At 70.7% G+C, this 57,671-nt stretch carries 45 protein-coding genes, 1 tRNA gene and 1 pseudogene (1 of these 47 running past the window's edge); 26 read left to right on the forward strand and 21 right to left on the reverse strand.

Features of this window, described 5'->3' with window-relative positions; translation table 11 throughout:
* The first annotated feature begins 178 nt into the window (after window positions 1-178).
* Window positions 179-841: a DegT/DnrJ/EryC1/StrS family aminotransferase gene (locus ABZ471_RS31145; protein WP_359071113.1), complete on the forward strand. Its 663-nt coding sequence runs from the start codon at window positions 179-181 to the stop codon at window positions 839-841.
* An 85-nt stretch (window positions 842-926) separates the two neighbouring features.
* Window positions 927-999, forward strand: a tRNA-Thr gene (locus tag ABZ471_RS31150).
* 64 nt (window positions 1,000-1,063) lie between these two features.
* On the opposite strand, the gene ABZ471_RS31155 is transcribed toward ABZ471_RS31150, so the two are convergent.
* On the reverse strand, window positions 1,064-3,820 hold the full coding sequence (locus ABZ471_RS31155; protein WP_359071047.1) for a SpoIIE family protein phosphatase: 2,757 nt from the start codon (window positions 3,818-3,820) through the stop codon (window positions 1,064-1,066).
* Window positions 3,821-4,231: 411 nt separating this feature from the next.
* Here ABZ471_RS31155 and ABZ471_RS31160 point away from each other — a divergent pair, with 411 nt between their 5' ends.
* The 10 genes from ABZ471_RS31160 to ABZ471_RS31205 all read left to right on the forward strand — a co-directional run bounded on the left by ABZ471_RS31160 (window position 4,232) and on the right by ABZ471_RS31205 (window position 19,082).
* The gene (locus tag ABZ471_RS31160) at window positions 4,232-9,679 is read left to right on the forward strand and encodes a HAMP domain-containing protein (protein ID WP_359071048.1); all 5,448 of its coding nucleotides are present in this window, start codon (window positions 4,232-4,234) and stop codon (window positions 9,677-9,679) included.
* A gap of 273 nt (window positions 9,680-9,952) precedes the next feature.
* On the forward strand, window positions 9,953-10,636 hold the full coding sequence (locus ABZ471_RS31165) for a response regulator (RefSeq protein WP_359071050.1): 684 nt from the start codon (window positions 9,953-9,955) through the stop codon (window positions 10,634-10,636).
* Window positions 10,637-10,760: 124 nt separating this feature from the next.
* Window positions 10,761-13,520 (forward strand): DNA translocase FtsK, encoded by a 2,760-nt coding sequence (locus ABZ471_RS31170; RefSeq protein WP_359071051.1) that lies wholly within the window; start codon window positions 10,761-10,763, stop codon window positions 13,518-13,520.
* A gap of 287 nt (window positions 13,521-13,807) precedes the next feature.
* Complete coding sequence (locus tag ABZ471_RS31175; RefSeq protein ID WP_359071053.1) at window positions 13,808-14,650, forward strand: RodZ domain-containing protein; 843 nt, start codon at window positions 13,808-13,810, stop codon at window positions 14,648-14,650.
* Between the two features lie 93 nt (window positions 14,651-14,743).
* Window positions 14,744-16,216, forward strand: a complete 1,473-nt coding sequence (gene rimO, locus ABZ471_RS31180; protein WP_359071054.1) for a 30S ribosomal protein S12 methylthiotransferase RimO — start codon at window positions 14,744-14,746, stop codon at window positions 16,214-16,216.
* Window positions 16,213-16,995: a CDP-diacylglycerol--glycerol-3-phosphate 3-phosphatidyltransferase gene (gene pgsA / locus ABZ471_RS31185; RefSeq protein WP_359071055.1), complete on the forward strand. Its 783-nt coding sequence runs from the start codon at window positions 16,213-16,215 to the stop codon at window positions 16,993-16,995. The genes rimO and pgsA overlap by 4 nt, the downstream gene beginning before the upstream one ends.
* A complete protein-coding gene (locus ABZ471_RS31190; RefSeq protein ID WP_359071057.1) occupies window positions 16,992-17,537 on the forward strand; it encodes a CinA family protein in 546 nt (181 codons plus the stop codon). Before pgsA ends, ABZ471_RS31190 begins: the two co-directional genes overlap by 4 nt.
* A 109-nt stretch (window positions 17,538-17,646) precedes the next feature.
* Window positions 17,647-18,021, forward strand: coding sequence for a helix-turn-helix transcriptional regulator (locus ABZ471_RS31195; RefSeq protein ID WP_359071059.1), 375 nt, complete (start codon window positions 17,647-17,649; stop codon window positions 18,019-18,021).
* Between the two features lie 216 nt (window positions 18,022-18,237).
* Window positions 18,238-18,708, forward strand: coding sequence for a DNA starvation/stationary phase protection protein (locus tag ABZ471_RS31200; RefSeq protein ID WP_359071060.1), 471 nt, complete (start codon window positions 18,238-18,240; stop codon window positions 18,706-18,708).
* Between the two features lie 95 nt (window positions 18,709-18,803).
* Window positions 18,804-19,082 (forward strand): hypothetical protein, encoded by a 279-nt coding sequence (locus tag ABZ471_RS31205; protein ID WP_359071061.1) that lies wholly within the window; start codon window positions 18,804-18,806, stop codon window positions 19,080-19,082.
* On the opposite strand, the gene ABZ471_RS31210 is transcribed toward ABZ471_RS31205, so the two are convergent.
* The 3 genes from ABZ471_RS31210 to ABZ471_RS31220 are packed head-to-tail and all read right to left on the reverse strand — an operon-like array spanning window position 19,030 to window position 25,744.
* Window positions 19,030-19,794, reverse strand: a complete 765-nt coding sequence (locus tag ABZ471_RS31210) for an SDR family NAD(P)-dependent oxidoreductase (RefSeq protein WP_359071062.1) — start codon at window positions 19,792-19,794, stop codon at window positions 19,030-19,032. The genes ABZ471_RS31205 and ABZ471_RS31210 overlap by 53 nt on opposite strands.
* Before the next feature lie 36 nt (window positions 19,795-19,830).
* The gene (locus ABZ471_RS31215) at window positions 19,831-20,685 is read right to left on the reverse strand and encodes a DNA-formamidopyrimidine glycosylase family protein (RefSeq protein WP_359071064.1); all 855 of its coding nucleotides are present in this window, start codon (window positions 20,683-20,685) and stop codon (window positions 19,831-19,833) included.
* A gap of 58 nt (window positions 20,686-20,743) precedes the next feature.
* Window positions 20,744-25,744: an ATP-dependent helicase gene (locus tag ABZ471_RS31220; RefSeq protein WP_359071065.1), complete on the reverse strand. Its 5,001-nt coding sequence runs from the start codon at window positions 25,742-25,744 to the stop codon at window positions 20,744-20,746.
* A gap of 102 nt (window positions 25,745-25,846) precedes the next feature.
* On the opposite strand from ABZ471_RS31220, the pseudogene ABZ471_RS31225 reads away from it, so the two are divergent.
* The 3 genes and pseudogenes from ABZ471_RS31225 to ABZ471_RS31235 all read left to right on the forward strand — a co-directional run.
* A pseudogene (locus ABZ471_RS31225) lies at window positions 25,847-26,677 on the forward strand (AraC family transcriptional regulator); the annotation flags it as partial.
* A gap of 32 nt (window positions 26,678-26,709) precedes the next feature.
* Complete coding sequence (locus ABZ471_RS31230; protein ID WP_359071067.1) at window positions 26,710-27,546, forward strand: AzlC family ABC transporter permease; 837 nt, start codon at window positions 26,710-26,712, stop codon at window positions 27,544-27,546.
* A complete protein-coding gene (locus ABZ471_RS31235) occupies window positions 27,543-27,851 on the forward strand; it encodes an AzlD domain-containing protein (RefSeq protein WP_359071068.1) in 309 nt (102 codons plus the stop codon). Before ABZ471_RS31230 ends, ABZ471_RS31235 begins: the two co-directional genes overlap by 4 nt.
* Window positions 27,852-27,863: 12 nt before the next feature.
* Here the strand turns inward: ABZ471_RS31235 and ABZ471_RS31240 are convergent, their stop codons facing one another.
* Complete coding sequence (locus ABZ471_RS31240; protein WP_359071070.1) at window positions 27,864-28,808, reverse strand: hypothetical protein; 945 nt, start codon at window positions 28,806-28,808, stop codon at window positions 27,864-27,866.
* A gap of 80 nt (window positions 28,809-28,888) precedes the next feature.
* Here ABZ471_RS31240 and ABZ471_RS31245 point away from each other — a divergent pair, with 80 nt between their 5' ends.
* Together ABZ471_RS31245 and ABZ471_RS31250 are read left to right on the forward strand one after the other, a co-directional pair.
* Window positions 28,889-29,083: a DUF3046 domain-containing protein gene (locus tag ABZ471_RS31245; protein ID WP_359071072.1), complete on the forward strand. Its 195-nt coding sequence runs from the start codon at window positions 28,889-28,891 to the stop codon at window positions 29,081-29,083.
* A 60-nt stretch (window positions 29,084-29,143) separates the two neighbouring features.
* Window positions 29,144-30,415: an AI-2E family transporter gene (locus ABZ471_RS31250; RefSeq protein ID WP_359071073.1), complete on the forward strand. Its 1,272-nt coding sequence runs from the start codon at window positions 29,144-29,146 to the stop codon at window positions 30,413-30,415.
* 93 nt (window positions 30,416-30,508) lie between these two features.
* Here the strand turns inward: ABZ471_RS31250 and ABZ471_RS31255 are convergent, their stop codons facing one another.
* Window positions 30,509-31,252: a hypothetical protein gene (locus ABZ471_RS31255; RefSeq protein WP_359071074.1), complete on the reverse strand. Its 744-nt coding sequence runs from the start codon at window positions 31,250-31,252 to the stop codon at window positions 30,509-30,511.
* Between the two features lie 301 nt (window positions 31,253-31,553).
* Between ABZ471_RS31255 and recA the strand changes: the two genes are divergently transcribed.
* The 3 genes from recA to ABZ471_RS31270 all read left to right on the forward strand — a co-directional run bounded on the left by recA (window position 31,554) and on the right by ABZ471_RS31270 (window position 36,220).
* Complete coding sequence (recA, locus tag ABZ471_RS31260) at window positions 31,554-32,681, forward strand: recombinase RecA (protein ID WP_359071076.1); 1,128 nt, start codon at window positions 31,554-31,556, stop codon at window positions 32,679-32,681.
* A gap of 4 nt (window positions 32,682-32,685) precedes the next feature.
* On the forward strand, window positions 32,686-33,516 hold the full coding sequence (gene recX, locus ABZ471_RS31265) for a recombination regulator RecX (protein WP_359071078.1): 831 nt from the start codon (window positions 32,686-32,688) through the stop codon (window positions 33,514-33,516).
* Between the two features lie 175 nt (window positions 33,517-33,691).
* A complete protein-coding gene (locus ABZ471_RS31270; RefSeq protein ID WP_359071080.1) occupies window positions 33,692-36,220 on the forward strand; it encodes an FtsX-like permease family protein in 2,529 nt (842 codons plus the stop codon).
* 145 nt (window positions 36,221-36,365) lie between these two features.
* On the opposite strand, the gene ABZ471_RS31275 is transcribed toward ABZ471_RS31270, so the two are convergent.
* From ABZ471_RS31275 to ABZ471_RS31295, 5 genes are all read right to left on the reverse strand, one after another.
* A complete protein-coding gene (locus ABZ471_RS31275) occupies window positions 36,366-36,779 on the reverse strand; it encodes a rhodanese-like domain-containing protein (protein WP_359071082.1) in 414 nt (137 codons plus the stop codon).
* Complete coding sequence (locus tag ABZ471_RS31280; RefSeq protein ID WP_359071084.1) at window positions 36,776-37,321, reverse strand: cysteine dioxygenase; 546 nt, start codon at window positions 37,319-37,321, stop codon at window positions 36,776-36,778. The genes ABZ471_RS31275 and ABZ471_RS31280 overlap by 4 nt, the downstream gene beginning before the upstream one ends.
* A 76-nt stretch (window positions 37,322-37,397) precedes the next feature.
* Window positions 37,398-37,484, reverse strand: a complete 87-nt coding sequence (locus ABZ471_RS31285; RefSeq protein WP_313960178.1) for a putative leader peptide — start codon at window positions 37,482-37,484, stop codon at window positions 37,398-37,400.
* A 77-nt stretch (window positions 37,485-37,561) separates the two neighbouring features.
* Window positions 37,562-39,163 (reverse strand): FAD-dependent monooxygenase, encoded by a 1,602-nt coding sequence (locus ABZ471_RS31290; RefSeq protein WP_359071086.1) that lies wholly within the window; start codon window positions 39,161-39,163, stop codon window positions 37,562-37,564.
* Window positions 39,164-39,412: 249 nt separating this feature from the next.
* Window positions 39,413-40,075: a response regulator transcription factor gene (locus ABZ471_RS31295; protein ID WP_359071088.1), complete on the reverse strand. Its 663-nt coding sequence runs from the start codon at window positions 40,073-40,075 to the stop codon at window positions 39,413-39,415.
* 898 nt (window positions 40,076-40,973) lie between these two features.
* Between ABZ471_RS31295 and ABZ471_RS31300 the strand changes: the two genes are divergently transcribed.
* Window positions 40,974-41,390: a hypothetical protein gene (locus ABZ471_RS31300; RefSeq protein WP_359071089.1), complete on the forward strand. Its 417-nt coding sequence runs from the start codon at window positions 40,974-40,976 to the stop codon at window positions 41,388-41,390.
* A 68-nt stretch (window positions 41,391-41,458) separates the two neighbouring features.
* On the opposite strand, the gene ABZ471_RS31305 is transcribed toward ABZ471_RS31300, so the two are convergent.
* The 4 genes from ABZ471_RS31305 to ABZ471_RS31320 form a co-directional block, all read right to left on the reverse strand.
* On the reverse strand, window positions 41,459-42,403 hold the full coding sequence (locus ABZ471_RS31305; protein WP_359071090.1) for an amino acid ABC transporter permease: 945 nt from the start codon (window positions 42,401-42,403) through the stop codon (window positions 41,459-41,461).
* On the reverse strand, window positions 42,400-43,047 hold the full coding sequence (locus ABZ471_RS31310) for an amino acid ABC transporter permease (RefSeq protein WP_359071092.1): 648 nt from the start codon (window positions 43,045-43,047) through the stop codon (window positions 42,400-42,402). The genes ABZ471_RS31305 and ABZ471_RS31310 overlap by 4 nt, the downstream gene beginning before the upstream one ends.
* Window positions 43,048-43,199: 152 nt before the next feature.
* The gene (locus ABZ471_RS31315) at window positions 43,200-44,117 is read right to left on the reverse strand and encodes a glutamate ABC transporter substrate-binding protein (protein WP_359071093.1); all 918 of its coding nucleotides are present in this window, start codon (window positions 44,115-44,117) and stop codon (window positions 43,200-43,202) included.
* Window positions 44,118-44,201: 84 nt separating this feature from the next.
* Window positions 44,202-44,978 (reverse strand): amino acid ABC transporter ATP-binding protein, encoded by a 777-nt coding sequence (locus ABZ471_RS31320; RefSeq protein WP_359071095.1) that lies wholly within the window; start codon window positions 44,976-44,978, stop codon window positions 44,202-44,204.
* A gap of 295 nt (window positions 44,979-45,273) precedes the next feature.
* Here ABZ471_RS31320 and ABZ471_RS31325 point away from each other — a divergent pair, with 295 nt between their 5' ends.
* Together ABZ471_RS31325 and ABZ471_RS31330 are read left to right on the forward strand one after the other, a co-directional pair.
* Window positions 45,274-45,960, forward strand: coding sequence for a response regulator transcription factor (locus ABZ471_RS31325; RefSeq protein WP_359071115.1), 687 nt, complete (start codon window positions 45,274-45,276; stop codon window positions 45,958-45,960).
* A 9-nt stretch (window positions 45,961-45,969) separates the two neighbouring features.
* Window positions 45,970-47,412 (forward strand): HAMP domain-containing sensor histidine kinase, encoded by a 1,443-nt coding sequence (locus ABZ471_RS31330; RefSeq protein ID WP_359071097.1) that lies wholly within the window; start codon window positions 45,970-45,972, stop codon window positions 47,410-47,412.
* On the opposite strand, the gene ABZ471_RS31335 is transcribed toward ABZ471_RS31330, so the two are convergent.
* Window positions 47,402-48,400 carry a TAXI family TRAP transporter solute-binding subunit gene (locus ABZ471_RS31335; protein WP_359071098.1) on the reverse strand — a complete coding sequence of 333 codons (999 nt, stop codon included), beginning with the start codon at window positions 48,398-48,400 and terminating at the stop codon, window positions 47,402-47,404. The two genes, ABZ471_RS31330 and ABZ471_RS31335, sit on opposite strands and share 11 nt — an antisense overlap.
* Window positions 48,401-48,507: 107 nt before the next feature.
* On the opposite strand from ABZ471_RS31335, the gene ABZ471_RS31340 reads away from it, so the two are divergent.
* Window positions 48,508-48,915 (forward strand): MazG nucleotide pyrophosphohydrolase domain-containing protein, encoded by a 408-nt coding sequence (locus ABZ471_RS31340; protein ID WP_359071100.1) that lies wholly within the window; start codon window positions 48,508-48,510, stop codon window positions 48,913-48,915.
* Window positions 48,916-48,969: 54 nt separating this feature from the next.
* On the opposite strand, the gene ABZ471_RS31345 is transcribed toward ABZ471_RS31340, so the two are convergent.
* The 4 genes from ABZ471_RS31345 to ABZ471_RS31360 form a co-directional block, all read right to left on the reverse strand.
* A complete protein-coding gene (locus ABZ471_RS31345) occupies window positions 48,970-50,388 on the reverse strand; it encodes a hypothetical protein (RefSeq protein ID WP_359071117.1) in 1,419 nt (472 codons plus the stop codon).
* A gap of 289 nt (window positions 50,389-50,677) precedes the next feature.
* The gene (locus ABZ471_RS31350) at window positions 50,678-51,118 is read right to left on the reverse strand and encodes a MarR family transcriptional regulator (protein WP_359071102.1); all 441 of its coding nucleotides are present in this window, start codon (window positions 51,116-51,118) and stop codon (window positions 50,678-50,680) included.
* Window positions 51,119-51,166: 48 nt separating this feature from the next.
* The gene (locus ABZ471_RS31355) at window positions 51,167-51,526 is read right to left on the reverse strand and encodes a DUF6204 family protein (RefSeq protein WP_359071104.1); all 360 of its coding nucleotides are present in this window, start codon (window positions 51,524-51,526) and stop codon (window positions 51,167-51,169) included.
* 57 nt (window positions 51,527-51,583) lie between these two features.
* The gene (locus ABZ471_RS31360; protein WP_359071105.1) at window positions 51,584-53,056 is read right to left on the reverse strand and encodes an NAD(P)/FAD-dependent oxidoreductase; all 1,473 of its coding nucleotides are present in this window, start codon (window positions 53,054-53,056) and stop codon (window positions 51,584-51,586) included.
* Between the two features lie 225 nt (window positions 53,057-53,281).
* Between ABZ471_RS31360 and ABZ471_RS31365 the strand changes: the two genes are divergently transcribed.
* Entirely contained in the window at window positions 53,282-54,028 is a 747-nt protein-coding gene (locus ABZ471_RS31365) for a protein phosphatase 2C domain-containing protein (RefSeq protein WP_359071107.1), read from the forward strand.
* 366 nt (window positions 54,029-54,394) lie between these two features.
* Here ABZ471_RS31365 and lpdA read toward each other — a convergent pair whose 3' ends face one another.
* Entirely contained in the window at window positions 54,395-55,795 is a 1,401-nt protein-coding gene (gene lpdA / locus ABZ471_RS31370) for a dihydrolipoyl dehydrogenase (RefSeq protein WP_359071108.1), read from the reverse strand.
* Between the two features lie 878 nt (window positions 55,796-56,673).
* Between lpdA and ABZ471_RS31375 the strand changes: the two genes are divergently transcribed.
* Window positions 56,674-57,671 carry the 5' portion of an acyl-CoA dehydrogenase gene (locus ABZ471_RS31375; RefSeq protein ID WP_359071110.1) on the forward strand. Its footprint extends 823 nt past the window's final position, so only the first 998 of its 1,821 coding nucleotides appear in the window; it begins with the start codon at window positions 56,674-56,676; the stop codon falls past the right edge of the window.

The raw sequence follows: 57,671 nt of genomic DNA on the forward strand, positions 1-57,671 counted from the left end.
GGATCGACCCCGCGCCGATGGTACTGCAGGGGGGACCCTGTGGGAGAGTAGGACGCCGCCGAACAAAATTTGAAAAGGTCGGACCCTGAACTTCGGTTCAGGGTCCGACCTTTTTTTGGTTTGCTTAACGTGTCGTTCACGTTGCGCGCCCAGCATCCAGCACATGGGTACTGCTGCAATGCTCAGGGCTGCCGGTGTCGGAGTCGGTGACGAGGTCGTCGTACCGGCCTTCGGTAACGTCGAAGTGGCCGAGGCCGTGACCCTTGCGGGTGCGCTCCCGGTGTTCGCCGACATAGATCCGGTCACCTACTGCCTCGACGCGTCCGCTGTGGAAGCGGCCATAACTCCCCATACAGCTGCCGTCGTTGTCGTCCACCGCTTCGGGCGGCGCGCCGACATCACCCGGTTGCACGAGGTCGGGCAGCGGCACGGGCTGCTCGTGCTCGAACAGGGCGAGTCCGAGGCGCCGTACGACGAGATGGCGCAGCGCAGGGAACGGGCCGCCTATCTCGACGCCAAGTTGAAGGGCGTGAGCACTCCGGACGGCGGCGACGGGCACACCTACCAGCAGTACGTCGTGCGGGTGCCCGGCAATGGCCGGCCGGACCGTGACGCCTTCGCGCTGGCCCTGCGGGCCAAGGGAGTTGAGTGCCGCGTCCCCGTGAAGACGCCTGTGCACCGGCTGCCCGAATTCCGGCGCACCGTCGCGCTGCCCGAGACCGAGCGAGCCGCCGACGAGACGCTGGCGCTGCCCGTGGACGCCTTGCTGACCAAGCGGGAGATGCAGCGGATCGTGTCGGCCTGCAATGCCCTCGGTGGGCTGCTGCAGCCCGCCTTCTGATCACGCGCCGAACGAATTTGGGAACCCGGGCCTGTTCAGGGTACGATCTTCTTGTTGCCGCGAGGGAAACCTCGAAAGCGACAAGGCCCCTATAGCTCAGTCGGTAGAGCGTCTCCATGGTAAGGAGAAGGTCAACGGTTCGATTCCGTTTGGGGGCTCCGAAAAAAGGCCTCGCCCATCAGGGCGGGGCCTTCTTCGTGTGCCCGGGCGGGCCCGGGAGCCTCAGTCGTTCTGAAGTCCCGGGACCCGCATCGCCAGAATCGCCATGTCGTCGGACGGGGCGTCCGACGCGAAGCGCTCGACCGCCCGCATGATGCGTGCCGCGACCGCGCCCGCCGTGAGGCCCGTGCACGTGGTCAGGACGTCGGTGAGACCGTCGTCGCCGAGCATGCGGGTGCCCTCGCGGCGTTCGGTGACGCCGTCCGTGACGCAGAGGAGGACGTCTCCGGGGTCGAGGGTGACCGTCTCCTCGTACAGTTCGAGGTCCTCGATGACGCCGAGCAGCGGCTGGGGTTCGGCCGCCGTCACCACCGTGCCGTCCTGGCGCAGGCGCAGCGGCAGCGGGTGGCCGGCGCAGACGACCTTCAGCTCGGCGCTGCCGTCCGGCTGCGGCCGCAACTCGCCGTACAGCAGGGTCAGGAAGCGGCTGCGGTCGCCCTCGTCGAGGATTGCGGAGTTCAGGCGCTCAAGGACCGCCGGGCCGGAGAGTCCCTCGCGGGCCAGCAGGCGCAGCGCGTGCCGGGCCAGGCCCGTCACCGCTGCCGCGTTCGGGCCCGTACCGCAGACGTCGCCGATGGCGAATCCGTAGGCGCCGTTGCCGATCGGGAAGAGGTCGTAGAAGTCGCCGCCGACCTCGTTGCCCTCGCCGGCCGCGCGGTAGATGACCTCGACCTCGACGCCGTCGATGTTCGGCAGGCCCGGTGGGAGGAGGCTGCGCTGGAGGGACTGGCTGATGGCCGTGCGTTCCGAGTACAGGCGGGCGTTGTCCAGGGCGAGCGCGGCCCGGCGGCTCAGGTCCTCGGCCAGTTCGAGGATCTCCTGCCGGAAGTGCTCGTCCGTGGGCTTGCCGAGGGTCAGCATGCCGATCACGCGGTTGCGGGCGACCAGGGGCAGCACCACTGTCTCGCCGCCGACCGCGGAGGCCGTCGCGAGCGTCGTGCCGATGCCCGGGGAGACCTGGTTGGTGGGGCCGCCGGCCAGGCCGAGACTGCGCATCGAGGAGCGCAGGGCCGCCTGGTGCGCGACCTCGCCGGGGGCGGTCCAGACGCGGGCACCGGGCGTCGGTACCGGATCGGGCGGAGGCATCTTCGAGAGCAACGACTTGATGCCGTCGATGAGTTCCTCGTCCTCGTGCAGGACGTACGACAGGTACGGCTCGGAGGCCTGGTCGGCGATGGTGTAGACGGCGCACCAGGTGGCCAGTGTCGGGACGGTCATCTGGGCCATCAGGGCCAGCGTCTGGTCGCGGTCCAGGGTGCCGGCGAGGAGGTCGGAGGCCTCGACCAGGAAGCTCAGGGAGCCACGGCGCAGCCGCTCCAGCTCGCCAAGGCGGGCCGACTCCACGGCCAGCGCGATGCGGTCGGCGGCGAACTGCAGGCGCAGGGCCTCCTCGTTGGAGTACCGGCCTGGTGCCTCGGCCGCCACACCGAGGGAGCCGGTGAGGCGGCCCTCGACCTTCAGTGGGACCGTGACGACCGAACGCATGCCGGTGCCGGACAGCAGCGGTACGGCCCCGGGTACGGCGGTGAGGTCGTCGTGGACGGCCGGCATGCGCGCGGAGCCGTAGCGGCCGGGACCCGCCTCGACGGGGACGCGGGCGAAGCGCTGGCGGGCGGAGGGCAGGCCGGTGGAGGCGCGTACCTCCAGCTCCGTCTCGTCGTCGGTCGCGAGGAGGAGGAACGCGGAGTCGCCGTCGAGCATGTCGCGGGCCCGTTCCACCGTGCGCTGGAGCAGGCCGTCCAGGTCGTCGGGGGCGGGGGAGCCGATGAACACCTCGAAGGGGTCGGTGTTCTGGCCGTCGGAGCCTGCCGTCTGGTCGGAGGCGGGAACGCGCATCGGCGTCTGCAGGACGGCACGTTCGTGGTCCCGTACCAGGAGGCAGACCGTGGAGGGTTCGCCGCCGGTGTCGCGGACCCTGAGGTGGGAGGCGTACACCGGGGCCACCCGGCCGTCGGCGCCGCGGACGCCGTAACTGCCCTCCCAGCGCGACAATTGAAGGGCCTCGGCGATACCGGTGCCGGTGCCGGGGGTGTGCGGCCAGGCGGCGAGGTCCGTGAGGGGTTTGCCGATGGCCTCGTTCGACGGGTAGCCGAACAGTTCCTCCGCGTCCTCGTTCCAGGCGCTGATGGATCCCTTCCGGTCGATCTGGAGGACGGCGACGCGCACCCGGCCGTCGGCCAGCGGGAGGAGGTCGGCGGGCAGGGAGGGGCCGGCGGCGCGCGTGCCCACCGGGCGCTCGGGCGGGTCGATGTGGAACCAGACGTTCTTGTGCGTGGGTGTGTAGTCCACGCCCCAGCGGGCGGCCAGGGCCGCGCACAGCTGGAGGCCGCGGCCGCCCTCGCGGTCGGGGCTGCCCATGGCGGCCGGGGAGCCCTGGAGCGGGACCTCGCGCTCCGGGTAGCGGTCCGCGACCTCGATGCGCACGCCGTCCTCGGTGCGCAGGCACAGCACGTCCGCGTGCGTCCCGGCGTGCACGACCGCGTTGGTCACCAGCTCGCTGGTGAGAACCACCGCGTCGTCGACGATGTCGGCGAAGCCCCAGCCCTGGAGGGTGTCGCGGACGAAGGACCGGGCGGTCGCGACCGATCGCCCGACGGGCTCGAAGCTGGCGGCCGCGCGCGCGGTGATCACAGAACTCCTCGGCCGGTTGTCGACGGGCAGGGCTGCATGGCCGACCGGCTCGCGCCGCTGCTGCGGCATGCGCTCACCCGTCGGCCGTGGCTCCGGGGGATGTCCCCCGGGGATCAGTCCGGTGGTCATGGTCTGCGGCCGCCCCTCCGATGCCCGCTCGTTCTCGTGCCACCGCCCAGGCCGGTCGGACCGGTGCGGCTGGACAGCCGGATGCAAGGTTACTTACCTTCGCGGTCCGAGCGGATGCCGGTCGCCGGTGTTTACGCCCCAGGGGTGTGCGGACGATGTGCGAAGCTGCCGAACTGTTATGGCCTGGTTCGGCCGGGGTGAAACACTGGGCAAGCTTCTGATGAAGGTCCGGTCATGCTGCGTGTGTTTTGCGGAGGGCGGGCAGCAGCCCCTGGTGTGGCCGGATCTCGTCTGGCACAAATACCGAGCAGTAACGAGTACGCGGAAGTAACCGGTAAGCCGGAGGATCGGCGGGCCGGGCCGACGCGGCCAAGCACGGCAGTAACGGTCTACCCCTTCGGGAGGGACACAGTGGAGTCTGGCGCAGCGACGCGGGGCACGAAGGCGCGCGCGAAAGGCGGACCGTCTGTGGGCAGGAACGGCGGTACCACCGAAGTGGACACGGCTGCCCTGAACCGGCTGCTGGTGGCCCTCGTGTCGATGCGCGACGGCAACTTCCGCAAGCGGCTCACGGTGTCCGGGGACGGCGTGATGTCGGAGATCGCGGCGGTCTTCAATGAGGTGGCCGACCGGAACCTGCATCTCACCGGTGAGCTGTCCCGGGTGCGGCGCATGGTGGGGCGTGAGGGAAAACTCACGGAGCGGCTGGAGACGGGCGCCTGCGAGGGCTCCTGGGCGACCGCCATCGACCACTCCAACGCGCTGGTCGACGATCTTGTCTGGCCCGTCTCGGAGGTCAGCCGGGTGCTGACGGCGGTCGCCGAGGGCGATCTCTCGCCGCGCATGGACCTGCGCACCCAGGCACCCGACGGGACCGGGCATCCGCTGCGGGGCGAGTTCCTGAAAGTCGGCCGTACCGTCAACAATCTGGTCGACCAGCTCTCGACGTTCACCGACGAGGTCACGCGCGTGGCCAGTGAGGTCGGCACCGAGGGCAAGCTCGGCGGCCAGGCCCGCGTGCGCGGTATGTCCGGTTCGTGGAAGGATCTGACGGAATCCGTCAACACGATGGCGAACCGGCTGACCGCGCAGGTGCGCGACATCGCCCTGGTGACGACGGCGGTTGCCCGGGGTGATCTGTCCCGCAAGGTCACCGTCCATGTCGCCGGCGAGATGCTGGAGCTGAAGAACACCGTCAACACGATGGTGGAGCAGCTGTCCTCCTTCTCCTCCGAGGTGACCCGGGTGGCCCGTGAGGTGGGCACCGAGGGCATCCTGGGCGGCCAGGCGCAGGTGCCCGGGGTGGCCGGCGTGTGGAAGGAGCTGACCGACTCCGTCAACACGATGGCGGGCAACCTGACCGCACAGGTGCGCGGGATCTCCCAGGTGACGACCGCGGTCGCCAACGGTGACCTGTCGCAGAAGGTGACGGTTCCGGCGCGTGGCGAGGTCGCGCAGCTGGCCGAGACGATCAACCAGATGACCGAGACGCTACGGATCTTCGCGGACGAGGTCACACGCGTGGCCAACGAGGTCGGCGGGGAGGGGCGGCTCGGTGGTCAGGCCAACGTGCCGGGCGCGGCCGGTACCTGGAAGGACCTGACGGACTCCGTCAACACGGTGTTCCGGAACCTGACCACGCAGGTGCGGGACATCGCGGCGGTGACGACCGCCGTGGCCAGCGGTGATCTGTCGCAGAAGGTCACCGTCGACGTGGCCGGCGAGATGCTGGAGCTGAAGAACACCGTCAACGGCATGGTCGACCAGCTGTCGGCGTTCGGCGCCGAGGTCACGCGGGTGGCGCGCGAGATCGGTGTCGAGGGTGAACTCGGTGGTCAGGCGCAGGTGCCGGGCGCCGCGGGCACCTGGAAGGATCTGACGGACTCCGTCAACACCGCGTTCCGCAACCTGACCGGCCAGGTGCGCAACATCGCCCAGGTGACGACGGCGGTGGCCAACGGTGACCTCTCGCAGAAGGTCACCGTGGACGTCTCCGGCGAGATGCTCCAGCTGAAGAACACCGTGAACACGATGGTGGACCAGCTGTCGAGCTTCGCCGACCAGGTCACGCGGATGGCCCGGGACGTGGGTACGGAGGGCCGCCTGGGCGGTCAGGCCCGGGTGGACGGTGTCTCGGGCACCTGGAAGGAGTTGACGGACTCCGTCAACTTCATGGCCGGCAACCTCACTTCGCAGGTGCGCAACATCGCCCAGGTGACGACGGCGGTGGCCAACGGTGACCTCTCCCAGAAGATCGACGTCGACGCGCGCGGCGAGATCCTGGAGCTGAAGAACACCATCAACACGATGGTCGACCAGCTCTCCGCCTTCGCCGACCAGGTGACCCGGGTCGCGCGGGACGTGGGTACCGAGGGCCGGCTCGGTGGTCAGGCGCAGGTGCCGGGCGTGGCCGGTGTGTGGCGGGACCTCACCGACTCCGTGAACGGCATGGCCGGCAACCTGACCGCCCAGGTGCGCAACATCGCCCAGGTGGCCACCGCCGTGGCCCGCGGTGACCTCTCCCAGAAGATCACCGTGGACGCGCGCGGGGAGATCCTGGAGCTGAAGAACACCCTGAACACGATGGTCGACCAGCTGTCGTCGTTCGCCCAGGAGGTCACGCGCGTGGCCCGTGAGGTGGGCACGGAGGGCATGCTCGGCGGCCAGGCCGAGGTCCAGGGCGTCTCCGGCACCTGGAAGGACCTCACGCAGTCCGTGAACTTCATGGCGAACAACCTGACCATCCAGGTGCGCAACATCGCCGAGGTCACCACCGCGGTCGCCAAGGGCGACCTGTCCAAGAAGATCACCGTTGACGCGAAGGGCGAGATCCTCGAGCTGGTCACGACGGTCAACACGATGGTCGACCAGCTGTCCAGCTTCGCCGAGCAGGTGACCCGGGTGGCCCGTGAGGTGGGCACCGAGGGCATCCTGGGCGGCCAGGCGCACGTACCGGGTGTCACGGGCATCTGGAAGGACCTCAGCAACAACGTCAACCTGATGGCCAACAACCTGACCATGCAGGTGCGGAACATCTCCCAGGTGGCCGCGGCCGTCGCCAACGGCGACCTGACGCGTCAGGTGACCATCGAGGCGAGCGGCGAGGTCGCGCAGCTCGCCGACACCATCAACACCATGGTGAAGACGCTGAGTTCGTTCGCCGACCAGGTCACCAAGGTGGCCCGTGAGGTGGGCACGGACGGCATCCTGGGCGGCCAGGCGCACGTACCGGGTGTGGCGGGTACGTGGAAGGACCTCACCGAGTCCGTGAACCAGATGGCGTCCAACCTGACCGGTCAGGTGCGCAACATCGCCATGGTGACCACGGCCATCGCCAAGGGTGACCTGACGAAGAAGATCGACATCGACGCCCGCGGCGAGATCCTCGAACTCAAGACGACGATCAACACGATGGTGGACCAGCTGTCCAGCTTCGCCGAGGAGGTCACCCGGGTCGCCCGTGAGGTGGGCACCGAGGGACAGCTCGGCGGACAGGCACGCGTGCGTGACGTCGACGGCACCTGGCGGGACCTGACCGAGTCGGTGAACGAGATGGCCGGGAACCTGACCCGGCAGGTGCGTGCCATCGCGCGCGTGGCGACCGCGGTGACCCGTGGCGACCTGAATCTGAAGATCGACGTGGACGCGTCCGGCGAGATCCAGGAGCTGCAGGACTACATCAACAAGATGATCGCCAACCTGCGTGACACCACGATCGCCAACGAGGAGCAGGACTGGCTGAAGGGCAACCTCGCCCGTATCTCCGCGCTGATGCAGGGCCGCCGGGACCTGGAGGACGTCGCCTCGCTGATCATGAGTGAGCTGACGCCGGTGGTGTCCGCGCAGCACGGCGCGTTCTTCGTGGCGATGCCCCTCATGGAGGGCCAGGAGCTCAGCGGCGACGCGGAGGACAAGTACGAGCTGCGCATGCTCGGCTCGTACGGCTACTCGATGGGCTCCATGCCGACGTCGTTCCGGCCCGGAGAGGCGTTGATCGGCACGGCGGCCCAGGAGAGGCGCACGATCCTGGTGGAGAACGCGCCGAGCGGCTATCTGAAGATCTCCTCCGGGCTCGGGGAGGCCCCGCCCGCGCAGGTGATCGTGCTGCCGGTCCTCTTCGAGGGCAAGGTGCTGGGTGTGATCGAGCTGGCGTCGTTCACGCCGTTCACGCAGATCCAGAAGGACTTCCTCAACCAGATCGCCGAGATGATCGCGACCAGCGTCAACACCATCTCGGTGAACACCAAGACCGAGCTGCTGCTGAAGCAGTCGCAGGAGCTGACCGAGCAGCTCCGGGAGCGGTCGGCCGAGTTGGAGAACCGGCAGAAGGCGCTGCAGGCCTCCAACGCCGAACTGGAGGAGAAGGCCGAGCTGCTGGCCCGGCAGAACCGGGACATCGAGGTGAAGAACACCGAGATCGAGGAGGCCCGGCAGGTCCTGGAGGAGCGCGCCGAGCAGCTCGCGGTGTCGATGCGCTACAAGAGCGAGTTCCTCGCCAACATGTCCCACGAGTTGCGCACACCGCTCAACTCGCTGCTCATCCTGGCCAAGCTGCTCGCCGACAACGCGGAGGGCAATCTCTCCCCGAAGCAGGTCGAGTTCGCCGAGACCATCCACGGTGCGGGTTCCGACCTGCTCCAGCTGATCAACGACATCCTCGACCTGTCGAAGGTCGAGGCGGGCAAGATGGACGTCTCCCCGACGCGCATCGCACTCGTCCAGCTCGTGGACTACGTGGAGGCCACCTTCCGGCCGCTGACCGCGGAGAAGGGCCTGGACCTGTCGGTGCGGGTCTCGCCGGAGCTGCCCGCGACCCTGCACACCGACGAGCAGCGGCTGCTCCAGGTCCTGCGCAACCTGCTGTCCAACGCGGTGAAGTTCACCGATTCCGGTTCGGTGGAGCTGGTGATCCGGCCGGCCGGCATGGGGGTGCCGCAGTCGATCCGGGAGCAGTTGCTGGAGTCCGGTTCGCTGACCGACCCGGACGCCCCGCTGATCGCGTTCTCGGTGACGGACACCGGCATCGGCATCGCGGCCGGCAAGATGCGGGTGATCTTCGAGGCGTTCAAGCAGGCGGACGGCACGACGAGCCGAAAGTACGGCGGCACCGGCCTCGGCCTGTCGATCTCGCGGGAGATCGCGCAGCTGCTCGGCGGTGAGATCCACGCGCAGAGCGAACCGGGCCGCGGCTCGACGTTCACGCTGTACCTGCCGGTGCACCCGAGCGAACTCCCGCCGCAGGGCTACCAGCCGTCCGTGCCCGCGTTGGAGGCCGGCGAGCTGCTCGCCTCCGAGGCCGGGCGGTCCTCGGAGCTGTCCGCCGTGGAGATCGAGACGCCGGCCGAGGTGAAGTCGTACCAGGAGACGCAGAACGGTGCCGCGGCGCTCTTCAGGCGCCGGCGCCGGAGCTTTCCGCAGGCCGAGGAGTGGACGATGCTCGCGGAGCAGGAGGGCGCGCCGGAGCCGGCCCGCGTGGTGCGGTTCGCCGGTGAGAAGGTGCTGATCGTCGACGACGACATCCGCAACGTGTTCGCGCTCACCAGCGTCCTGGAGCAGCACGGGCTGTCGGTGCTGTACGCGGAGAACGGCCGTGAGGGCATCGAGGTGCTGGAGCAGCACGACGACGTGGCGGTCGTGCTGATGGACATCATGATGCCTGAGATGGACGGGTATGCGACGACGACGGCGATCCGCAGGATGCCGCAGTTCGCCGGGCTGCCGATCATCGCGCTGACCGCGAAGGCGATGAAGGGCGACCGGGAGAAGGCGATCGAGTCGGGTGCCTCCGACTACGTGACGAAGCCGGTCGATCCCGACCATCTGCTGGCCGTCATGCGGCAGTGGATGCGCGCGGAGTGACCGCGTGACCGGCGCGGATGTGAACGTGGCGGGAACCCCGGGTGTGCACGGGGAGTTGTCCGTCCGAAGGGGCCGGCGATGTGTGGGAATCCCGGATTCCGGGAACCTTCCGCACTCCCACGGCGTTTCTTTTGCGTGCACAGTGACATCGCGGTGACAGGGTGTGTCGACGGGCGGGGTGCGGCTACGATGACCGGCACAAGGACGGGCGGCGAAAGGGAGTCGTCCCCTGGGGCGGCGCCCGGTGTACCGCCGGGGCGAGGAGGGCGGGCCATGGTGCAGAAGGCCAAGATCCTCCTGGTCGATGACCGGCCGGAGAATCTGCTGGCGCTGGAGGCCATCCTCTCTGCGCTCGATCAGACGCTGGTGCGGGCATCGTCCGGGGAGGAAGCGCTCAAGGCACTGCTCACGGACGATTTCGCGGTCATCCTGCTGGATGTCCAGATGCCGGGCATGGACGGATTCGAGACCGCCGCGCACATCAAGCGGCGTGAGCGGACCCGGGACATCCCGATCATCTTCCTCACCGCGATCAACCACGGCCCCCACCACACCTTCCGGGGCTATGCGGCGGGCGCGGTCGACTACATCTCCAAGCCGTTCGACCCGTGGGTGCTGCGCGCGAAGGTGTCCGTCTTCGTCGAGCTGTACATGAAGAACTGCCAGCTGCGGGAGCAGGCGGCGCTGCTGCGGCTCCAGTTGGAGGGCGGCGGCAAGGCCGGCGCGGTCACGGGTAAGGAGTCCGCGGGGCTGCTGGCCGAGCTGTCCGCGCGTCTCGCGGCCGTCGAGGAGCAGGCCGAGGCGCTGTCCAAGCAGCTGGACGACGAGTCCGCGGACGCGGCCGCGGTGGCCACGGCCGCCCACCTCGAACGCAAACTCACGGGGTTGCGCCGTGCACTCGACGCCCTGGAGCCGGGCACGGGCAGCGGGAGCCCCTCGGTGCCGACGCAGAACTGACGTCCGCGGGGAGCGCAGTTGCCCATGAGTGTGCGTCAGTTTCACGCCTCGGCCGGGGCGACACGAACGGGTGAAGCACTGGGCACACGTGTCCGCTGTCGTCTCCCCCGGTAACCTCACACCCATGGCCTCACGTCCTTCCGCAGCCAAGAAGCAGCCCGCCAAGAAGGCGGCTGCTCCCTCGAAGGCTCCGGCGAGGAAGGCCGCCGCGAAGAAGGCCCCGGCCAAGAAGGCGCCCGCCAAGAAGGCCCCGGCCAAGAAGGCCGCGCCGCCCAAGCCGGCACCCAGCCCCACCGGGGGCGTGTACCGGCTCGTGCGCGCCCTCTGGCTCGGCCTCGCGCACACCGTCGGCGCCGTCTTCCGGGGCATAGGGCACGGTGCGAAGAACCTCGACCCGGCCCACCGCAAGGACGGCATCGCGCTGTTGCTGTTCGGTATCGCGCTGATCGTCGCCGCCGGTACGTGGGCCGATCTGCGCGGACCCGTGGGCGACCTGGTGGAGATCCTCGTCACCGGCGCCTTCGGCCGGCTCGACCTGCTGGTGCCGATACTGCTCGCGCTGATCGGCGTACGGTTCGTCCGGCACCCGGAGAAGCCGGAGGCCAACGGCCGGATCGTGATCGGACTGTCCGCGCTCGTCATCGGCGTGCTCGGCCAGGTCCACATCGCCTGCGGCTCGCCCGCCCGCAGCGACGGCATGCAGGCCATAAGGGACGCCGGAGGCCTCATCGGCTGGGCGGCGGCGACCCCGCTGACGTACTCCATGAGCGACGTGCTCGCCGTACCGCTGCTGGTGCTGCTGACGCTCTTCGGCCTGCTCGTGGTGACCGCCACCCCGGTCAACGCCGTCCCGCAGCGGCTGCGCGCGCTCGGCGTGCGCCTGGGCCTGCTCCCCGACCCCGAGGAGTACGAGCCCTCCGAGGACGACGCGCGGTACGACGAACAGTGGCGCGAGGCGCTGCCCGAGCGCCCCCGCAGGCGCCGGGGCGCCGCCCGGGCGCACGATCCGGAGAGCGCCGAGGAGGAGGCCCTCTCGCAGCGCCGCGGCCGCCCCAGGCGCTCCGCGGTGCCGCAGCCCGATCTGCAGCGCCAGATGGACGCGGTGGACGTTGCGGCGGCCGCTGCGGCCGCGCTCGACGGTGCCGTTCTGCACGGCATGCCGCCGTCCCCGCTTGTCGCCGATCTCACCCAGGGCGTCAGCGTGGGCGACCGCGAGGAGACCACACCGGTCCCCTCACCTTCGCCGGAGCCGGCGCCGGCCGTTCGCCCCAAGCAGGACTACAAGCAGGAGAGACTGAAGGTCGAGAGCGTCCCCGACCTCACGAAGAACGTCCCCGACTTCACGAAGTCGGCGCCCGACGAGCCCCGGGACCTGCCCGCGCGCGCGGAGCAGCTCCAGCTCTCCGGGGACATCACCTACGCGCTGCCGTCGCTGGACCTCCTCACGCGCGGGGGCCCGGGGAAGGCGCGCAGCGCGGCCAACGACGCGATCGTCGACTCCCTGCGCAACGTCTTCTCCGAGTTCAAGGTGGACGCCGACGTCACCGGCTTCACCCGGGGCCCGACCGTCACCCGCTACGAGGTCCAGCTCGGCCCCGCGGTGAAGGTGGAGCGGATCACCGCGCTGACGAAGAACATCGCGTACGCGGTGGCCAGCCCGGACGTGCGGATCATCAGCCCCATCCCGGGCAAGTCCGCGGTCGGCATCGAGATCCCCAACACCGACCGGGAGATGGTCAACCTCGGCGACGTGCTGCGCCTCGCGGAGTCCGCCGAGGACGACGACCCGATGCTGGTCGCCTTCGGCAAGGACGTCGAGGGCGGGTACGTGATGCACTCGCTGGCGAAGATGCCGCACATGCTCGTCGCCGGTGCGACCGGTTCGGGCAAGTCCTCGTGCATCAACTGCCTGATCACCTCGGTCATGATGCGGGCGACCCCGGAGGACGTCCGGATGATCCTCGTCGACCCCAAGCGCGTCGAACTGACCGCCTACGAGGGCATTCCGCACCTGATCACGCCGATCATCACCAATCCCAAGCGGGCCGCCGAGGCGCTGCAGTGGGTCGTCCGCGAGATGGACCTGCGCTACGACGACCTGGCCGCGTTCGGTTTCCGGCACATCGACGACTTCAACCAGGCCATCCGCGAGGGCAAGGTGAAGCTGCCCGAGGGCAGCGAGCGGGAGCTGCAGCCGTACCCGTATCTGTTGGTGATCGTGGACGAGCTGGCCGACCTGATGATGGTCGCCCCGCGGGACGTCGAGGACGCGATCGTGCGCATCACGCAGCTCGCGCGCGCGGCCGGCATCCACCTGGTGCTCGCCACCCAGCGCCCGTCGGTCGACGTGGTCACCGGTCTGATCAAGGCCAACGTGCCCTCCCGGCTGGCCTTCGCCACCTCCTCGCTCGCCGACTCCCGGGTCATCCTCGACCAGCCGGGCGCCGAGAAGCTGATCGGCAAGGGCGACGGCCTGTTCCTGCCGATGGGCGCGAACAAGCCGACCCGTATGCAGGGTGCGTTCGTGACCGAGGCGGAGGTCGCGGTCGTCGTCCAGCACTGCAAGGACCAGATGGCGCCCGTCTTCCGGGACGACGTCACGGTGGGCGCCAAGCAGAAGAAGGAGATCGACGAGGACATCGGCGACGACCTCGACCTGCTGTGCCAGGCGGCCGAGCTGGTGGTCTCCACCCAGTTCGGGTCGACGTCGATGCTCCAGCGCAAGCTGCGCGTCGGCTTTGCCAAGGCCGGGCGGTTGATGGACCTCATGGAGTCCCGGAGCATCGTCGGGCCCAGCGAGGGCTCCAAGGCGCGTGACGTTCTGGTGAAGCCCGACGAACTGGACGGCGTGCTCGCCGTGCTGCGTGGGGAGTCCGACGGATAGGGCGGCTGGGGCGGCGTGCGCCCGGCGTGTCGCACGTACGCCGGGTGGCGGCATGGCCGTGATCCACCCGTTAGAGAGCTGCGGGCAACCGTTTCCCTTCGCCGCACGTCAAGTTGAGCGAAAGGACAGCTACGGATCGCATCCTGGGGTACGTGTCTGTCCCACCATCGGATTGTCTGGTCATTCCGATGGCGTACAAAGTCCTACCGCCCGGTCGCCCCACTCTTTCGCACCCCCCTAGACTGAACCTCCAGCACAGGTGGCTCAAACGCTCGAAAGGCGCCCCCGTGTCCATCGGCAACTCCCCTGAAGACGAGCGTCCGTTCCCAGACGTGACCGAGGAAGCCCGTCCCTCCGTGGGCCGCGCCCTGAAACAGGCGCGCATCGCGGCAGGGCTCACCGTCGACGACGTCAGCAGCGCCACTCGTGTCCGTATCGCCATCGTGCACGCCATCGAAGCGGACGACTTCGCTCCCTGTGGCGGTGACGTCTACGCCCGCGGACACATCCGCACGCTGGCCAGGGCCGTACACCTCGACCCCGCACCGCTGATCGCGCAGTACGACGCCGAGCACGGCGGGCGGCCCGCACCCACCCCGGCCGCGCCGCTGTTCGAGGCGGAACGTATCCGCCCGGAGCGTCGCGGGCCGAACTGGACCGCGGCCATGGTCGCCGCGATCGTCGCCGTGATCGGTTTCGTCGGGTTCACCGCGTTCAAGGGCGGCACCGGCGACAGCGACGCCAAGTCACAGGTAGCCGAGGGCGCCACCACCACGCCCAGCAAGTCCGCCTCGCCCACGCCCAAGAAGGACAAGCCCGCCGCGCCGACGTCCGAGGCCTCCGACAGCGCCATCGCGGCGGCGCCGCAGGACAAGGTGACCGTCCAGGTCAGCGCGGCAGGCGGACGCAGCTGGATCTCCGCCAAGGACCACAACGGCAGGATGCTCTTCGACGGGCTGCTGAAGAAGGGCGAGTCCAAGACCTTCCAGGACAGCTCCAAGATCAATCTGATCCTCGGCGACGCCGGCGCGATCCAGCTGTACGTCAACGGCAAGAAGATCGAGGACAACTTCCAGAAGGGCGCAGTGGAGCGCCTCACGTACACGAAGGGCGACCCCGAGGCCGGATAGGAGGCCTTCGGGTGAGCGGATGCGACGGGGTTGGCCAAGATCGGCCAACCCCGTCGACGTGGGGTGTCAGAGAGACAAAGTAGTCTTGAGCCCATGCCTGAACGCCGTACCGTCGCACTAGTCACTCTCGGCTGCGCCCGTAACGAGGTGGACTCGGAGGAGCTCGCAGGCCGTTTGGAGGCGGACGGCTGGCAGCTCGTCGAGAACGCCGGGGACGCCGACGTCGCCGTGGTCAACACCTGTGGCTTCGTGGAAGCCGCCAAGAAGGACTCCGTCGACGCCCTGCTGGAGGCCAACGACCTCAAGGACCACGGCAGAACCCAGGCCGTCGTGGCGGTGGGCTGCATGGCCGAGCGGTACGGCAAGGAACTGGCCCAGGCGCTGCCCGAGGCCGACGGCGTGCTCGGCTTCGACGACTACGCCGACATCTCCGACCGCCTGCAGACCATCCTGTCCGGCGGCATCCACGCCGCCCACACCCCCCGCGACCGCCGCAAGCTGCTGCCGATCAGCCCCGCCGAGCGGCAGGAATCGGCCGCCTCCGTCGCGCTGCCCGGCCACGGCCCGGCCGATCTCCCCGACGGCGTCGCGCCCGCCTCCGGCCCGCGCGCACCCCTGCGCCGCCGCCTGGACGGCTCCCCGGTCGCCTCGGTCAAGCTCGCCTCCGGCTGCGACCGGCGCTGCTCCTTCTGCGCCATCCCGTCCTTCCGCGGCTCCTTCATCTCCCGTCGCCCGAGCGACGTGCTGAACGAGACGCGGTGGCTGGCCGAACAGGGTGTGAAGGAGATCATGCTGGTCTCCGAGAACAACACCTCCTACGGCAAGGACCTGGGCGACATCCGCCTGCTGGAGTCCCTGCTGCCGGAGCTGGCCGGGGTCGACGGCATCGAGCGCGTGCGCGTGAGCTACCTCCAGCCGGCCGAGATGCGCCCGGACCTGATCGACGTGCTGACCTCCACCCCGAAGGTCGTCCCTTACTTCGACCTGTCCTTCCAGCACTCCGCGCCGGACGTGCTGCGCGCCATGCGTCGCTTCGGTGACACCGACCGCTTCCTGGAGCTGCTGGACACCATCCGCAGCAAGGCCCCCGAGGCCGGAGTGCGCTCCAACTTCATCGTCGGCTTCCCCGGCGAGAGCGAGTCGGACCTGGCCGAGCTGGAGCGCTTCCTGAACGGCGCCCGCCTGGACGCCATCGGTGTCTTCGGCTACTCCGACGAGGAGGGCACGGAGGCGGCGACGTACGACAACAAGCTCGACGAGGACGTCGTCGCCGAGCGCCTGGCCCACATCTCCCGGCTCGCCGAGGAACTCGTCTCGCAGCGCGCCGAGGACCGCGTCGGCGAGAGCGTGCACGTCCTCGTGGAGTCCGTGGACGAGCAGGAGGGCGTGTACGGACGTGCCGCGCACCAGGCGCCGGAGACGGACGGCCAGGTGCTGCTCACGAGCGGCGAGGGACTGAGCGTCGGACGTATGGTCGAGGCGAAGGTGGTCGGTACGGAAGGTGTCGACCTGGTTGCCGAGCCGTTGACGGGCTCGCTCGCGTGTAGTGAGGAGGCGGGCAGATGACCGGAGTCCCGGCATCCGCCGCGGGCGGCTCCTCCGGCGCGCAGCGTGCGCGGGGTTCCGCCACGGCTGCCGACGGCGCTGCTTCCGAGGTCTCCGGTTCTGCTTCCGGCTCCGCCGCCTCTGCCTCCGGATCCGCCGCCGACGACGTGAAGCCCGCGCGTGGTGGGAAGATCGCGGCCGCGGCCGTCAACCAGGCGAGCGTGTGGAACGTCGCCAATCTGCTGACGATGCTCCGGCTGCTCCTCGTGCCCGGATTCGTCGCGCTGATGCTGGCGGGCGGCGGCTACGACCCGGCCTGGCGCTCGCTCGCCTGGGCGGCCTTCGCCATCGCCATGATCACCGACCTGTTCGACGGGCATCTGGCGCGCACCTACAACCTGGTCACCGACTTCGGGAAGATCGCCGACCCCATCGCCGACAAGGCGATCATGGGGGCGGCGCTCATCTGTCTGTCCGCCCTGGGCGATCTCCCGTGGTGGGTGACGGCCGTGATCCTCGGCCGGGAACTCGGCATCACGCTGATGCGTTTTCTGGTCATTCGCTACGGCGTGATCCCCGCGAGCCGAGGCGGCAAGCTGAAGACGCTCACCCAGGGCGTGGCCGTCGGGATGTACGTCCTGGCACTGACGGGGTGGCTGGCGACCATGAGGTTCTGGGTGATGGCCGTGGCGGTCGTCCTCACCGTCGTCACCGGCCTCGACTACGTGAGACAAGCCATTGTGCTGCGCCGGCAGGGAATCGCCGAGCGCGCGGCAGCGTTGGAGGAGACGGAAGCGTGAGTTCCCCGGCCACCGAACTGGTGCGACTACTGAACGTGAGGGGCGAGAGCCTCGCCGTCGCGGAGTCGCTCACCGGTGGTCTGGTCGCGGCGGAGATCACGGCCGTCCCCGGGGCGTCCAAGGTCTTCCGGGGTTCGGTCACCGCCTACGCCACCGAGCTGAAGCACGAACTGCTGGCGGTCGACGCCACCCTGCTGGCCGAGCAGGGGGCAGTGGATCCGCAGGTCGCGGCCCAGATGGCAGCCGGGGTGCGCAAGGCCCTGGGTGCCGACTGGGGGATCGCGACGACCGGTGTCGCCGGGCCCGATCCCCAGGACGGCAAGCCCGTCGGGACCGTCTTCGTGGCCGTCGACGGGCCGTTCACGCCCGGCCCCGGTTCTGCCGGTGGCGGAAAAGTGGAGGCCCTGCGGTTGAACGGCGACCGTGCGGAAATTCGTATGGAGAGTGTACGGAGCGTACTCGCACTGCTCCTGAGGGAGCTTGCGGGCGAACAGACCGGGAATGAGCGGGCACAGGATACGGAACGGAACGGGGGGTTTTGATGTTTGCAGCCCTGAGTGAACACGACATCGCTCCCCGCACGGCCGCGGCGCAAGGCGGTACGGTGGGGCGAGAAGGATGCGGCTACGCGGTCCGAGGAGGGAGCCACCGATGATTCTGCTCCGTCGCCTGCTTGGTGACGTGCTGCGTCGGCAGCGCCAACGCCAGGGCCGTACTCTGCGCGAAGTCTCCTCGTCCGCCCGAGTCTCACTCGGCTATCTCTCCGAGGTGGAGCGGGGGCAGAAGGAGGCTTCCTCCGAGCTGCTCTCCGCCATCTGCGACGCGCTGGACGTACGGATGTCGGAACTGATGCGAGAAGTGAGCGACGAACTGGCGCTCGCCGAACTGGCCCAGTCCGCCAGGGCCACCGAACCCGTGCCCACTGCGGTGCGTCCGATGCTGGGTTCCGTGTCGGTCGCCGGTGTGCCACCGGAACGGGTGACCATCAAGGCACCCGCCGAGGCGGTGGACGTGGTCGCCGCGTGACGTTCGCGCGCGCGGCTTGACGACCCCATACGTGTGAAGCCCCAGCCGGGGCTCGTCAGGGAGACCTGAGGAGTCCGGCCGGGGCTTTCGTGTTGTCCGCTCGCTCCCCCTGGTCCGCGCCTGTGATCCGTGTCTCCTTTGCGTCCATTTGCCGGTATTCGGTGGGGCGGTCATCGTGGAGGGACGTGACGGTGCCGAACCACCGGAGGAAAGCGGATGTACGTCGTGAAGAGTCCGTTGCCCGATGACGATCTGAAGATCGTGTCCGAGGCGCTGCAGGGCGCCCTGGTCGACCTGGTGGACCTCTCCCTGGTCGCCAAGCAGATCCACTGGAATGTCGTCGGACCGCGCTTCCGGTCCATCCACCTCCAGCTCGACGAGGTCGTCGCCTCCGCGCGCACCCACTCCGACACCGTCGCGGAGCGGGCGTCCGCGCTCGGTGTCCCGCCCGACGGGCGCGCGGCCACGGTGGCCTCCAGCAGCGGCATAGGGGCCACTCCTGCCGGATGGATCAAGGATACGGACGCGGTCCGGGCGATGGTGGACGCCCTCGGCGCGGTGATCGTCCGGATGCGGGAGCGCGTCGGCGGGACCGGGGAGGCGGATCCGGTGTCCCAGGACATCTTCATCGGCATCACGGCGGACCTGGAGAAGCACCACTGGATGTTCCAGGCAGAGAATGCGTGAGTGTTCCGGAGAGTCCGGCGTTGCATCAGTGAGCCCTCGGTGCGCCTCCCGTGCGGGTCGCGTGGCGTTCTAGCGTCCGGCTGGAGGTGGCGGCCATGGTGGGGCGGATACTGCGCTGGGGGGCCGCGCTCGGGCTGGGCGCGGTGTGGTGGTGGGCCGTGCTGCGCATCGCCCTGGGGGCGGGCACCGGCGTGCTCGAAGGGGCCGTCGCGATCAGCGGCTGGGGGCTGAGCGTGCTGCCGGTGCACTGTGTACCCAAGGGGCGCGCGCTGGGTGCGGTCGAAACGGGACGGTGGACGGCGGCCTGGCGGGCGGGGGACGCTACCAGGGCATCGCCACGCCCCCGTTCGGACGGAGGATCTGCCCCGTCGTGAACCCCGAGGCATCCGACGCCAGGTACAGCACCGTGTGCGCGACGTCGTCGGCCTCGCCGACCCGGCCCAGCGGAGACATCCGGGCCATCAGGGACTCGGTGTGTGCCTGTGCCTCCTGGTCGTGGCGGTCGGTCATGGGGGTGCGGATCCAGCCCGGTGCGACGGCGTTGACCCGGATGCCGTGCCGGCCGACCTCCGTGGCCAGCGTCTTCGTCAGCTGGACCACGGCCGCCTTCGCCGCGCCGTAGCAGAGCAGCCCGGAGCCGCCGGTGTCGATCGCCCCGGAGGCCATCGTGACGATGCTGCCCCGGGTGTCGTGGTCGAGCATCAGCCGGACCGCCTCCTGGCAGGCGTACAGCACACCCTTGAAGTTGACGTTGAGTACTCGGTCCAGGTCCTCGTCCCGGGTCTCCAGGACCGGGCTGCTGTGCATGATCCCGGCGATCGCGGCCATCACGTCCACGCGCCCGCAGGACCGGACGGCCTCGCCGAGACGGGTCCGGTCGGTGACGTCGACGACGTGTGTACGTGCGCTGCCGCCGCGGTCCTTGATCAGTGTGGCGGTGCCGTGCAGGCCGTCCGCGTCCAGGTCGGCGCAGTGCACCGAGGCTCCCGCCTCGGCGAGCAGGACGGCGGAGGCTCGGCCGATGCCGCCGGCGGCTCCGGTGACGAACGCGGTGCGTCCACTGAGGTCGTACGCCTTGAGGGGCATGCAGCGACGGTACGAGCGTTTCTGACGGATCGTCAATTAGTTGGGCGGGGACGGACGTCGGGGCCGGCGCTCACGCCAGTTCTGCGGCGCTCCCGGCGCCGGTGCGGGACCCGTCTGGCAGGTCGGGCACCAGTAGGTGGGGCGCACCTGGGATCCGTCGCCCTGGTCGGCCACGCGGACCGGCGTGTTGCAGCGCAGACAAGGGCGCGGGGCGCGGCCGTACACGAACAGGTCCTGCCGGTGCAGGCCCGTGGTCTGGCGGACCGGGCGGTCGCGGTTGGTCTCCAGGAGCCTCTTGGCGAGGGCGGGCAGCCCGGCGGCGCGGTCCGTGGGCAGGGCGCCGGCCGGCAGCCAGGGCGTCACGCCGAGCAGATAGCACAGCTCGCTCTTGTAGACGTTGCCGATGCCGGCGAGATTGCGCTGGTCGAGCAGGGCCTCGCCGAGCGGGCGGGCGGGGTCCGCGAGGAGGTTGGCCAGGGCGCGCTCGGGGTCCCAGTCCGGGCCGAGCAGGTCGGGGCCGAGGTGGCCGACGACGCGCTCCTCCTCGCCGGTGCGCAGGAACTCCAGCACCTGGAGGCGGTAGCCGACGGCCGTGCGATCGGCGGTGCCGAGAATCGCACGGATCTGGTGCGCCGGGCCGCCCCGCCAGGTCTCGCCCGTGCCGTACACCTTCCAGGCGCCTTCCATACGCAGATGCGTGTGCAGGGTGAGGCCGCCCTCGAAGCGGGTGAGCAGGTGTTTGCCGCGCGGAGTCGTGTTCAGGACCGCACGGCCCGTGAGGTCGACCGTCGCGTACTTCGGTACCCGGAAGTCGCTGCGGGTCAGCACCTTGCCCGCGAGGGCCTCGTGCAGCCGCCGCGCAGCCTGCCAGACCGTGTCACCTTCGGGCATGCGTCAAGGGTGCCACGGTGGGGTGACCTGCGGCGGTCGTGCTCCGGGGCTGCTGCGCTCAGGCTCTCAGGCGCAGACCGCGCGGGGTCGCGATGAAGCCCGCCGCTTCCAGGAGGGTGCCCATGGGGGAGGTCAGGGCCGGGGCGCCGTTGACCCGCTCCACCGTGACCGTGCCGAGGGAACCCGCGCGGGCGGCCGCGGCCAGGGACTCGGCGGCCGTGCGCAGGCGTGGGTCGTCGGTGGCGGCGGCATCCGGTTCCGAGGGCCAGGCCAGCAGCGTCTTGCCGCCGCGCTCCATGTACAGCGTCAGCTCGCCCGCCACCAGCACCACCAGCGAACCCGCCTTGCGGCCCGGCTTGTGCCCTGCCCCGTTCGGCGGCTCCGGCCAGGGGAGTGCCGCGCCGTAGGCGTTGGCGGGGTCGGCCGCGGCGAGGACCACGGCGCGGGGGTCGGGGGACGATGCGTGCGTGCGGCGGTCGCCGAAGCCGCGGGCCGCCGGTGAGCCGTAGGGGGAGGCGGGGCTGCCGCCGCGGGGGCCGCTGTAGCCGGGGGAGGCGAAGGGGTCGGCGGGAGCGCGGTCGAGCGGCGAGACGTAGTCGCCTGCGGAGTGCCGCTGTGGTGGCCGGCCGAAGTCGCCCGGGGCGGCGGTGCGGTCCTCCGGCGGCCAGACGAAGTCGTCGTCGAGGCCCGGGTGGGCGAGTCCGCCGTCGGCCTGGTCGAAGGCGTTCGGGGTGGTGTGGCCACCGTCGACGAAGAACGGGTTTCCGCTGCCGCCGGCGAACCCGTTCGGCAGGCTCGGGGCGGGCAGGCCCTCGCCCCGTTCGCGGGCGTTGGACACCGCGCGCAGGCGGTCGACCGCGCCGTCCATCGCGAACTGGGCGGCGCCCAGGCCCTCGATCACGTAACCGCGCCTCGCCTGTCCGCTCTCCTCGAACGCCGACAGCACGCGGTACACCGCCGAGAAGCCGCCCTCGACGCCCTCCGCGGCGACCGCTCCGCGGGTGACCACGCCGTGCCGGTCGAGGAGGGCGCGGGCCAGCGCGTGGGCGCGCACGGTGGCGTCCGGTTCGGACGCGGGGAGCAGCGACCAGCGGCCGGCCACCGTCGGCGGGCCGCTGCGGGAGGCGGGGCGGGCGGCGGCCGTCAGGGAGCCGTAGCGACCGCGCGGGACGGCGCGCTTGGCACGGTGGGCCGTCGAGCCCGCCGTACGGCCCGAGCCCAGCAGGGAGCGCATCGGGGCGAGGGTGTCATTGGTGAGCCGGCCCGACCAGGCCAGGTCCCACAGGGCATCGGCGAGTTGGGGATCGGTGACGTCGGGGTGGGTGGTGGCGCGCACCTGGTCGGCGATCTGACGGAAGAACAGGCCGTAGCCGCCGGAGAGGGCGTCCAGGACGGACTGGTGCAGCGCGGTCGGCTCCAAGGGGTGCGGCGGTGGCAGGAGCAGCGGGGCCGCGTCCGCCACGTACAGCGAGACCCAGCCGTCCTTGCCGGGCAGGGCACCCGCTCCGGCCCACACCACCTCGCCCGCGGCGGTGAGTTCGTCGAGCATCGACGGCGTGTAGTTCGCCACGCGGGAGGGCAGCACCAGCTTCTCCAGGGCGGAGGCGGGTACGGAGGCGCCCTGCAACTGCTCGACGGCGCGCACCAGTCCGTCGATGCCGCGCAGTCCGTGGCCCTTGCCGATGTGCTGCCACTGCGGCAGGAACTGCGCCAGCGCGGCCGGAGGCACCGGCTCCAGCTCGTGCCGCAGCGCGGCCAGGGAGCGGCGGCGCAGCCGGCGCAGTACGGCCGCGTCGCACCACTCCTGGCCGATGCCGGCCGGGTGGAACTCGCCCTGTACGACACGGCCGTTCGCGGCCAGCCGTTGCAGGGCGCCCTCGGTGACCGCCACGCCCAGGCCGAAGCGGGCCGCCGCGGTGGCCGACGTGAACGGGCCGTGGGTGCGGGCATGGCGCGCGAGGAGGTCGCCGAGCGGGTCCTTGACCGGCTCGGTGAAGGCCTCGGGGACGCCGACCGGCAGCGCCGTGCCGAGCGCGTCCCGCAGCCGGCCCGCGTCCTCGACGGCCGCCCAGTGGTCGGCGCCGGCGATGCGGACCCGGATGGCCCGGCGGGCGGCGGCCAGCTCCTGCGCCCACTGCGGCTCGGCACCCCGCTCCGCCAGTTCGGCGCCGGTCAGCGGGCCGAGCACGCGCAGGATGTCGGCCACCCCCTCCACGTCCTTGACGCGGCGGTCCTCCGTCAACCACTGCAGCTCGCGCTCCAGCTCTGCCAGCACCTCCGCGTCGAGCAGCTCGCGCAGCTCCGCCTGGCCCAGCAGCTCGGCCAGCAGCCTGGAGTCCAGGGACAGCGCGGCGGCACGGCGCTCGGCGAGCGGGGAGTCGCCCTCGTACAGGAACTGGGCGACGTACCCGAAGAGGAGGGAACGGGCGAAGGGGGACGGCTCCGGGGTGGTGACCTCGACCAGACGGACCTTGCGGGACTCGAGGTCGCTCATCAGCTCCACGAGGCCGGGGACGTCGAAGACGTCCTGGAGGCACTCGCGGACCGCCTCCAGGACGATCGGGAACGAGCCGAACTCGCTCGCCACCTGGAGCAGTTGGGCCGCCCGCTGGCGCTGTTGCCACAAGGGGGTGCGCTTGCCGGGGTTGCGGCGCGGCAGCAGCAGCGCGCGGGCGGCGCATTCGCGGAACCGGGAGGCGAACAGGGCGGAGCCGCCGACCTGGTCGGTGACGATCTGGTCGACCTCGCCCTTGTCGAAGGCGACGTCGGCCGCCCCCACCGGCGCCTGCTCGCCGTCGTACTCCGTGCCGGCCTTCACGGGTTCCTGGTCGAGCAGGTCCAGGCCCATCAGGTCGGCGTCGGGCAGGCGCAGCACGATGCCGTCGTCGGCGTGCATGACCTGCGCGTCCATGCCGTACCGCTCGGAGAGGCGGGCGCCCAGCGCGAGGGCCCAGGGGGCGTGCACCTGGGCGCCGAAAGGGGAGTGGACAACGACTCGCCAGTCGCCCAGTTCGTCGCGGAAGCGCTCGACCACGATCGTGCGGTCGTCCGGGACATGGCCGCAGGCCTCGCGCTGCTCGTCCAGGTAGGACAGCACGTTGTCCGCGGCCCAGGCGTCCAGGCCCGCCGCGAGCAGGCGCAGCCGGGCGTCGTCCTTGGGCAGCGAGCCGACCTCGCGCAGGAACGCGCCCACCGCGCGCCCCAGTTCGAGCGGGCGGCCCAGCTGGTCGCCCTTCCAGAAGGGCAGCCGGCCCGGCACACCGGGCGCGGGGGAGACCAGCACACGGTCGCGGGTGATGTCCTCGATGCGCCAGGAACTCGTGCCCAGCGTGAAGACGTCCCCCACCCGGGACTCGTACACCATCTCCTCGTCCAGCTCGCCGACCCGGCCGCCGCCCTTCTTGGGGTCGGAACCGGCGAGGAAGACCCCGAAGAGGCCCCGGTCGGGGATCGTGCCGCCGGAGGTGACGGCGAGGCGCTGGGCGCCCGGGCGGCCGGTGATCGTGCCTGCCACGCGGTCCCACACCACGCGCGGGCGCAGCTCGGCGAACGCGTCGGAAGGGTAGCGGCCCGCGAGCATGTCGAGGGTCGCGGTGAACGCCGACTCGGGCAGCGAGGCGAAGGGGGCCGCGCGGCGGACCGCGGCGAGCAGGTCGTCGAACTGCCAGGTGTCCAGGGCCGTCATGGCGACGAGCTGCTGGGCGAGCACGTCCAGCGGGTTCGCGGGGACCCTGAGGGACTCGATGGAGCCCGAGCGCATCCGTTCGGTGACCACGGCCGCCTGGACCAGGTCGCCCCGGTACTTGGGGAAGACCACGCCGGTGGAGACGGCGCCCACCTGGTGCCCCGCGCGGCCCACGCGCTGCAGCCCGGAGGCCACCGAGGGCGGGGACTCGACCTGCACGACGAGATCGACGGCGCCCATGTCGATGCCCAGCTCCAGGCTCGACGTGGCCACCACGGCGGGCAGCCGGCCCGCCTTCAGGTCTTCCTCCACCAGGGCACGCTGCTCCTTGGAGACCGAGCCGTGGTGCGCGCGGGCGATCACCGGCGGTGCGCCCTGGGCCGCGCCCGAGCCGCCCATCAGCTCGGCCGGCGCGTGGTGCTCGTCCAAGGGCTCGCCGGTCGCCCGCTCGTAGGCGATCTCGTTGAGCCGGTTGCACAGCCGCTCGGCCAGGCGCCGTGAGTTCGCGAACACGATCGTGGAGCGGTGGGCCTGGACCAGGTCGGCGATCCGCTCCTCCACATGCGGCCAGATCGACGGCTTCTCCGCCCCCTCGTTGCCGTCGGCCGCCGGGGAACCGCCCAGCTCGCCCATGTCCTCGACCGGGACGACGACGGAGAGGTCGAACTCCTTGCCCGACTTCGGCTGGACGATCTCCACCTTGCGGCGCGGCGAGAGATAGCGGGCCACCTCGTCCACCGGGCGGACGGTCGCCGACAGGCCGATCCGGCGGGCCGGCCGCGGCAGCAGCTCGTCCAGCCGCTCCAGGGACAGCGCGAGGTGCGCGCCGCGCTTGGTGCCCGCGACCGCGTGCACCTCGTCCAGGATCACCGTCTCCACACCCGTCAGCGCGTCACGCGTGGCGGACGTCAGCATCAGGAACAGCGACTCGGGAGTGGTGATCAGGATGTCCGGCGGGCGTGTGGACAGGGCGCGCCGCTCGGCGGCCGGGGTGTCGCCGGAGCGGATGCCCACCTTCACCTCTGGCTCGGGCAGGCCCAGGCGTACGGACTCCTGGCGGATACCGGTCAGCGGACTGCGCAGGTTCCGCTCGACGTCGACCGCGAGAGCCTTCAGCGGAGACACGTACAGCACCCGGCAGCGCTTCTTCGGGTCGGCCGGGGGAGGGGCCGAGGCCAGCTGGTCCAGGGCGGCGAGGAACGCGGCCAGCGTCTTGCCCGAGCCGGTGGGGGCGACCACCAGCACGTCCGAGCCCTCCCGGATGGCCTGCCATGCGCCCGCCTGGGCCGCGGTGGGCGCGGAGAACGCCCCCGTGAACCAGCCGCGGGTCGCGGGCGAGAAGCCGTCGAGGGCTCGGTGTGCGGAGCTGACCATGCGTCCATCCTGCACCCGGCCACTGACAATCACGCTGACCTGGGGAATCAGCGGAGAACAGGCCGACGGGAGCGGTCGCCGGCCGGGACGGACAATGGTCGTATGGCGGGTTCGGCGGAGCAGGCACGGCACTGGCGGTATGCGGAGCTGCCCGGCGTCGACCTGCTGCGCGCCCGGTACATCCGCAAGACCTTCGTCCGGCACACCCACGAGAACTTCGTGATCGCGGCCATCGCCGACGGCGTCGAGGTCTTCCACCACCGCGGCTCCGACGTGTCCGCCGGCGCGGGAGCCCTCGCACTCGTCAACCCGGACACGCCGCACACCGGCCGGGCCGGCGTTCCCGAGGGTTGGCGGTACGGCGCCGTCTATCCGTCGCCCGGGGTGGTGGCCGAGATCGCGGCCGAGACCACGACGATCCGCGGCACGCCCGGCTTCGTGAGCCCGGTCCTCGACGACCCGTACACCGTCCGCCTGGTGCATCAGGTGCTCCGCGCCGCCGACGAGGGCAATGCACTCGCGGCCGACACCCTGCTGCGCGTGGCCGTGACCAGGCTGCTGCGGCTCAACGGCGGGCCGCTGCCGCAGCGGCCGGCGAGGACGGCGGGAGCGCGGATCGCGGCACGCGCGCGTGCCGTGCTGGAGGAGCGGCTGGCCGAGCCGCCGACCCTGGAGCGCCTCGCCGCGGACCTCGGAACCAGCCCGTTCGCCCTGCTGCGGGCGTTCCGGGACGCCTACGGGATGCCGCCGCACACCTGGCTGACCGACGCCCGGGTGCGCCGCGCGCGGAACCTGCTGGACACGGGTACCGCACCCGCCGAGGCGGCGGTGCTCGTCGGCTTCACCGACCAGCCGCACCTCAACCGGCACTTCACCCGGATCGTCGGCGTGCCCCCGGGCGCCTACCGGCGCGAGCGCAAGAACGTACAAGACCCGGGCTGACGGCCGACCGTACCGTCCGGGGCGTGGCACAAGACACAGCACTCGCGGACGGGGCCGCCGACGGCACGCAGAAGCCCGACGCCGCCGTCGTACGGGACGCCCTGGGCGTCGGCGTCGCCGTCGGACTGTCCGGGTTCGCCTTCGGCGTGACCTCGGCCGGCAGCGGACTCGGGCTCCTGCAGACCTGCGCGCTCAGCCTCCTGGTGTTCACCGGGGCCTCCCAGTTCGCCCTCGTGGGCGCACTCGCCGCCGGCGGCAACCCGTTCACGGCCGCCGCCGGCGCCTTCTTCCTGGGCGTGCGCAACGCCTTCTACGGGCTGCGCCTGTCGCAGCTGCTGGCTCTCCCGCGCGCGGTGCGGCCGTTCGCCGCGCAGTGGGTGATCGACGAGACCACGGCGGTGACCCTGGCCCAGCCGACCCGGCGTGCCGCGCGCATCGGCTTCACCGTCACCGGGCTCAGCCTGTACCTGCTGTGGAACCTCACCACGCTGCTCGGCGCACTCGGCGCGAAGGCCATCGGGGACACCGGTGCATGGGGCCTGGACGCGGCCGGGCCCGCCGTCTTCCTGGCCCTGCTCGCCCCGATGCTGAAGACGCCCACCGAACGTGCGGTCGCAGGACTCGCGGTCCTGCTGGGCCTCGGCCTGCTGCCCGTCCTGCCGGCCGGCGTACCGGTCCTGGTGGCGGCACTGGCGGCGCCGGCCGCGCTGCTCACCAAGGGCCGACGCGGCGGTCGCAGCCGACGGGACGCACCGGCTGGTGGGCCGGTGGAGGGGCTGGGGCGGTCTGCGGGGGCCGGTGGGCCGGTGGAGGGGCTGGGGCGGTCTGCCGGATCCTGCGGATCCGAGGAGGAGCGATGAACATCTGGATCGCGATCGGCGTGACCGCTCTCGGCTGCTACGCCGTCAAGCTCGCCGGGCTGCTCGTGCCCGCGAGCGCGGTGGAGCGGCCGCTCGTCCGACGGCTCGCCGCCCTGCTGCCCGTCGCCCTCCTCGCCGCGCTCACCGCCCAGCAGACGTTCGCCGACGGGCACGCGCTCGTACTGGACGCCCGGGCCGCAGGGCTTGGCGCGGCCGCCGTGGCGCTGGTGCTGCGCGCACCGTTCCTGCTGGTCGTCGCGGCGGCTGTGGTGGTGACGGCGGGCGTGCGGGCGATCGGCGGGTGAGGACGGCCGGGCTCAGCCCACGAAGCGGCCGTACGCCCTGAGGGTGCGCAGCGTCTCGATCGTCACCATCGGGCGCGCCTCCAGCGTGGGCACCGGCGCCCACCGGCGCCAGCGGACGGGCCAGCCGCCGTCCTCCTGCTGCTCGGCGGCGAGGAAGTCCAGGGAGCGCGCCATCTCCTCGTCCGTGAACCACGCGCGCGCGAGCGACTGCGGGCTCTTCGCGAAGTCGTGCGGGAAGTGGTGCTCGCCCGGGGCGTAGCCGGGAGCGACCGGGTAGGCGTCGAGACGGTCCGGGTCCAGTGCCGCCAGCCGCTGCTCGCGCACCAGGCGGCCGAGGCGGTCGGCGGCGGCCTCCGCGCGCGGGCGGTCGGGAGCGGTGTCCAGGAAGGCCACCGCGGCCTCCACCTCGTAGGGATGGGACTTGTCCATGGACTCCACGGCCAGCCAGCAGAAGTCGGTGGCCCGGAACAGCCAGGCGTGCCACACCTCGTTGCGGTGCAGCAGGCCCACCACGGGCCCGGTGGCGAGCAGCTCGCTGGGAGGGTCGTCCACGACCGGGACGAACGGTGCCACCGGGTAGCCGCGCTGGCTGGGACGGACCGCAGGCAGGGCGCCGTCCGCGGTGGAGACAGAGGTCAGATAGCGGCACACCCGCTCCACCCGCTGCCCGCCGCAGCGCCCGACGGCGTCCAGCACGCGCAGCGCGTGACCGGTGTGCAGGGGCTGGCTCACGGGGCCGCGCAGATCGGGTCCCAGCGCGTGGCCGTACCCGCCGTCGTCGGTGCGGTAGGCGTCCAGCGCGGCCTCCACCGGATCGGCGGCGCCGTTCAGGAAGTGGTACGCGAAGAGCCGCTGCTCCAGCACGCGCGCGGTGAGCCAGACGAACTGTTCGGCGCGGAAGAGCGGGGAGCGCGCCGGGGGCGTAGGGGGGAGTGGGGAAGCTCCTGTTTCGGCCATGCGACAGACCGTAGGACGGAAAGCGGTCTCGGCAAGCGGTCCCCGGCGGGCCCCACCCCCAGGGGCGGGATACTGGAGTCATGCGGTTGACGGTCTTCTGGCAGCGGATGGCGGAACACTTCGGTTCGGGGTACGCCGACACCTTCGCGCGCGATCATGTGATGACGGAGCTGGGCGGGTGCACGGTGAACGAGGCCCTGAACGCCGGCTGGGAGACCAAGGACGTGTGGCGCGTGGTCTGCTCGGTCATGAACGTTCCGGGGGAAAGGCACTGACCGGGCGCGAAGATCGCAGGGGGGCAGCGGACTGTCGGTGGCGTGGGCGAGACTTGCACCGTGGCACCCACTGACGACACCGGGCAGCTCGCCCAGCACGCATCCTCGTTCGGTACGACGCCGCCTGCCCGGCCCCCGGCCGAGGGCGGCGCCCGGCCGGGCGCCCGCATGCCACGCTGGCTGCCGCGCGCCATGGTGCTCGCGCTCGCCCTGATCGCCGCCTTCCAGCTGGGCAGCTGGGCCTTCCACCAGCTGACCGGCCTGTTGATCAACATCCTCATCGCGTTCTTCCTGGCCCTCGCCATCGAGCCCGCGGTGAGCTGGATGGCCGCCCGCGGCATGCGCCGGGGGTTCGCGACCTTCCTGGTCTTCTTCGGCCTGGTGATCGTCACCGCCGGCTTCGTCGCGCTGCTCGGTTCGATGCTCGCGGGCCAGATCATCAAGATGGTCGAGGGCTTCCCGGACTACCTCGACTCGGTCATCCACTGGATCAACCAGACGTTCCACACCGACCTCAGACGCGTGGACATCCAGCAGGGCCTGCTCCGCTCCGACTGGCTGCGCAAGTACGCGCAGAACAGCGCAGCCGGCGTGCTCGACGTGTCCGCCCAGGTGCTCGGCGGTCTGTTCCAGCTGCTGACCATCTCGCTGTTCTCGTTCTACTTCGCCGCCGACGGGCCCAGGCTGCGCCGCGCCCTGTGCTCCGTACTGCCGCCCGCCCGGCAGGCCGAGGTGCTGCGCGCGTGGGAGATCGCCGTGGACAAGACCGGCGGGTACCTGTACTCGCGTGGGCTCATGGCGCTGATCTCCGGCATCGCGCACTACATCCTGCTGGAGGCCCTGGGGGTGCCCTATGCCCCCGTGCTGGGTGTCTGGGTCGGCCTGGTGTCGCAGTTCATCCCCACCATCGGCACGTATCTCGCGGGCGCGCTGCCCATGCTGATCGCGTTCACGGTCGATCCCTGGTACGCGCTGTGGGTGCTGGTCTTCGTCGTGGTCTACCAGCAGTTCGAGAACTACGTGCTCCAGCCGAAGCTGACCTCGAAGACCGTCGACATCCACCCGGCGGTCGCCTTCGGGTCGGTCATCGCGGGCACCGCGCTGCTCGGTGCCGTCGGCGCGCTGATCGCCATCCCCGCGGTCGCCACACTGCAGGCCTTCCTCGGCGCGTACGTGAAGCGGTACGACGTCACGGACGACCCGCGGGTGCACGGACACCGCAGCCGTGCCCCGGCCGCCCCCGGGCTGCTCTCCCGCATGCGGGGACTGCGGCCAAGGGAACGGGAGATACCCGAGCCCGACGCGAACGCGGCGGAGGAAGGCACCTCCTGACCGAGACGAGCGGCGTCCGCAGAGGTCAGTGAGGCCGGCAGACGTGAGTGGGTTCAGCGAGGGTGGGTGGGTTCAGCAGAGGGGCGGACGGGTTCAGTAGGTGAGCACCGCCCACATCCCCGCACCGGCGACGGTGGCCGCGTAACAGCCGACGGCCACGGTCACGATCCGCTCCCGCACCCGCTCGCTCCGGGAGGTGCGGGAGAGCAGCCGGGCCAGCAGCGGCAGGACCAGGACGGCGTGCAGGCTCACCCCGTGCAGCGGCTTGAGCGGGGCCGTCGAGTGGTAGGCGGCCTCCTGGTGGCCGGTCCGGGTCAGCACGACCCCGCGCGCGATCATCGCCGCTCCCGAGGCCAGTGCCACGAGCAGGACCGCGAACCCCGAGCGCACCGCGAGCGGCATCCCGGCGGGGCCTGTCGGCCGGTGCCGGAAGGACGCGACGGCGAAGACGGTGAGCAGAGCCACCAGCACACCGCCGCCCACCGCGAGCGTCATGGAGACCGCCGTGTCGAAGGGGGTCTCCATGTCGAGGTGCGAGGGCACCCGGCGCCACGCCTGAAGGGTGATGCCGCCGACCTCCACCACGCAGTCCGCGGCGAAGACGACGAGCAGGACGGTGCGCAGCCGGTCCCCGATCCGCAGGTACGACGTCACCCAGGTGACCGCGATCAGCGTCACCCCGAAGGAGAGCCCGAACGTGACGGGCTTGCGCCAGGAGACGGGGCCGTCCCAGGGGCCGCTGTCCACCGCGAACACCACGAGGTGGGCGAGACCGGAGAGGACGAGGACCAGACCGGTCGCCTGGCACAGGCGCTCGGCGGGGCGCGGAATCTTCATGGCCCCAGGCTCCCGGGAGCGCCCCGCGCGGTCGTCGTCCGGTCGAAGACACCCGCCGTACGCCGCCGGGAGTAGCGGCCTGGGCGGGGCTCCGGACTCCGTGCGGTGCGCTTGACACGAAAATCGAACATCCATTCTTATTGGGGTTCGGGCGAGGCTCTCGACGGGGATTTCGATGCGGTTCAGGCTGAGATGTCCCCTTGTTATCCACAGGCCGGGCCGACGTCGGGGCGCATTGTCAGTGGCAGGCGTTAGCGTCTTTGACGTGAAGCGATCGACTCAAGCAAACCGGGTGGAACCCATGGCAGGAACCGACCGCGAGAAGGCGCTCGACGCCGCGCTCGCACAGATTGAACGGCAGTTCGGCAAGGGTGCGGTGATGCGCCTGGGCGAGCGGCCGAACGAGCCCATCGAGGTCATCCCCACCGGGTCGACCGCACTCGACGTCGCGCTCGGCGTCGGCGGCCTGCCGCGCGGCCGAGTGGTCGAGGTGTACGGCCCGGAGTCCTCCGGTAAGACGACCCTGACCCTGCACGCCGTGGCCAACGCCCAGAAGGCCGGCGGCCAGGTCGCGTTCGTGGACGCGGAGCACGCCCTCGACCCCGAGTACGCGAAGAAGCTCGGCGTCGACATCGACAACCTGATCCTCTCCCAGCCCGACAACGGCGAGCAGGCCCTGGAGATCGTGGACATGCTCGTCCGCTCCGGCGCCCTCGACCTCATCGTCATCGACTCCGTCGCCGCGCTCGTCCCGCGCGCGGAGATCGAGGGCGAGATGGGTGACAGCCACGTCGGTCTCCAGGCCCGGCTGATGAGCCAGGCCCTGCGGAAGATCACCAGTGCGCTCAACCAGTCCAAGACCACCGCGATCTTCATCAACCAGCTCCGCGAGAAGATCGGCGTGATGTTCGGCTCCCCGGAGACCACGACCGGTGGCCGCGCGCTGAAGTTCTACGCCTCGGTGCGTATCGACATCCGTCGCATCGAGACCCTGAAGGACGGCACGGAGGCGGTCGGCAACCGCACCCGGTGCAAGGTCGTGAAGAACAAGGTTGCGCCGCCCTTCAAGCAGGCCGAGTTCGACATCCTCTACGGCCAGGGCATCAGCCGCGAGGGCGGTCTGATCGACATGGGCGTGGAGCACGGCTTCGTGCGCAAGGCCGGCGCCTGGTACACGTACGAGGGCGACCAGCTCGGCCAGGGCAAGGAGAACGCGCGCAACTTCCTCAAGGACAACCCGGACCTGGCCAACGAGATCGAGAAGAAGATCAAGGAGAAGCTGGGCGTCGGTGTCCGTCCGGAGGAGCCCGCCTCCGAGCCGGGCGCGGACGCGGCGGTGACCACCACGGCCGACGACGACGCCAAGACGGCGCCCGCCCCGGCAGCCGCCAAGGCCGCCAAGCCCAAGGCCGCCACAGCCAAGAGCTGACCTCGTGACACGACGAACCGACTGGGCCGAGTACGAGTACGCCACCCCCGTTGCCTCACGGGGAAGGGGTGCCGGCGGCGACACGAGCCTCGCCACGGCCGGTGACGGCGGGTACAGCGGCGACGGTGACGGCGTGCACGGCGGGTACGGGGACGGTGGCACGCACCCGGATGACGAGCCCTACGGGGGAGGCTCGTCCGACCGCGGCTCCCGGAACACCGCCGGGCCGCGGGGCGGTCGCAGACGCGGCCGACGGCAAGGCGGCTTCGGGGAGCCGCCCGGTGAGGACGAAGGCGCCCCTTCCTCGTCGAGGGCCGAGCGGGGGGAGTCTTCGGGGGACCCGGCTGAGCGGGCGCGGGCGATCTGTCTGCGCCTGCTCACCGGGACCCCGCGCACCCGCAAACAGCTCGCGGACGCCCTGCGTAAGCGGGACATCCCCGAGGACGTGGCCGAGGAGGTGCTGTCCCGGTTCGAGGAGGTCGGGCTGATCGACGACGGCGCGTTCGCGGACGCCTGGGTGGAGTCCCGGCACCACGGCCGGGGGCTCGCCCGGCGCGCACTCGCCCGGGAACTGCGCACCAAGGGCGTCGACTCCGCGGTGATCGACGAGGCCGTCGGCCAGCTCGACTCCGAGCAGGAGGAGGCGACCGCCCGCGAACTGGTCGCCCGCAAGTTGGGGGCCACCCGTGGCCTCGACCGCGACAAGCGGCTCCGGCGTCTCGCCGGCATGCTCGCCCGCAAGGGCTACCCCGAGGGCATGGCCCTCCGCGTCGTCCGCCAGGCCCTGGAGGAGGAGGGCGAGGACACGGAGTTCCTGGAGGACGAGGACTTCTGACAGCCGGGCGCCCGGTCCGCGGTGGGGATAACCCCCGCCCAAGACGCCGGGCCACCGCAGTGCTCCAGGACCCGTGCACGGGCGAGTGTGTACGCACACTCCGGACGACGGCCTGCGCCGAGGCCGGCAGGTGCACGGACTCCGAGACGACGCACAACAGAAGAGAGCCCGCCCGATGATGCTGCGTTACGCCCTTCAGACCATCCGCGCCCGTAAGGCGGGCTTCCTCGGCGCCTTCCTCGCCCTGATGTGCGCGGCCGCTCTGATCACCGCCTGCGGCACCCTGCTCGACACCGGCCTGCGCGGCACGATCCGTACCGAGCGCTACGCCGCCGCTCCCGTCGTGGTCTCCGCCGACCAGTACGTCCACCGCACCACCGTGAAGCACAAGAAGGGCAAGACCAAGGTCAAGCACAAGGCGAAACCCATCGCCGAACGGGCCTGGCTCTCCGCGGACTTGGAGAAGACCCTCGCAGGCGCCCCCGGCGTCGCCCGTGTCGTCCCCGAACTGACCTTCCTCGCCCAGCCGTTGACCCAGGCCGGCACCGGAGGCCGTACTGCCTACGGACACGCCTGGGACTCCGCCGCGCTCACGCCCTACCGGCTGACCGCGGGCAGCGCACCCGAGGCGGCAGACGACCTCGTCATCGACCAGGACCTCGCCGCACGCGCCCACCTCCGCCCCGGCGCCCGCCTCACCGTGCAGTCGACGCAGACCCCGCGCGCCTACCGAATCACGGGCATCGCCGCACCGACCAGCCCCGTACGCCACCAGACGTCCCTGTTCTTCTCCACCGCAGAGGCCGAACGGCTGGCCGCGCACCCCGGGCAGGTCACCGCGTTCGGTGTGCTCCCGGCCAAGGGCGCCGACCCGCAGACGGTGCGGCAGGCCGTGGTGCGGGCGCTGCACGGCACCACCGCCCAGGTCAGCACCGGAGACGCCCGCGGACCCGTCGAGTTCCTGGACGCGGCCGCCGCCCGCACCCGGCTGGTCAGCATGGGCGGTGCGATGGGCGGCACCTCGCTGCTGGTGGCGGTGCTCGTGGTCGTCGGCACCTTCGCGCTCACCGTCCAGCAGCGCCACCGTGAACTCGCCCTGCTCCGCGCCATCGCCGCCACACCCGGACAGATCCGCGCGCTGCTCGGCCGGGAGGCACTGGTCATCGGCGCGGCGGCGGGCACCGTCGGCGCACTGCTCGGGCTGCCGCTGGGCAGCTGGCTGCACTCCCGGTTCGTCGCCCTCGGCGCCGTGCCGGTCACGCTCGAGCACACCGTCAGCGTCTTCCCGCCGCTCGCTGCCCTGGCCGCCACCCTGCTCGGCGCCTGGACGGCGGCCCGGATCGCCTCCCGCAGGATCGCCGGGATCCGCCCGGCGGAAGCCCTGGCCGAGGCCAGAACCGAGCGCACCCGGCCGGCCTGGGCGCGTATCGTCGCCGGTCTGGTGCTTCTCGCCGGCGGAGTCGTCCTCGTCGTCCTCCTCACCTCCCTGCGCACCGAGCCCGCCTCGACCCCCGTGACCTTCCTCGCCGTCGTGGTCCTGTCCACCTCCGTCGCCCTGCTCGGCCCCCTGCTGGTCAAGGCGGCCGCGCTCCTGCTCGCCGGTCCGCTGCGCCTCACCGGTCACGGCGGCCGCCTCGCCACCGCCAATCTGCGCGGCAATGCCACCCGGATGGCCTCCGTCGTCACCCCCCTCACCCTGCTCATCGGCATGACCTGCACCGTCCTGTTCGTCCAGTCGACCCTCGGCGACGCCGCCCGGACCCAGGCACGCGAGGGTGTCCGTGCCGACTGGGTCGTCGCCGCGCAGGGCCTTGGCGTCCCGGGTGAGGCCGCACGGCGCCTGCGGGAGCAGCACGACATCGTCACCGAGGTGGTCCGCACGACCGTCCGCATCGGCCTCGACAAGTACCCGGCCCAGGGCCTCACGCCGGCCGGTCTGACCCGCACCTGGGACCCGGAGGTCACCGCCGGCTCCCTCGGAAAACTCGCCCCCGGCACCGTCGCCGTCAGTGAACTGGCCGCGGACCAGCACCACTTGAAGCCGGGGAGCACCCTGAAACTCACGCTCGGCGACGGCACGCCCGCCACGCTCACCGTCGCCGCCGTCTACGCCCGAGGTCTCGGCTTCGGCGACCTCACCTTCGCCCACGACCTCGTGGCCCGCCACGTCGACAATCCGCTCGCCTCCTCCGTCCTCGTCGGCACGGCCCGTACAAAGACACAACTCGCGACTACGCTGCGTGAGTTCCCGGGTCTGCAGATTCTTTCTCCGGCCGCCGTGGAGTCCCTCCAGGCCGACCGGCAGCAGGCGAATGCCGAGGTCAACTACCTGGCCATGGGACTCGTCCTGGCCTTCACCGCCATCGCGGTCGTCAACACCCTGGCCATGTCGGTCGCGGAGCGTGTCCGGGAGTTCGCCCTGCTCCGCCTTGCCGGAGCGACCCGCCGCCAAGTGCTGCGCGTCCTGCGTACCGAGGCGCTGTCCGTGCTGCTCCTCGCCACCGCGCTCGGCAGCGGCATCGCCCTCGCCGTACTCACCGCGTTCAGCGTGGGCATGACCGGCGGGGCGGCCCCCGCGGTCACCCCCCTGCTCTACGTCGCCGTGGTTGCGATCGCCGCCCTGCTCGCGCTCGTCTCCAGCGCCCTTCCCGGGCGCGCGGCGCTCCGCGTACGGGCGGTGACGGTGGCTACCGCGAAGGAGTAGCTCCGCCGACGCGATCCATCGAGGCGATCCATCGAATCGATGGATCGAATCGCTCCATCGAATGGCTCCATCGACGCGATCCGCCGCCCGGCTGAGCGTGCGTCAGGCCGTCACCGGCTCGACGGGACGCTCAGCCGGGTGCGTGTCAGTCCGTCACCGGCCCGACCGGCAGCCCCGCCGAGCGCCATGCCTGGAAGCCGCCCACCAGGTCTGTCGCGCGGTGCAGGCCCAGGTGGTGGAGGGAGGCGGCGGCCAGGCTGGAGGCGTAGCCCTCGTTGCAGATGACGACGATGCGCAGGTCGTGGCCGGTGGCCTCGGGGACCCGGTGGCTGCCCTGGGGGTCGAGGCGCCACTCCAGTTCGTTGCGCTCGATGACGAGAGCGCCGGGGATCACCCCGTCCCGCTCGCGCAGGGCCGCGTACCGGATGTCGACCAGCAGGGCCGCACCGGCCCGGGCCGCCTCGTGCGCCTCCCGTGCCTCGATGCGCCGGTAGCCCGCGCGGACCCGCTCCAGCAGGTCGTCGATGCCGACGGGCCGTATGTTCGTGTCGCCGCTCACTGCCAGTCCTCCGGGCGCTCGACCTGCTCCAGGCGCAGCATCTGGCCGGTGCGACTGTAGCGGCGGATCCGTGGCAGCGGCGGGTAGTAGGCGTGGACGGAGATCGCGTGCCGGTCGGGGGACGCGTTGAGCACCTCGTGCACATGGTGGCGGCCGAAGGAGCGGCCCTTTCCGGCGGGCAGCCGGCGCTCACGGTCCACGCCCTCGGTGAGTTCCAGGGTCTTCCAGCCGTCGGTGGGCAGCCGGGCGGCCAGCGAGTACTCCGTGAGGTCGCCGGACGCGGTGAGGAAGGCGCCGACCGAGTCGGCGTGGTCGTGCCAGCCGGTGCCGGTGCCGGGTGGCCAGCCGATCAGCCACGCCTCGCTGCCGCCGGGGCCCTTCAGCCGCACCCAGGTGCGGCCCTCCGGGTCCAGCGGGAGCGAGGCGATCAGCTCGGTGTCGGCGGCCGTGCGCCGCACGAAGTCCAGGAGGTCCGCCTGGGTCGGTGCCGGGCCGACGGCACCGGCGGTGGCAGCAGGGGATGCGGGGAGCGAGTGAGACACGTGCACCGTCCTGAAGAAGGTTCGCCGAAGCGGGCGCACGACGACGGCGCCCGGAGGAAGGAATGGGGGAGCGAATTCAGCAGGACGGGCGACACACGCAGCCCGCATAGCGGACGAGGTCCATATGGACCCTCCGCCACAGGCGCACACAGGTGTCGGTCACGATCCGGAGTACAGCATGCTGCTGTACTCCGGTCAACTCACTGTCACCATGTGGACAGAGGGTGACGGGGCGCAGGGTCAGCGCGCGCCGGAGCCGGCCTCCGCCTCCTCCCGCACCGGGCCGCCCAGCGTCGCCTCGGCCGCCGCGTACAGATCGGCCGGGCGGACCCCGCTCAGCGCGGTGACCAGGTGGCCGTCGGGGCGCACGAGCAGCACACTGTGCGCCGGCGCACCCGGGTAGCTCTCGGCGACGAGCAGCTCGGCCCGGTGCGGCAGCGCCGTCACCGCGGCGGCCAGTCGGGGCATGACCCCGGCGGACACCCAGTGCTTGCGGTCCCACACGCCCGTGCCCGGTGCGATCAGCACGACGAGCAGCGCGCCCCGGCCCATCCGGTCGCGCAGCTGTACGAAGGAACCGTCCTCCGCAGTGACGCGCACATCGGTGACCTGCGCGCCGGGCGGGGTCTCGACCGGGATCTCCGCTTCCAGGTGCCGGGGCGCGAGCGGTGAGTCGGCGTACGCCCCCGGCGCACCCACCGGGCCGCGCCCGAGGTGGCCGTCCGCGAGCAGCGTGTCGTCGCCCCGGGCCGCGCCGGGAACGTAGTGACGCAGCCCGCCAGCGCCGCGGAGCACCGGCAGTACCTGGTCGGCGGCGCGCAGCCGGGCGGCGACCACCGCGCGCCGCTCGGCCTGGTAGCTGTCGAGCAGTGCCTCGTGATGTCCGTGGTGCCAGGCCGGGGCCAGCTTCCAGGCCAGGTTGTCGGCGTCCCTGAGGCCCTCGTCGAGCCCCTGGGTGCCGAGCGTGCCCAGCAGGTGGGCCGCGTCCCCGGCGAGGAAGACCCGGCCGGCGCGCCAGCGGCGGGCGAGGCGGTGGTGCACCGTGTGGACACCGGTGTCGAGCAGGTCGTACGTCGGGGTGGCGCCGTCCGCCCAGCCCGCGAGGGTCTCGCGGATCCGGGCCACCAGGATCTCGGGCGTGACGAGGTCCTTGCCCGGCGGCAGCAGCCAGTCCAGACGCCACGCGCCGTTCGGGAGGGGGCGGGCGGTCACCTCCCCGGCCGGGGGCCCGGACGACCGCCACGGCGGCATCCGATGGAGCAACGCCTGGCCGTCCCACGGAAGTTCCGCGCGCAGCGCGGCGACCGCGTGCCGCTCCACCGCCGTACGTCCCGGGAAGCGGATGTCCTGCAGCTTGCGCACGGTCGAGCGGGGCCCGTCGCAGCCGACCAGGTAACTGCCGCGCCACCAGGTCGCCTTGGGGCCGCGGGTGTGGGCGGAGACGCCGGAACGCTCCTGTTCGATCGAGTCGAGCCGGCTGTCCACGGCGACCTTGACCAGCGGCTCGTCCGCGATGGCGGCGCGCAGGGCGTCCGTGATGACGTGCTGCGCGATGTGCAGCGGGGCGGGATCGTTCTCGTCGAAGGCGATCTCGCTCATCACCTGCTTGCGCCGCAGCGACCGCCATCCGGCCCATCTGACGCCGTGGTCGCCGAGCGCGACTCCGGTCAGCCGCTCCAGCAGGGCCGCCGTGTCCTCACGCAGCACGACGGAGCGCGCCGGGCGTGGTTCTTCCTTGCCGGGGCCCTCGTCGAGAACGATGGACGGGACCTCATGGCGGGCCAGCGCCAGGGCGAGCGTGAGCCCGACGGGCCCCGCTCCGACGATGATCACCGGGTCCACAGCGCAGCGCCCCCTGCCCGCAGCGGTGCCCTGACGGACGTAGAGGAACAGGTAGGTGAAGCGGAGTGCACGATCACAGAACGTATGCAACCTATTGCGCGTGCTTGCGTCAAGTGACGACGAGCGCACCATCGCTGCGCATTGTTCAGTTATGACGGCCCGCCTACAGCCGAGCAAGTCACGGCTGGCGACGAGCCCCTTGCACGCCCTCCCTAACGATGAGACCCGGACAGACCTGAGCGGCGGGCGTCAGACAGGAAGAGCGACGACGCCGGCCTGCCAGGCGATACGAGCGGCGTGGATCCGATTGTCAGCGTGAAGCTTGACGCACAGGGCGCGGACATGGTCCTTGACTGTCTCCGGACTGATGTGAAGGGCCTCGGCGATGGCGCGGTTGGGTAAACCGTTACTGAGAAGGGCCAGAACTTCGCGCTCCCGCGTACTCAAGCTGGCGACGCGGTCGTGCGCGCTTTGGCAGGAGAGGACCGGGGCGGGGGGGCTGTGGAGGATCGCGTCGGCGATTTCAGGCGATAGGGCGCGGCTGCCCACGGTGACGGCGGTGATGGCCCAGGCCAGATGCTGGGGCGCGGAGCGGGAGAGCAGGACGCCAGCAGCGCCCCGGGCAAGGAGGGCACGAGCGCCCCGTTCCGTGATGCGTTCCGCGATCACCAGGACGGCAGGCGCTTCCGGGAGACGGGCAATGGTCTCCACCAGCGGGAGGGAGTCCTTGCCGAACGTGTCGCCGCTGATCAGGAGGTCCGGGCGGGTCGTCTTCACCAGCGTGGTCGCCTGGACGCGCTTCCCTTCGGCGACGACGCTAGTTCGCAGCATTCGGTGCGTATCCGGAGCCAAGGCTTGGAGCATCCCGCGCAGTCCTGCGCGGGAGAGCGAACTGTCATCGATGATTCCCACCCGTAGCATTCGGTCCCCGTGTGGTTGTGTGCGTGCGCTACGACACTCGTGACATCGCACTCGTCTGGTCACGACGAGTGACACTCGTATGATCCTCTGACTCTTGTGCGTGCATGTCAAGCGCATTCCTGGGTATCCACACGCAGGGTGAATGTGTGTGTCGCGAATCACTTCCGACTCTTCCGCGGCGTGTGTGGGTAATGGGGAGCGGAAAAGTCAATCCCTATTTCTGGGGGAGTCGTTCGATACCCCCCGCTGTGGGGGTCTTTTTCTCGTTTCCAGGAAACGCATGATGGTGAGCACTTCGCAAGCCCTGGACGAGAGGAATGCAATCTGATGGCTAACAGGGCACGCCGCGGTGGGGTATGGGGAGCGGCTGCGGCCGCCTGCCTGCTGACCATGGGAGCGGCCACAGCGCCGGCGGAAGCGGCTCCCGTTGCCGCTTCTAGTGCCGCGATCCATTGCGGCAATCCGATCCTGAAGGCGTGGTACGACTCCGACCAGTTCGGCACCTACCTCAAGGTTTGGTTCCAGACGGACAGGGGCTGCCCCAGGGGGAGGGGAGTCGCTAACCTCGGCGGACAGATCTACTGCAAGACCCGGTCCGGCCCCAAGCTTGTCTACCGCGACAGTGTTGCGAACAAGAAGGCTCCTGCGGAAACCCAGACAAAGGCGTTGCCGCCGAAGAGTACGTGTAAGTCCTTCTGGGCCGAGGGGACCATCATCTACCGGAATGTAGGTCGGGTGCCGTTCAGGGACACTTGGCGCTGGAACTGGGGCGACTATCCCGCGTAACGCGATTTCAAGCGCAAAGTTCAAATCTTCCTCAAGTATGCATTTGGCATGCATGAGGATTCTGAAAGGGAGAATATCCATGCACGGTAACGAAGGGACCAGGATGAAGCGTCGTGCGGCCGTGCTTCTCGGTACGACGGTCCTGGCCTCCGCCCTGGCGGCGCCTTCGGCGTTGGCGGATGGCCCCTCCGAGATCTACCTGGGCAAGCGCTCCGGCACCATCCACGTCGGCGGATTCCCTGCGTCGTACAACTGGGTCGACAAGCAGTACCGCAGTACCTCGCTGCCCAACCTGCGCAAGCACTCGATCCGCATCACGTTCACCGGGTGTGCGAATTGGCGCGCCCGCGCGGCCGTGAGGTGGGGGTCGACGTACGACACCGTCGAATCGTCAGCCAAGGGCTGCCGCAAGTCCATCCTGCTCACGCCGCTGGGCAACATGAACGCCAACGTCACGCTGACCATCCACCAGGACCCCACGGACATGACGGCAAGCACTGTCATCAAACCCGTCCACTGAACGGCGACTGGGGCATGGAACACGTGCGGGCGGCACTCCGGGGTGCCGCCCGCACGTGTGCTCCGTGACTACTTCACCGTGCGGTCCGCACCCCCGTCGGTCGGCCCCGGGAAGCCGTTGTCGACATCGAGCACTCCCGGCTGCTCGGCTGGCTCGGCCGCCGCGGCCACGGCGACTCCGGTCTTGGCCCGACGCCCCCGCCGTTCGATCCAGGTCGCGAGCGAGGAGAGCGCGAGACACATCACGATGTAGATCGCGCCGGCGACGATGGTGACTGCCGTGAACGGGTTCTCCCCATTGACGATGATGTTGGAGGCCATCGTCCGAGTGGCGAACAGCAGCTCTGTGTACGTGATGACGTATCCGAGCGAGGTGTCCTTCAGCGTGACCACCAGCTGGCTGATCATCGTCGGCAGCATCGAGCGCACCGCCTGTGGCAGCAACAGCATCGTCATCACCTGGTACTTGCGCAGGCCGAGCGCGTACGCCGCCTCCACCTGTCCCCGGGGTACGGCATTGATGCCCGCGCGGAACACCTCGGCCTGCACACAGCCGTTGTAGACAGCCAGCCCGATGACCAGACCCCAGAACGCGGTGTTGTCCCCGATGGCGCCGAGGTCGTTCTTGTAGCTGAGGAACAGCACCCACAGGGCGTAGATGGTGATCAACAGCGGGATGGCACGGAACAGCTCGATGAAGGCGGTCGCGAACCAGCGGACCGGCCGGTGCTCGGACAGGCGTGCCACGGCCAGGAGCAGCCCGAGTACCAGGGACAGCGCGCCGGCCACGGCGAACACCTTCAAGGTAGTCAGCACGCCGTCGCGGATGTTGGTGCGCACGCCCGCGTTGTTGAAGATGTTCCAGACCTGCGGGTCCAGTTGCCCCTTGGCGTCGAGCCGGTACACGACGAAAGCAATCAGGGCGGCCAGCGCCAGCGAGCCGAGCACCGTGTAGAGGCGGTTGCGCAGGCGGGCCTTGGGGCCCGGTGCGTCGTACAGAACGCTCGAAGTCATCGTGCAACCCCCAGGCGCCGCTCCAGCAGCCGGAACAGACCGCTGATCGAGAAGGTGATGACGAGGTAGCCCAGAGCCACCCACAGGAAGATCCAGGCGATGGCGAAGCCCTGGTCGCTCAACATCTTCTGCACGCCGAACAGCTCGGTCACGCTGAACGCGCCCGCGATCGCCGAGTTCTTGGTCAGGGCGATGAAGATCGAGCTGAGCGGTGCGATCACGGTCCGCGTGGCCTGCGGCAGGATGATCAGGCGCAGTGTCTGCGAGAAAGTCATACCGATGGAGCGGGCCGCCTCCGCCTGGCCCAGTGGCACCGTGTTGATGCCCGACCGAACGGCCTCGCAGACGAAGGCCGAGGTGTAGAAACTCAGGGCCAGCAGGGCCTTCATCCAGGGGCTCAGACCTGGGACGAAGATGACTGGGACGACGAACCACGCGACGAGGAAGAGCAGCGTCAGGGGCGTGTTCCGGAAGAGGGTGACCCATGCGGTGCCGAACATCCGCAGCGGTGGCACGGGGGAGACGCGGAACCCGGCGATGATGACACCCAGCACCATCGCGAGGAGTCCGCTGGCCAGGGTCAGCAGTACGGTGCCTATGAACCCCTCGCGGAAGTCCGCGAGATGGTCGAGCAATACGTTCACGGGGAGGTCCTCGTGGCGGTGTACGGGTAGGGAAGACCACGTCAGGGACGACGTCGCCGGGACGGGCCGGCCGGCCTCCGCCGCCCGCAGCGCACCGGGTCGGCGGAGGCCGGCTCACTCGACGCCGCGAGGGCGACGTCTCAGCAGCACCGTCAGTAGCGGTTGACGGCCGGCGGCTCCGAGTACGGGGAGCCGGACAGACCGAGTGTCGCCTCGTACGCCTTCTTGTAGTCGCCGTTCTTCTCGTGCTTCTCCAGCGCGTCGTTGACGGCGTCACGCAGAGCCTTGTCGTCCTTGTTCATGCCCACGCCGTACGGCTCCTTGGTGAACGGCTTCCCGATCACCTTGAGCTTGGTGGGGCGCTGCGCGGCATAGCCCTTGAGGATGGCGTCATCGGTCGTGACGGCGTCGACTTCGTTGTTCAGCAGTTGCTGCACGCACTCGGAGTACTTCGACAGCTCGACGGTCTTCGCACCGTACTTGGGCTTCTTGATCTCCTGCAGCGGGGTCGAGCCCTTGATGGAACAGACCGTCTTGCCCTTGAGCGAGTCGGGACCGGTGATGCCCTTCTCGTCCTTGCGTACGAGCAGGTCCGCGCCAGCCTGGAAGTACGGGCCCGCGAAACCGACCTGCTTCTTGCGCTCGTCGTTGATCGTGTACGTGCCAACGTACAGGTCGACCTCGCCCTTCGAGATGGTGGTCTCACGGACGTTGGAGTCGACGGTCTTGAACTCGATCTGGTCGGGCTTGAAGCCGAGGTCGGCGGCGACCATCTTGGCGATCTCGATATCGAAGCCGGACCGCTTGCCGGTGGTGTCCTCGAAGCCGAGGTACGGCTGGTCGTTCTTGGCGCCGATGACGAGCTTGCCGGCCTGCTGGGCCTTCTTGAGCGAGGGGGAGTCGATCTTCACGTCGCCGGCAACGGCGTAGGTCGGCAGCTTCGCCGCGTTCGCCCCGGGGCTCTCGCCGGCGGGCTGGTCACCGGCGTTGCCGGATTCACCGCCACAGGCTGCCAGGGCCAGGGCCAGAGTGGTGAGGACTGCTGCAGAGGCAGACTTGCGGAGCTTCATGATGGAGATTCCTTGGTGTCGGCAGGTTCACGTTGTCAGGCCGGACTCACGTGGCATGGGCGCCTGCGGCGGCGCGGTGCGGTGTCAGTGATGCAAGATCTTCGACAGGAACTCCCGGGCCCGGTCGCTGCGCGGATTGCTGAAGAACTGGTCGGGCGCAGCCTGTTCGACGATGCGGCCGTCCGCCATGAAGACCACCCGGTTTGCAGCCGATCGTGCGAAGCCCATCTCGTGGGTGACGACGATCATCGTCATGCCCTCGCGGGCGAGCTGCTGCATGACCTCGAGGACCTCGTTGATCATCTCGGGGTCGAGGGCCGAGGTCGGCTCGTCGAAGAGCATGACCTTCGGGCCCATCGCCAGCGCCCGGGCGATGGCGACGCGCTGCTGCTGGCCGCCGGACAGCTGCGCCGGGTACTTGTCGGCCTGGGTGCCCACACCGACCCGGTCGAGCAGGGCACGGGCCTTCTCCTCGGCCTGCTTCTTGTCCGCCTTGCGGACCTTGATCTGGCCCAGCATCACGTTCTCGAGCACGGTCTTGTGCGCGAAGAGGTTGAAGGACTGGAAGACCATCCCGACGTCGGCGCGCAGCCGGGCCAGCTCCCTGCCCTCGTGGGGCAGCGGCTTCCCGTCGATCGTGATGGCGCCCGAGTCGATCGTCTCCAGGCGGTTGATGGTGCGGCACAGGGTCGACTTTCCGGACCCGGAGGGTCCGATGACCACGACGACCTCACCACGGGTGATCGTCAGATCGATGTCCTGGAGTACGTGCAACGCGCCGAAGTGCTTGTTGACGCTCTTCAGGACGACCAGTTCGCCGGATGCGGCCACGTCTTCCTTGGCCACCGATACTTCGGTCATCGCTCTCGGGCTCCGTCCTCCTCGGTTTCGGTGGACAGTAGTGATGGCCGGTGACCAGCGTCATCACATCTGAGGGGAATCTGAGCATCACGATCCGATAGCAACCGGACACGTGTCGTAGCACTTACGACCTGCGCGCGTATCGGGCGGATAACGGAAGCGGCAGGCAACCGGAACCCTCTTGACGCCGTCCTTCTCCATCGGCGTGACTTCCATGGTGCACGCGCGCGTGCCCGTGATCTACAAGCTGAACGAAAACCGTGACCGTATGAACGCTGAACCGGAGGGGGCCGGTATGAGACTGCTGCTCGTCGAGGACGACAACCATGTCGCTGCCGCGCTGTCCGCGGTCCTCGCGCGGCACGGCTTCGACGTCACCCACGCGCGCAGCGGCGAGGAGGCCCTCCAGGCGCTCGTCCCCGAGGGCGCCGGATTCGGTGTGGTCCTGCTCGACCTGGGCCTGCCCGACCAGGACGGCTACGAGGTCTGCGGCAAGATCCGCAAGCGCACCAGCACCCCGGTGATCATGGTCACCGCGCGCTCCGACGTCCGCTCCCGCATCCACGGGCTCAACATGGGCGCCGACGACTACGTGGTGAAGCCGTACGACACCGGGGAACTGCTCGCGCGGATCCATGCCGTCAGCCGGCGCACCGCCCACGAGGACGCCGCACCGGGTGCCGAGACCGCGCTGCGACTGGGCTCCGTGCACATCGAGCTGCCCACCCGGCAGGTCAGCGTGGCCGGTTCGGTCATCCAACTGACCCGCAAGGAGTTCGATCTGCTCGCGCTGCTCGCCCAGCGGCCGGGAGTCGTCTTCCGGCGGGAGCAGATCATCAGCGAGGTGTGGCGCACCAGCTGGGAGGGCACGGGCCGCACCCTGGAGGTGCACGTCGCCTCCCTGCGCGCCAAGCTGCGCATGCCCTCGCTGATCGAGACCGTTCGCGGCGTCGGCTACCGGCTCGTCGCCCCGGCTGCGTAGCGGGGTCGGGTGCGCACACGGCTCCTGCCGCTGCTGATCGTCCTGATGGCGGCCGTACTCCTCGCCCTCGGCGTCCCGCTCGCCGTCAGCGTGGCCGCAGGCCAGCAGCAACGGGTCGTCGTCGACCGGATCGACGACACCGCACGCTTCGCCGCCCTCGCGCAGTTCGTGACCGACGGGTCCAGTGGACCCCGCCGTGCCGCCCCGGACGAGCGTCAGGAGACGCTCCGCCGCGAACTGGACAGCTACTACGGCGTCTACGGCATCCGTGCGGGTGTCTTCTACGGCAACGGCTCGGCCATGGCCAACGCCCCTGACGACTGGTACGTCCCCCTTGAGGGGGAGGTCCGGGAGGCGTTCGGCGAGGCGCTGCTGAGCCGTCGCAGCCACGACCCCCGGCAGGTGTGGCCCTGGCAACGCAGCCGGCTGATCGTCGCCTCGCCGGTGATCCGGGACGGGGACGTGGTGGCGGTCGTGGTCACCGACTCGCCCACCGGGCAGATGCGTTCGCAGATCCTGCGCGGCTGGCTGATCATCGGGGCGGGCGAGATCGCAGCGATGCTGCTCGCCGTCGGCGCCGCGCTGCGGCTGACCGGCTGGGTGCTCAGACCGGTACGGATCCTGGACGCCACCACCCACGACATCGCCACCGGGCGGCTCAAGTCCCGGGTCGCGGCCGCAGGCGGTCCGCCGGAACTCAGACGGCTGGCCAAGTCGTTCAACGAGATGGCGGACAACGTCGAGGACGTCCTGGAGCAGCAGCGCGCCTTCGTCGCCGACGCCTCGCACCAGCTGCGCAACCCCCTCTCGGCGCTGCTGCTGCGCATCGAACTGCTCGCCCTCGAACTCCCGGAGGGCAACGAGGAGATCGCCTCGGTCCGCACCGAGGGCAAGCGCCTCGCGCAGGTCCTGGACGACCTGCTCGACCTGGCGCTGGCCGAGCACGCCGAGGCCGACCTCAGGCTGACCGACGTCGGCGCGCTGGCCGAGGAGCGGGTGGTCGCCTGGTCACCGGCCGCCCGTGCCAAGGGCGTCCGGCTCGTCGGTGACTGCCCGCCCACCACTGCCTGGGCCGATCCGATCACCCTGTCCAGCGCCCTGGACGCGGTGATCGACAACGCCGTGAAGTTTGCCCCCGAGGCAGGCACGGTCGAGGTCGCCGTCTCCTCCACCGGCGACACCTCGACGATCGTGGTCACCGACACCGGCCCCGGCCTCACCGAGGAGGAGCTCGCGCGCGTGGGCGACCGTTTCTGGCGCAGCGGCCGCCACCAGAACGTCAAGGGCTCGGGGCTGGGCCTGTCCATCACCCGCGCCCTACTCGCGGCGGGCGGCGGAGCGATCACCTACGCCAGCCACGAGCCGCAGGGACTGCGGGTGACGGTGACGGTGCCGAGGCATGCGGACGACCCCCGGGGCTCGTCCGGCGGGGAATCGTTCCCTACGGCTTGACCGAGCGGTAGTAGCGCCGGGCACCCTCCTGCAGGGGCAGGGGGTCGGTGTAGATCGCGGTGCGCAGGTCGACGAGCTGGGCGGAGTGGACGTGGGCGCCGATGTCGTCGCGGCTCTTGATCACCGTGCGGGTCATCCACTCGGTGAGCCGGGGGTCCATGTCCTTGCGTGTGATCAGCAGGTTGGACACCGCGATCGTCGCCACCGCGTTGCCGCGCTGCACGGACTGGTAAGCCGACTCGGGCATGTTGGTGGCCCGGTAGTAGCGCGCGGCCTCCCCGGCAGAGTGCAGCTTGGTGACGAGGTCGCCGCCGATCGGTACGAACTTGAAGTCGGACTTCCCGGCCAGGTCGACCAGCCCCTTGGTGGGCAGCCCGCCCGACCAGAAGAAGGCGTCGATGCTGCCCTGCTTCAGGTGGGCCGGCCCGGTGTCTATGCCGTCCGCCACCGGCGTGATGTCCTTCTGCGGGTCGACGCCGGCGGCGCGCAGCACGCGGTTCGCGATCAGCCGCACGCCGGAATTGGGCAGCCCGGTCGCCACCCGCTTGTGCCTCAGGTCCGCGACGCTGTCGACCTTGGAGTCGCGCGGCACGATGAGCTGCACGTAGTCGTCGTAGAGCCGGGCCACCCCGCGCAGCCGGTCCGCGCCGCTGCCGTGCCGGAGCGCGTACGTCTCCACCGCGTCGGCCGCCGCGATCGTGAAGTCGGCCTGACCGGTCGCCACCCGCTGGACGTTCTCCTGCGAACCGGCGCTGTTCAGCAGCTTCACCTTCAGGCCGGGCATGTCCCTGCCCAACTCGGTGCGCAGCCGCTCGCCGTACTCCTGGTAGACCCCGCGCGGTGTGCCCGTGCTGAAGACGATCGTCCCGGTCGGCGGCGTCTCGCCCAGCGGCAGCAGCCACCACAGGAGCAGCCCGAGGGCCGCGACGCCGACGGTCGCGCCCTGGAGCGCCCGGCGCCTGCTGATACGGGGGAACACCTTGGACATGCGGGCGATCCTGCCAGGCTTTGCGCGGGGCTGACCAGGGCCGAGGTCACTCAGGGGCCCCGGAGGAGCGCGGCGGGGCTGTCAGTGGCGGCCGTTAGAGTCGCCGTATGAGTTCTTCGCCTGCCCGTCTCGTCCGCGAATTCCACCACGCCTTCGGTCTCGACACCCGCACGAGCCCGGCGGAGGTGGCACCCGAACTGGCGGCGCACCGCGGGGAACTGCTCGCGGAGGAGGCGGCGGAGGTGGCCGAGGTGTCGGTCGAGGGCCCGCTGGACCGGCTCGCGCACGAGCTGGCGGACGTGGTGTACGTGGCGTACGGCACGGCCCTGGTCCACGGGATCGATCTCGACGAGGTGATCGCCGAGATCCACCGCGCCAACATGAGCAAGCTGGGCCCCGACGGCCAGGTCGCCCGCCGCGCCGACGGCAAGGTCCTCAAGGGCGAGCACTACCGGGCGCCGGACGTGACGGCCGTCCTGCGCCGCCAGGGCTGGACACCCGGCTCCGCAGCCTGACGACTACGACTACAGGGTGCCCCTGACGTCCATGACGACAGGGGCATCCGAGGCCTACGACGACAGGGAGCCGCCCGCCAGCTTCCACTCGCGGTGCAGCGACCCCAGCGGGACGCTCCGCTGGATCACCGGCGTGCCGAAGATCGACAGCTGGATCCGCAGGGTGCCCGACAGATCGACACCGCCGTACACCCCCCAGACACCCTCGGTCTTCGCCCCGGGGGTGTCGGAGGAGGCGGTGACCGTCCCGGAGGCCTCGCCGCGCAGATACGGCGCCAGGTCGGCGGTGAGGCCCACGGTGCCGTAGAGGCCGACGGACGCCTCGGCGCCGAGGGCAGTCTTCACGGTCCCGGCGGTGGTCAGGGAGGCCCGTACGGGCGTACTCGTCATGTCCGCCGAGCTGACCGGCGTCCACCCCTTGCCCGGTCCGAAGGTGCCGCCGGCCTTGAAGTCGCCCTTGAGGCTCTGCTCGACGTCGACGGTGACGTGTCCGTCGCCGCTGATCTGGACGTAACACGTCAGGTCGAGGTTGACGACGACGGGGACCGGGCCGACCTGCAGGACGGGGTCGGCGTGCAGTTTGGCGAACGGGATCCGCAGCGGGGTGCCGGTGGCCGCGGCGGCCCGGCCCTTGACGGCCCACCCGGAGGTCCAGGCGCCGGAGACGCCCAGGTACGCCGAGCCGGGCGCCGCATCCGTTCCGGTGCCGCCGTAGTTGAAGTCGACCTGCGGGGCCACCTGGACGAACCCGGACACCGAGGCGCCGGCCGAGACCGGGGCACCCTCCGACGTCGGCACCTTCGCGCCGACGTCGAGCCGGAGGCTGCCGAGCGGCACGGTCGCGCCCTTGGGGCCGACGTGCACGTCACCGGCCTTGGACCAGGAGACCTTGACGTCGGGAAGCAGCTTGTCGACGGCGAAGGAGGACGGGTCGACCGGCACGGTGCCCTTCGCCGTGTCGTCGCCCAACAGCGCGTTGAGCGTCGCCGGTTCGGTCTGCACCTCGGTGCCCCGGTCGGTCGCGTCGAGCACCTTGGTGACCTTGGCGAGCAGACCGTGCGGGGCGCCGGGCGCCGGGGCGCTGGCGATGACGTCGCCCACGGCGGCCTCGTGCGGTGCCGTCGAGGAGGTGGGGGACGGGGTCGCAGGGGTCTGCGAAGTCCCCTTGCCCGCCGGTGCCCCGGAGATGACGGCGCGCCGGGTCCGGCTGTCGTACGAGCTGACGGTGAGGTTCGTCTTGTGCGCCCGCCGGCCCGTCCCGGACGGGCCGGCCGTGGCGGTCGCGGTGGCGGCGGGGGCCGCGGCGACGGTGAGCGAGTGGTCCGTGCCGCCGGTGGGTTCGTCGGCGACCCGGACCTCCTGGCCGCGGGCCGCCGACGGCGGTTCGGCGTGCGGCGCGGACGAGGAACAGCCGGCGGCGAGGAAGAGGGCGGTCACGGTGAGGGCGGGCAGGAGGGCACGGCGGTGCCCCATGCGTCTGCGCAAGGTCGGTCCTGTGGTGGGTGGGGGGTATCGGGGAAGGCAGCACCGACAGCCGGCTACCCATGGGTAGAACCGGCTGGTAACTCGGTGGTGAGCCATGAGCATGCCATGGCTGCGCGTACGGGTCCCTCACAACCCGCCCACATCCCAACGTGAGCTGGCACACGGTGAGTTCAGGCCGACCGCTGGCCTGATCCCGGCCGTATCCACCCAGGAAGGACCGGATCCCGGCCGTCGCCGCCCGGGAGGGACCGGATCCCGGCCCAGGGGGCGGCAGAAGTCAGCCCGGGAGTCCCGTGCCGCCCAGCCGGGTCAGCAGGGCGGCGAGCAGGCCGATGTCCTCCTTGCCCCAGCCGTGGCCGGCGAAGATCTCGGCCGCGGTCTCCTCGGCCGTGGCCAGCATCTCCGTCAGCCGCTGCCGGCCGGTCCCGGTGAGCGATGCGTAGGCCACGCGCGCGTCACGGGCGTCCGGCTCGCGGGTCACCAGTCCGATGCGCTCCAGGGGGGCCAGCCCGCGGGTCACCCCGGAGGCGGTCAGCCCCAGCGCCTCGGCCAAGTCGACCCGGCGCATCCGGCCGCCCGGTGCCTGTCCGAGGCGCAGCAGCATCGTGAAGTCGGCCAGGCTCACCCCGTGCAGCCCGCCCAGCCGGGCGTCGAAGCGCCGCACGAGCGCCGTCTGTGCCCGCACCAGCCGCAGCGAGGCGTCCAGGGCGTCACTCATCGCTCATGCCGTCCTCCATGTCATTGCGATCTCCTTGACTGCTCAAGTTTATGCGCCGCTCGAACGCGCAGCGCGTCGCTGCCGCTTCCCCAAGGGCGCCTGGGAGAGGTCCTCCGCGGTGGACCTGAGGTTCTTGAAGCCGTAGCCGCGCTCCGTCAGCCACGCCCGCGCGGCCTCCTCGGCCCGCTCGGTCGCCTCCAGGACGTCCTCCTCTTGCTCCCCGGTGTCCGAGAAGCGGAAGACGAAGGCGGGCCGGGCGGCGATGTCGTAGCTGAGATGCCCCGCGGATGTGTAGGCGGCGTGCAGTACGTCGTGCTGGGCGGCGTCGGCGAGGAGGTCGGCCCGCTGATCCTCGCTGAGTCCGTCGAAGGCGCCGCGCACGGTGATACGGAAAGTCCGGTTGCTCATCCCGCGACCCTAGGCACAGCGGGCGGCGCGCTTCCAGCGGGTTTCCGCGCGGAAGGGTCACGCGCCGGGCTGCGTCTCCCGGTCGAGCTGGTAGGCGGAGAGGAGGAAGAGCCAGATCTCGCTCACGGTCGGGAAGCAGGCGACCGCGTGCCTGAGCCGTTTCAGCGGGACCTCGCCCGCGACGGCGACGGTCGCCGAGTGCAGCAGTTCGCTGACGCCCGGGCCGACGAAGGTCACTCCGAGCAGGACCTCCCGGTCCGCGTCGACGACCAGACGCGCGCGGCCCCGGTAGCCGTCGGCGTGGAGGTTGGCGCCCTGCGCGGCGTTGAAGTCGAGGTCGACCGTACGGACCCGGTGGCCGGCATCGGCCGCCTGCTCGGCACTCAGGCCCACGGCCGCCGCCTCCGGGTCGGTGAAGAAGACCTGGGGCACGGCGTGCTGGTCGGCGGTGGTGGCGTGGTCGCCCCAGGGCGCGTCGTCCACCGGGCGTCCGGCGGCGCGGGCGGCGATGGCGTCGCCCGCGGTGCGGCCCTGGTACTTGCCCTGGTGGGTGAGCAGGGCGCGATGGTTGACGTCACCGAGGGCGTACAGCCAGTCCCCGTCCGTGGCCCGGACCAGGCAGGTCGTGTCCACGTCCAGCCAGGAGCCGGGGGTGAGACCGACCGTGTCCAGGCCGATGTCGCCGGTCGCGGGGGTGCGCCCGGTGGCGAACAGGACCTCGTCGGCCTCCAGCTCGCTGCCGTCGTCGAGGGTGAGGGTGACGGGGCCTTCGGGGTCCGGGCGGCGCAGGGCGGTCACCTGCACGCCGATCCGGACGTCCGCGCCCGCCTCGGTCAGGCCCTGGGCGACCAGTTCCCCGGCGAAGCCTTCCATGCGGGGCAGCAGCCGGCGGCGGGCGAGCAGGGTGACCCGGGAGCCGAGCCCCTGCCACAGCGTGGCCATCTCGACGCCCACTCCGCCGCCTCCTACGACCACGAGGCGGGCGGGGACGGTGCTGGAGTCGGTGCCGTGCCGGTTGGTCCAGGGCCGGACCTCCTCGATGCCCGGGATGCCGGGCAGCACCGGCAGGCTGCCGGTGGCGACGGCCACGGCGTGCCGGGCGGTGAGGGTCCGGAGCGTGCCGTCGTCGCGGGTGACGGTGACGCGGCGGGGCCCGTCGAGGCGGCCGTGGCCGCGGAAGAGGTCGGCGCCCATGGACTTGACGCCCTCCGCCTGTCCCGTGTCGTCCCAGTCGGTGACGTAGCGGTTGCGGCGCGCGAAGACACCATCGGTGTCGAGCGGCCCGGTGACGGCCTGCCGGGCACCGTCCACGCGGCGGGCGTCGGCGACCGCGATCACCGGCCGCAACAGCGCCTTGCTGGGCACACAGGCCCAGTACGAGCATTCGCCGCCGACGAGTTCCCGCTCCACGACGGCCACGGAGAGGCCGGCGGCGCGGGCCCGGACGGCGACGTTCTGGCCGACCGGGCCGGCCCCCAGCACGACCACGTCGTACACGGCCGCTTCCTGGGTTCCCTGCGCTTGACTCATCGTTCCTCGCATCACGATCGGTGGGGATCCCGTGCTGTTCCCGGGACGCGTCCGTCGGTGTACGGGTCATGTAACCCGGAGATCCGTGCAGGTCGTCGCCCCCGGGCCAGGCGTTCGGCGAAGAGCGGTCATATGCGCTCCCTTTGGGCTAGGCAGGAGGCCACTAGACTGGGTGGGAGCCCGGCGTCCGGCAGTGTGTCCGGTACGGGAAGGCGGTGGCGTTCCATGCCGTACGTGGCGGTGACCGCGCTGAGCCATCCGGGGCTGCTCCGCGAACGCAACGAGGACAGCCTCGTGGTCGGACCCTGGACCCTGTGCGCCACCGTGACCGAGAGCCCGCAGACCCTGTACTTCCCGGTCGGGACGCCCCTGGTCGTCGCCGTCGCCGACGGTCTCGGCGGCCATCCCGGCGGCGACGTGGCCAGCGCACTGGTCGTCCGCCGGATCGCCTCCAACGGGCTCGCCCTGAGCAGCGAGGACGCCGTACGCGACACCCTGAACGCCTGCAACCGCGCCGTGTACCAGGCCGCCGGCGGCGACGCGGGAAGCGAGCTGGCCGCCATGGGGACCACGGTCGCCGGCGTCGTCGTACAGCCCGATGCGGTGCTGGTGTTCAACGTGGGGGACAGCCGGGTCTTCGCCGCCGCCCCGGACGGATTGCGCCAGTTGAGCGTGGACGACAGCCCGCCGCTGGAACCCGGGCAGCGCACCACCTCCCTTGTCACCCAGTGCCTGGGCGGCAGCCCCGCCTACCGGCCCGTCCGCGCCCATGTGACAGCCGTGCCGCTGTCACCCGGCCGGTACCTCGTCTGCACCGACGGCCTGACCGATCCGGTGCCGCCGGAGGTCCTGGACGAGGTGCTGCGGGAGCACGACGACAACCGGGCGGCCTTCGAGCTGTGGAAGGCCGCGATCGCGGCAGGCGGTCCGGACAACATCACGCTGGCCCTCGTACGCGTCTCGGACGCATAGCCGGGTCGCGGCAGCTGCCCGCCAACTGCCGCCGATCTACCCGCCCGCCCTCGTCGTCGGCCGCACCGAGCTGACCTACGCGGAGCTGGATGCGGCGGCCCGGGCCACGGCCCGCCGCATACCCCGCAGCGGTCCGGGGCCCTTGTTCGGCGGTCTCGAGACGACGACCTCGCTGATGGGGGTCGCCCTCTGGTACGTCCTGGGGAACGGGCTCGTGGACCGGGTCGTCGGCGCCGCGGGCGCGGCGAGGCGGACTCGGTCGTGGAGCGGGTCCTGGACCTGTCCCCGACCGGCTCAGCCGGCTGCTGACTGCGCGGAACTGATTACCGCGACGCATCGCGGTAATCAGCCCGACGTGTCCGCCGGCTACATGTTGATCATGTGTCCGGCCAGGCCGTGGATGGCCTCCTTGACCGCCTCGCCGAGCGTGGGATGCGCGTGGACGTTGCGGGCGACCTCGTGGACGGTCAGGTCCCACTGCTGGGCCAGCGTCAGTTCCGGAAGCAGTTCGGTGACCTCGGGCCCGATGAGGTGCGCACCGAGCAGTTCACCGTGGGTGCCGTCGCTGATGACCTTCACGAAGCCGACAGGGTGCCCCAAGCCGTGGGCCTTGCCGTTGGCGGTGAAGGGGAACTTGACCACGCGTACGTCGAATCCCCGCTCGCGTGCCTGGGCCTCCGTCCAGCCGAAGCTGGCCACTTGCGGCTGGCAGTAGGTGGCCCGCGGAATCATGGTGTAGTCCAACTCCATGGTTTCCGCGTCGGCAATGGTTTCGGCGGCCACGACGCCCATGGACTCGGCGGCGTGCGCCAGCATGAGCTTGGCGGTGACGTCCCCGATCGCGAAGATGTGCGGCGCACTGGTGCGGCAGCGTCCGTCGACGTCGATGGCGCCGCGCTCGGTGAGACGAACTCCCGTGTTCTCCAGGCCGTAGCCCTGGACGTTGGGAGCGAAGCCGATGGCCTGGAGCACCTTGTCCGTCTCCAGGGTCCGGCGCTCACCGTTCCTGTTGACGGTCACGCGAACCCGCGGGCCCGAGTCGTCGATGGTCTCGACGGCGGTGCCCGTGAGAACCTCGATGCCGAGCTTGCGGTAGTGCTTCGCGAGTTCCTTGGAGATCTCCTCGTCCTCCAGCGGGACCATGCGGTCGAGGAACTCGACAATGGTCACGTCCACGCCGTAGCTGCGCAGCACATAGGCGAATTCCACACCGATCGCGCCGGCGCCGGCGATGACGATGCTGCCCGGCAGCGTTTCGCTGAGGATCTGGCTCTCGTAAGTGACCACGCGGTCCGACAGGGCGGTGCCGGGGAGCAGCCGGGGAGTCGCGCCGGCCGCGATGATGCAGTGCCCGAAGGTCACTGTTTCGGTCCGGCCGTCCGGGTATGTCACCACCAGGCTGTGGTCGTCGGTGAAGGCGCCCCGCCCCTCGAGCTGCGTGATGGCGTTCTTCTTCATCAGGTAGTGAACGCCCTTGACCCGGCCGTCGGCTACCTTGCGGCTGCGTTGGTGGGCGGCCCCGTAGTCCGCGGAGACCTCACCGCCCACGCTGATTCCGTACGCCTTGGCTTCGTTCGTGACGAACTGCACCATCTCGGCATTGCGCAGAAGGGCTTTGGAGGGGATGCAGCCCACGTTGAGGCAGACACCTCCCCAGTATCGCTCCTCGACCACCGCGGTGGAGAGGCCGAGTTGCGCGCTGCGGACCGCGGCGGTGTAGCCGCCGGGGCCCGCCCCCAGAACAAGGACATCGAAATGTTGGCTCACAAGGGGTTGATCCTCGTCCGATCGGGGCTCACCACGCAACCCGGTAGAACCTGCACCGGAAGCCGCGTAGTTACCGTGCTGGGGCCGTCAACTGCCGGTTGATCGCCCCGAAGTGATGTTGGCCACGCTCGTTCAGGAGGCAACCAGTCCGGCAGCGTGATAGACATTGATCAGCTGTGACGGAAAGCCTCCGCCTTGTGACCGAAAGAAGGTTGCGGGTGGCGGCGAGTCGGCTAGTTAAGGGGGACGGGGGAACGTGCTCCACGGCACGGAGAACATCTACGAGTTGGTGATCTTGAAAAGTGGGTCAGGGTCAGGTGGGTACGCCACCGCTCTCCACTTCGCGGACACAACGGGCACACATCGGCTTCGCCGAAGGCATCCAGGTGACGTAGCGAGACCCTCGATGCTCCGAGGGAGATCGATCGCGCCGGCGAGCTGACCGGCCGAACGCACCTGATCGTCAACGGGGACGCGCTGCCGTACGAGGCGGCTCCCCTGATCCGTGCGCATCCCACCCGGACCGAGATTCCGGGGGAAGTCCATCTGGCGCTCATGGGCAAGCCCCTGCACGCGCATGACTGATCCGGCTCGCCGGACGGGGCCGTTCATCCCGTCCTGCCTGCCCACCACCCATCCACCGCTCGATCACACCTGCCTGCGGGGCAGCCCGCTGTGATGCCCGCGTGCGTGCACGCGGTCGCCACGGCCCTGACCGCGCTCTGCCGTACGCGCGGCGGCACTTTCACGTGCGCTCGCGGCCTCATGTGCGCTCACAGCTTCATGTGCGCTCACGGCCTCACATGCGCTCACGGCTTCGCGTGCGCTCACGGCCCCCTCACACACCGACGACGAAGACGCAACGGGGAATCAACACGATGGAATCAGGCAACTCACTGCGCGATGCCTTGTCCTCGCTGGTGCACGGCGACTCCTACGGGCAGGCGGTGCCGCAGCTGGAAGAGATCTTCTCGCCGGACCTCTTCGCCAGACCGTCCGGCCTGGCGGACCAGGACCGCTACGCGCTCACCTACCAGCGGCTGCGGCACATCAACGACCGGATCGAGACCGGCACACCCCTGCTGCACCAGCGAGACCTGCTCTTCCCGCTGCTGGAATGGGTCGCCCTTGCCGATCCGTCCCTCTTCTACGCCTTCTTCCTGCACCACTGCACCACGGTCGGCTCGATCCTGGAGTTCGGCGCGGGCCGGGACGACCTCGACGACGTCCTGGCGCAGCTGGCCTCCACCGACGTGGTGGGTGCCCTGCTGATGACCGAACTGGGCCACGGCAACAGCAACGCCGCCGTTCGCACCGAAGCCGTCTTCGACCCGGACACCCGCGAGTTCGTCCTGACCACGCCCGGGCCGGAAGCCGTCAAGTACCCGCCGAGCGTGGGATGTCCGGGCGTACCCCGGATCGGCATCGTCACCGCCCAACTCGTCGTCGCCGGGGAGGACCGTGGACTGTTCTGTTTCGTCGTACCGCTCAGGGACGCCGCGGGCCCCTGCCCGGGTGTGGTGATCGAACCGCAGGACTCGGCGGCGATCCTCCCCCTCGACTGGGCGACCGTCTCCTTCCAGGGCGTACGCGTCCCCTTCCGCTACTGGCTCCGGGACTCCGCCTCGATCGCGGCGGACGGCAGCTTCACCGACACCCTGAGCAACCCCGCGATGCGCTCACGGCAGGCGTCCCGGCTGATCCGGTACGTCTGGGAGGTGGCCGCCGTCGGACTCGCCGCCGTCACCCGGGCCAGCGCCGCCGTCGCCGTCCGGCACGCCCACGAGCGCTACACCAACGGCACGTTCGCCGGATTCGCCGACCCCATGCCGGTGATCCGCTACCGCAACCAGCAGCGCACGCTCTTCGGCGCCCT

The sequence above is a fragment of the Streptomyces sp. NPDC005728 genome, assembly GCF_040630895.1.
Lineage (GTDB): Bacteria > Actinomycetota > Actinomycetes > Streptomycetales > Streptomycetaceae > Streptomyces.

Excerpts from the sequence above, each read along its gene's own strand:
- ABZ471_RS31145 (WP_359071113.1), top strand. The coding sequence starts at position 179 with ATGCTCAGGGCTGCCGGTGTCGGAGTCGGTGACGAGGTCGTCGTACCG.
- ABZ471_RS31155 (WP_359071047.1), bottom strand. The coding sequence starts at position 3,820 with ATGACCACCGGACTGATCCCCGGGGGACATCCCCCGGAGCCACGGCCG.
- ABZ471_RS31165 (WP_359071050.1), top strand. The coding sequence starts at position 9,953 with ATGGTGCAGAAGGCCAAGATCCTCCTGGTCGATGACCGGCCGGAGAAT.
- ABZ471_RS31170 (WP_359071051.1), top strand. The coding sequence starts at position 10,761 with ATGGCCTCACGTCCTTCCGCAGCCAAGAAGCAGCCCGCCAAGAAGGCG.
- rimO (WP_359071054.1), top strand. The coding sequence starts at position 14,744 with ATGCCTGAACGCCGTACCGTCGCACTAGTCACTCTCGGCTGCGCCCGT.
- pgsA (WP_359071055.1), top strand. The coding sequence starts at position 16,213 with ATGACCGGAGTCCCGGCATCCGCCGCGGGCGGCTCCTCCGGCGCGCAG.
- ABZ471_RS31195 (WP_359071059.1), top strand. The coding sequence starts at position 17,647 with ATGATTCTGCTCCGTCGCCTGCTTGGTGACGTGCTGCGTCGGCAGCGC.
- ABZ471_RS31200 (WP_359071060.1), top strand. The coding sequence starts at position 18,238 with ATGTACGTCGTGAAGAGTCCGTTGCCCGATGACGATCTGAAGATCGTG.
- ABZ471_RS31205 (WP_359071061.1), top strand. The coding sequence starts at position 18,804 with ATGGTGGGGCGGATACTGCGCTGGGGGGCCGCGCTCGGGCTGGGCGCG.
- ABZ471_RS31210 (WP_359071062.1), bottom strand. The coding sequence starts at position 19,794 with ATGCCCCTCAAGGCGTACGACCTCAGTGGACGCACCGCGTTCGTCACC.
- ABZ471_RS31215 (WP_359071064.1), bottom strand. The coding sequence starts at position 20,685 with ATGCCCGAAGGTGACACGGTCTGGCAGGCTGCGCGGCGGCTGCACGAG.
- ABZ471_RS31220 (WP_359071065.1), bottom strand. The coding sequence starts at position 25,744 with ATGGTCAGCTCCGCACACCGAGCCCTCGACGGCTTCTCGCCCGCGACC.
- ABZ471_RS31235 (WP_359071068.1), top strand. The coding sequence starts at position 27,543 with ATGAACATCTGGATCGCGATCGGCGTGACCGCTCTCGGCTGCTACGCC.
- ABZ471_RS31240 (WP_359071070.1), bottom strand. The coding sequence starts at position 28,808 with ATGGCCGAAACAGGAGCTTCCCCACTCCCCCCTACGCCCCCGGCGCGC.
- ABZ471_RS31245 (WP_359071072.1), top strand. The coding sequence starts at position 28,889 with ATGCGGTTGACGGTCTTCTGGCAGCGGATGGCGGAACACTTCGGTTCG.
- ABZ471_RS31255 (WP_359071074.1), bottom strand. The coding sequence starts at position 31,252 with ATGAAGATTCCGCGCCCCGCCGAGCGCCTGTGCCAGGCGACCGGTCTG.
- recA (WP_359071076.1), top strand. The coding sequence starts at position 31,554 with ATGGCAGGAACCGACCGCGAGAAGGCGCTCGACGCCGCGCTCGCACAG.
- ABZ471_RS31270 (WP_359071080.1), top strand. The coding sequence starts at position 33,692 with ATGATGCTGCGTTACGCCCTTCAGACCATCCGCGCCCGTAAGGCGGGC.
- ABZ471_RS31300 (WP_359071089.1), top strand. The coding sequence starts at position 40,974 with ATGAAGCGTCGTGCGGCCGTGCTTCTCGGTACGACGGTCCTGGCCTCC.
- ABZ471_RS31305 (WP_359071090.1), bottom strand. The coding sequence starts at position 42,403 with ATGACTTCGAGCGTTCTGTACGACGCACCGGGCCCCAAGGCCCGCCTG.
- ABZ471_RS31315 (WP_359071093.1), bottom strand. The coding sequence starts at position 44,117 with ATGAAGCTCCGCAAGTCTGCCTCTGCAGCAGTCCTCACCACTCTGGCC.
- ABZ471_RS31320 (WP_359071095.1), bottom strand. The coding sequence starts at position 44,978 with ATGACCGAAGTATCGGTGGCCAAGGAAGACGTGGCCGCATCCGGCGAA.
- ABZ471_RS31325 (WP_359071115.1), top strand. The coding sequence starts at position 45,274 with ATGAGACTGCTGCTCGTCGAGGACGACAACCATGTCGCTGCCGCGCTG.
- ABZ471_RS31335 (WP_359071098.1), bottom strand. The coding sequence starts at position 48,400 with ATGTCCAAGGTGTTCCCCCGTATCAGCAGGCGCCGGGCGCTCCAGGGC.
- ABZ471_RS31340 (WP_359071100.1), top strand. The coding sequence starts at position 48,508 with ATGAGTTCTTCGCCTGCCCGTCTCGTCCGCGAATTCCACCACGCCTTC.
- ABZ471_RS31345 (WP_359071117.1), bottom strand. The coding sequence starts at position 50,388 with ATGGGGCACCGCCGTGCCCTCCTGCCCGCCCTCACCGTGACCGCCCTC.
- ABZ471_RS31350 (WP_359071102.1), bottom strand. The coding sequence starts at position 51,118 with ATGAGTGACGCCCTGGACGCCTCGCTGCGGCTGGTGCGGGCACAGACG.
- ABZ471_RS31355 (WP_359071104.1), bottom strand. The coding sequence starts at position 51,526 with ATGAGCAACCGGACTTTCCGTATCACCGTGCGCGGCGCCTTCGACGGA.
- ABZ471_RS31360 (WP_359071105.1), bottom strand. The coding sequence starts at position 53,056 with ATGAGTCAAGCGCAGGGAACCCAGGAAGCGGCCGTGTACGACGTGGTC.
- ABZ471_RS31365 (WP_359071107.1), top strand. The coding sequence starts at position 53,282 with ATGCCGTACGTGGCGGTGACCGCGCTGAGCCATCCGGGGCTGCTCCGC.